Origin of the sequence: Nocardioides sp. YIM 152588 (assembly GCF_040191335.1) — a bacterium.
Classification (GTDB): domain Bacteria; phylum Actinomycetota; class Actinomycetes; order Propionibacteriales; family Nocardioidaceae; genus Nocardioides.
Map to the genome: position 1 here is coordinate 1 of NZ_JBEGDJ010000036.1, position 42,966 is coordinate 42,966.

The 42,966-nt window shown below is 74.0% G+C and carries 36 protein-coding genes and 2 tRNA genes; 13 read left to right on the top strand and 25 right to left on the bottom strand.

Translation table 11 applies throughout. The annotated features are described in order from the left end of the window. Nucleotides 1-361: 361 nt before the first annotated feature. On the bottom strand, nt 362-1,633 hold the full coding sequence (gene tyrS, locus ABLM29_RS15795) for a tyrosine--tRNA ligase (RefSeq protein WP_349715148.1): 1,272 nt from the start codon (nt 1,631-1,633) through the stop codon (nt 362-364). A gap of 70 nt (nt 1,634-1,703) precedes the next feature. Between tyrS and ABLM29_RS15800 the strand changes: the two genes are divergently transcribed. Together ABLM29_RS15800 and ABLM29_RS15805 are read left to right on the top strand one after the other, a co-directional pair. Beyond that, nucleotides 1,704-2,690, top strand: a complete 987-nt coding sequence (locus tag ABLM29_RS15800; RefSeq protein WP_349715150.1) for a serine/threonine-protein kinase — start codon at nt 1,704-1,706, stop codon at nt 2,688-2,690. Nucleotides 2,691-2,746: 56 nt separating this feature from the next. After that, entirely contained in the window at nt 2,747-4,222 is a 1,476-nt protein-coding gene (locus ABLM29_RS15805) for a serine/threonine-protein kinase (RefSeq protein WP_349715152.1), read from the top strand. A gap of 28 nt (nt 4,223-4,250) precedes the next feature. Here the strand turns inward: ABLM29_RS15805 and ABLM29_RS15810 are convergent, their stop codons facing one another. Next, nucleotides 4,251-5,318: a DNA adenine methylase gene (locus tag ABLM29_RS15810; protein ID WP_349715154.1), complete on the bottom strand. Its 1,068-nt coding sequence runs from the start codon at nt 5,316-5,318 to the stop codon at nt 4,251-4,253. A gap of 40 nt (nt 5,319-5,358) precedes the next feature. Between ABLM29_RS15810 and ABLM29_RS15815 the strand changes: the two genes are divergently transcribed. The 3 genes from ABLM29_RS15815 to ABLM29_RS15825 are packed head-to-tail and all read left to right on the top strand — an operon-like array spanning nt 5,359 to nt 8,175. Next, nucleotides 5,359-5,694 (top strand): hypothetical protein, encoded by a 336-nt coding sequence (locus tag ABLM29_RS15815; RefSeq protein WP_349715155.1) that lies wholly within the window; start codon nt 5,359-5,361, stop codon nt 5,692-5,694. Between the two features lie 5 nt (nt 5,695-5,699). Then, the gene (locus ABLM29_RS15820) at nt 5,700-7,376 is read left to right on the top strand and encodes a glycoside hydrolase family 43 protein (RefSeq protein ID WP_349715157.1); all 1,677 of its coding nucleotides are present in this window, start codon (nt 5,700-5,702) and stop codon (nt 7,374-7,376) included. Nucleotides 7,377-7,431: 55 nt separating this feature from the next. Then, nucleotides 7,432-8,175 (top strand): PIG-L deacetylase family protein, encoded by a 744-nt coding sequence (locus ABLM29_RS15825; RefSeq protein ID WP_349715159.1) that lies wholly within the window; start codon nt 7,432-7,434, stop codon nt 8,173-8,175. A 52-nt stretch (nt 8,176-8,227) separates the two neighbouring features. On the opposite strand, the gene ABLM29_RS15830 is transcribed toward ABLM29_RS15825, so the two are convergent. The 8 genes from ABLM29_RS15830 to ABLM29_RS15865 all read right to left on the bottom strand — a co-directional run bounded on the left by ABLM29_RS15830 (nt 8,228) and on the right by ABLM29_RS15865 (nt 18,229). Further along, complete coding sequence (locus tag ABLM29_RS15830; RefSeq protein ID WP_349715160.1) at nt 8,228-8,989, bottom strand: PilZ domain-containing protein; 762 nt, start codon at nt 8,987-8,989, stop codon at nt 8,228-8,230. 58 nt (nt 8,990-9,047) lie between these two features. After that, entirely contained in the window at nt 9,048-9,818 is a 771-nt protein-coding gene (locus ABLM29_RS15835; protein WP_349715161.1) for a calcium-binding protein, read from the bottom strand. A 119-nt stretch (nt 9,819-9,937) separates the two neighbouring features. Continuing rightward, complete coding sequence (locus tag ABLM29_RS15840) at nt 9,938-11,014, bottom strand: threonine aldolase family protein (protein ID WP_349715163.1); 1,077 nt, start codon at nt 11,012-11,014, stop codon at nt 9,938-9,940. A gap of 110 nt (nt 11,015-11,124) precedes the next feature. Beyond that, nucleotides 11,125-12,441: a DUF6421 family protein gene (locus ABLM29_RS15845; RefSeq protein ID WP_349715164.1), complete on the bottom strand. Its 1,317-nt coding sequence runs from the start codon at nt 12,439-12,441 to the stop codon at nt 11,125-11,127. Nucleotides 12,442-12,579: 138 nt separating this feature from the next. Then, nucleotides 12,580-14,436, bottom strand: coding sequence for a sensor domain-containing diguanylate cyclase (locus ABLM29_RS15850; protein WP_349715165.1), 1,857 nt, complete (start codon nt 14,434-14,436; stop codon nt 12,580-12,582). A gap of 216 nt (nt 14,437-14,652) precedes the next feature. Further along, nucleotides 14,653-16,020 (bottom strand): MFS transporter, encoded by a 1,368-nt coding sequence (locus tag ABLM29_RS15855; RefSeq protein ID WP_349715167.1) that lies wholly within the window; start codon nt 16,018-16,020, stop codon nt 14,653-14,655. Continuing rightward, complete coding sequence (locus tag ABLM29_RS15860; RefSeq protein ID WP_349715169.1) at nt 16,017-16,871, bottom strand: SDR family NAD(P)-dependent oxidoreductase; 855 nt, start codon at nt 16,869-16,871, stop codon at nt 16,017-16,019. The genes ABLM29_RS15855 and ABLM29_RS15860 overlap by 4 nt, the downstream gene beginning before the upstream one ends. Next, nucleotides 16,868-18,229, bottom strand: a complete 1,362-nt coding sequence (locus tag ABLM29_RS15865) for a flavin-containing monooxygenase (protein WP_349715170.1) — start codon at nt 18,227-18,229, stop codon at nt 16,868-16,870. Before ABLM29_RS15865 ends, ABLM29_RS15860 begins: the two co-directional genes overlap by 4 nt. Before the next feature lie 150 nt (nt 18,230-18,379). On the opposite strand from ABLM29_RS15865, the gene ABLM29_RS15870 reads away from it, so the two are divergent. Further along, nucleotides 18,380-19,015, top strand: coding sequence for a TetR/AcrR family transcriptional regulator (locus ABLM29_RS15870; protein WP_349715171.1), 636 nt, complete (start codon nt 18,380-18,382; stop codon nt 19,013-19,015). Nucleotides 19,016-19,090: 75 nt separating this feature from the next. Here ABLM29_RS15870 and ABLM29_RS15875 read toward each other — a convergent pair whose 3' ends face one another. Further along, on the bottom strand, nt 19,091-21,532 hold the full coding sequence (locus tag ABLM29_RS15875; RefSeq protein WP_349715173.1) for a malectin domain-containing carbohydrate-binding protein: 2,442 nt from the start codon (nt 21,530-21,532) through the stop codon (nt 19,091-19,093). Between the two features lie 333 nt (nt 21,533-21,865). On the opposite strand from ABLM29_RS15875, the gene gad reads away from it, so the two are divergent. From gad to ABLM29_RS15905, 6 genes are all read left to right on the top strand, one after another. Further along, a complete protein-coding gene (gad, locus tag ABLM29_RS15880; protein ID WP_349715174.1) occupies nt 21,866-23,257 on the top strand; it encodes a glutamate decarboxylase in 1,392 nt (463 codons plus the stop codon). An 11-nt stretch (nt 23,258-23,268) separates the two neighbouring features. After that, nucleotides 23,269-23,922, top strand: coding sequence for a hypothetical protein (locus ABLM29_RS15885; protein WP_349715175.1), 654 nt, complete (start codon nt 23,269-23,271; stop codon nt 23,920-23,922). Between the two features lie 59 nt (nt 23,923-23,981). Then, nucleotides 23,982-24,809, top strand: a complete 828-nt coding sequence (locus ABLM29_RS15890; protein ID WP_349715176.1) for a sterol desaturase family protein — start codon at nt 23,982-23,984, stop codon at nt 24,807-24,809. Next, the gene (locus ABLM29_RS15895; protein ID WP_349715177.1) at nt 24,809-25,492 is read left to right on the top strand and encodes a lysoplasmalogenase; all 684 of its coding nucleotides are present in this window, start codon (nt 24,809-24,811) and stop codon (nt 25,490-25,492) included. The genes ABLM29_RS15890 and ABLM29_RS15895 overlap by 1 nt, the downstream gene beginning before the upstream one ends. Before the next feature lie 123 nt (nt 25,493-25,615). Beyond that, a complete protein-coding gene (locus ABLM29_RS15900; protein ID WP_349715178.1) occupies nt 25,616-27,214 on the top strand; it encodes a hypothetical protein in 1,599 nt (532 codons plus the stop codon). 37 nt (nt 27,215-27,251) lie between these two features. Next, complete coding sequence (locus ABLM29_RS15905) at nt 27,252-28,223, top strand: NAD(P)-dependent alcohol dehydrogenase (RefSeq protein WP_349715179.1); 972 nt, start codon at nt 27,252-27,254, stop codon at nt 28,221-28,223. A gap of 5 nt (nt 28,224-28,228) precedes the next feature. Here ABLM29_RS15905 and ABLM29_RS15910 read toward each other — a convergent pair. The 10 genes from ABLM29_RS15910 to ABLM29_RS15955 form a co-directional block, all read right to left on the bottom strand. Beyond that, nucleotides 28,229-28,302 (bottom strand) — tRNA-Ile (locus ABLM29_RS15910). 128 nt (nt 28,303-28,430) lie between these two features. Continuing rightward, a complete protein-coding gene (locus ABLM29_RS15915; RefSeq protein WP_349715180.1) occupies nt 28,431-29,384 on the bottom strand; it encodes an alpha/beta hydrolase family protein in 954 nt (317 codons plus the stop codon). Nucleotides 29,385-29,585: 201 nt separating this feature from the next. After that, nucleotides 29,586-31,316, bottom strand: coding sequence for an LCP family glycopolymer transferase (locus tag ABLM29_RS15920; RefSeq protein ID WP_349715181.1), 1,731 nt, complete (start codon nt 31,314-31,316; stop codon nt 29,586-29,588). 166 nt (nt 31,317-31,482) lie between these two features. Then, nucleotides 31,483-33,456: an efflux RND transporter periplasmic adaptor subunit gene (locus ABLM29_RS15925; protein WP_349715182.1), complete on the bottom strand. Its 1,974-nt coding sequence runs from the start codon at nt 33,454-33,456 to the stop codon at nt 31,483-31,485. Further along, entirely contained in the window at nt 33,453-34,340 is an 888-nt protein-coding gene (locus tag ABLM29_RS15930) for a DUF5666 domain-containing protein (RefSeq protein WP_349715183.1), read from the bottom strand. The genes ABLM29_RS15925 and ABLM29_RS15930 overlap by 4 nt, the downstream gene beginning before the upstream one ends. 34 nt (nt 34,341-34,374) lie before the next feature. Continuing rightward, nucleotides 34,375-35,601 (bottom strand): ABC transporter permease, encoded by a 1,227-nt coding sequence (locus ABLM29_RS15935; RefSeq protein ID WP_349715185.1) that lies wholly within the window; start codon nt 35,599-35,601, stop codon nt 34,375-34,377. Beyond that, entirely contained in the window at nt 35,598-36,314 is a 717-nt protein-coding gene (locus ABLM29_RS15940; protein ID WP_349715187.1) for an ABC transporter ATP-binding protein, read from the bottom strand. The genes ABLM29_RS15935 and ABLM29_RS15940 overlap by 4 nt, the downstream gene beginning before the upstream one ends. After that, a complete protein-coding gene (locus tag ABLM29_RS15945) occupies nt 36,311-37,450 on the bottom strand; it encodes an efflux RND transporter periplasmic adaptor subunit (RefSeq protein WP_349715188.1) in 1,140 nt (379 codons plus the stop codon). Before ABLM29_RS15945 ends, ABLM29_RS15940 begins: the two co-directional genes overlap by 4 nt. Before the next feature lie 192 nt (nt 37,451-37,642). Continuing rightward, complete coding sequence (locus ABLM29_RS15950) at nt 37,643-39,106, bottom strand: sensor histidine kinase (RefSeq protein WP_349715189.1); 1,464 nt, start codon at nt 39,104-39,106, stop codon at nt 37,643-37,645. Further along, entirely contained in the window at nt 39,103-39,813 is a 711-nt protein-coding gene (locus ABLM29_RS15955) for a response regulator transcription factor (protein WP_349715190.1), read from the bottom strand. Before ABLM29_RS15955 ends, ABLM29_RS15950 begins: the two co-directional genes overlap by 4 nt. A 138-nt stretch (nt 39,814-39,951) precedes the next feature. Between ABLM29_RS15955 and ABLM29_RS15960 the strand changes: the two genes are divergently transcribed. Next, nucleotides 39,952-40,566 (top strand): hypothetical protein, encoded by a 615-nt coding sequence (locus tag ABLM29_RS15960; RefSeq protein ID WP_349715192.1) that lies wholly within the window; start codon nt 39,952-39,954, stop codon nt 40,564-40,566. 14 nt (nt 40,567-40,580) lie between these two features. On the opposite strand, the gene ABLM29_RS15965 is transcribed toward ABLM29_RS15960, so the two are convergent. The 4 genes from ABLM29_RS15965 to dnaG form a co-directional block, all read right to left on the bottom strand. Continuing rightward, a complete protein-coding gene (locus tag ABLM29_RS15965; RefSeq protein ID WP_349715194.1) occupies nt 40,581-41,570 on the bottom strand; it encodes a phosphotransferase in 990 nt (329 codons plus the stop codon). 120 nt (nt 41,571-41,690) lie between these two features. Next, a tRNA-Asn gene (locus tag ABLM29_RS15970) sits at nt 41,691-41,763 on the bottom strand. Between the two features lie 151 nt (nt 41,764-41,914). After that, a complete protein-coding gene (locus ABLM29_RS15975; protein ID WP_349715196.1) occupies nt 41,915-42,400 on the bottom strand; it encodes a hypothetical protein in 486 nt (161 codons plus the stop codon). Then, nucleotides 42,397-42,966 (bottom strand): DNA primase (dnaG, locus tag ABLM29_RS15980; RefSeq protein ID WP_502889248.1); only part of this gene is annotated, 570 nt, incomplete at its 5' end. The genes dnaG and ABLM29_RS15975, both read right to left, overlap by 4 nt.

Consider the following 42,966-nt stretch of genomic DNA (forward strand, 5'->3'; position numbering starts at 1 on the left):
CACCAACAACCAAACCAAACGGCCCGGACAGTCAGTGAATGCGCACAAACAATTCACAACAAACCATCACTTGCATGACACACTGTTGAGTTCTCAAACATCACACGCACCGGAGCATCCCCACCCCAACCAGGGCAGATCAATCTCCGCGCAGATGACCCAGACCCCGAACCCAGAAGATTCAAGACCCAGAAGCGGCCACCGGAGCCGGAAGCCCTCCGCCAGACCGGCGTCTTGCCTCCCGCCGCACCCGGCGACAAAGAGAACATTACGCACTCCCCCAGAACTGCACAAATCGGGGGGCGGTGACCCGGGCCACAGCGGGCCGCTGTGGCCCGGAAACCGCCTCTGACCTGGGGTTTCAGGCCACGCGCACGCCGGCGTACCGCTTCTTCCCGCGGCGCAGCACCAACCAGGTCCCGTCGATCAGCGCAGCCGCGTCCGGAACCAGCTCCGGGTCCTCCACGCGCACGTTGTTCAGGTAGGCGCCGCCCTCGGCGACCGCGCGCCGCGCCTCGCCCTTCGACTTCGCCAGCCCGGTGAGCGTCAGCAGCTCGACGATGTCGGGCACCGCGCCGCGCTCGACGTCGACCACGCCGGTCTCCCCCAGCGCGGCCGCGACCGTCGCGCCGGGCAGCGCGGTGATGTCGCCGCTGCCGAAGAGAGCCTGAGCGGCGGCCTTCGCCAGCTCGGTCTCCCCCGCGCCGTGGACCAGCGTGGTCACCTCGTCGGCCAGCACCTTCTGGGCCTCGCGCAGGAACGGCTTCTCCGCGTGGCGGGCCTCGATCGCCTCGATCTCGTCGTGGCCGAGGAACGTGAAGACGCGCAGCAGCTCGCCCACCTTCTCGTCCTCCACGTTGAGCCAGAACTGGTGGAAGGCGTAGGGCGCCATCATCTCCGGGTCGAGCCAGAGCGCGCCGCCCTCGGTCTTGCCGTACTTGGTGCCGTCCGCCTTGGTGACCAGCGGCGTCGCGAAGGCGTGCGCCGTGCCGCCCGCGGCCCGGCGGATCAGCTCCGCGCCACCGGTGAGGTTGCCCCACTGGTCGGAGCCGCCGAACTGCAGCGTGACCCCGTGCTCGCGGAACAGGTGCAGGTAGTCCATCGACTGCAGCAGCACGTAGGAGAACTCCGTGTAGCTGATCCCGCCGGCCTCCAGCCGCCGGCGCACGGTCTCGCGCCCCAGCATCCGGTTGACCGGGAAGTGCTTGCCGACGTCGCGCAGGAAGTCGATCGTCGACAGGTTCGCGGTCCAGTCGTAGTTGTTGACGATGGTGGCGCCGTTGTCGCCCTCGAAGGAGACGAACGCGCTCACCTGCCCGCGCAGGCGCTCGACCCACGACCGCACGGTCTCGGCCGAGTTGAGGGTGCGCTCGCCGGAGTCGCGCGGGTCGCCGATCATGCCGGTCGCGCCACCGACGAGGAGGTACGGCGTGTGGCCGGCGTCCTGCAGGCGGCGCGCGGTGACGAGCTGGAGCAGGTTGCCCATGTGCAGGCTGGGGGCGGTCGGGTCGAAGCCGACATAGAAGCGGACGCTCCCCTCGCTCAGCGCCGCACGCAGCGCCTCACGGTCGGTGGACTCGGCGATGAGGCCGCGCCACTCCAGGTCGTCCAGCAGGGTCGGGTCGACAGACAACGATCAGCCTTTCAGGCGGCGCACGCATACCTTGCGCGCGGTTGGGTAAGCAGGCTCAAGGATAGGGGTGATGCCGCGTATGACGACGACGCGCACGGTCGACGGCCGCTACCGCCTGGAGCGGGAGATCGGCCGCGGTGGGTCCGGGCCGGTGTGGCTCGGGACGGACGAACTGCTCGGCCGCGAGGTCGCGCTCAAGCGACTCGGCGCGGCGCCCGGCGCCGAGGACGTCGAGGGGCTCCGCGCCGAGCGGGAGGCCCGGATGACGGCACGGGTGCAGCACCCCCGCGTGGTGACGGTCTTCGACCTGGTGGAGACCCAGGACGACCATTGGCTCGTCATGGAGCACGTCAGCGGCGGCACGCTCAGCCAGCGGATCCGGGAGCGCGGCGGCCTGTCCGCGGACGAGGCGGCGCCGCTGCTGGCCGACATCGCCGAGGCGCTGGCCGCCGCCCACGAGGTCGGCGTCGTCCACCGCGACATCAAGCCCTCCAACATCCTGATCGACGCCGACGGCGCCGCCAAGCTGTCCGACTTCGGCATCGCCAAGGGCGTCACCGACGCCTCGCTGACCCGCACCGGGCTGGTCACCGGCTCCCCGGCGTACCTCTCCCCCGAGGTCGCCGCGGGCGGGTCGGCCGTCGCGGCCAGCGACGTGTGGGCCTTCGGCGCCACCCTGTTCCACGTGCTCGCGGGGGTGCCGCCCTACGAGGTCACCGACAGCCTGATGGGCGCCCTCTACAAGATCGTCAACGAGGAGCCGCCGCGGCTGGACGACGCCGGCTGGCTCGCGCCGCTGCTGCGGTCGACCATGTCGCGCGACGCCGAGGCGAGGCCGACGATGGCGCAGGTCGCCGAGTTCCTGCGGGCCGGGGCCGCGCACGCCGTGGCGCCCGCCGCGCCGGCCACGACGCCCGCCGGCCCCGCCCGGTCCGCGGTCCCCCATCCCGCGGACCTGCCCACGATGGCGGCGGCGCCGGCCCCCGGACAGCACCGCCGCGAGCGCCGCCTCGTCCCCTGGCCGACGCGGTGGCGCAGCGAGCCGGCAACGACGTGACCCGGGCCGTCCGCAGGTCGGACCGGTCCCCACGGCGCCGCTAGGCTGGCGCGGTCATGGGGATCAGTCGAGTAGGCGACCGCTACACGCTCGAGCGCGAGATCGGCCGCGGCGCGTCCGGCCCGGTCTGGCTCGGGCGCGACGACGTGCTCGGACGCGAGGTGGCCCTCAAGCGACTCGGGACGCCTGCGGGTACCGGGCCGATGGACACCGTGCGCGCCGAGCGGGAGGCCCGGCTGGCCGCGCGCGTCAACCACCCGCACGTGGTGGCGATCTTCGACCTCGTCGAGTCGGACGGCGACCGCTGGCTGGTCATGGAGCACGTGCCGGGGACGACGCTCGCCGAGCGCATCCGGACCGGCGGCGCCCTGGCGCCGCCCGCCGCAGCCGCGGTGCTCGTCCAGGCCGCGGAGGCGCTGGCCGCCGCGCACGAGGCCGGCATCGTGCACCGCGACGTGAAGCCCTCGAACATCCTCATCGACCGCGAGGGCACGGTGAAGCTCTCGGACTTCGGCATCGCCCGCGCCGTCGCGGACGCGACGCTCACGCAGGCCGGCCTGGTCACCGGGTCGCCGGCCTACCTCGCCCCGGAGATCGCCACCGGCGGCAGCGCCACCGCGGCCAGCGACGTCTGGGCCTTCGGCGCGACGCTCTACCACGCGCTCGCCGGCCGGCCGCCGTACGAGACCACCGACGACAACGTGCTCGCGACCCTGTACCGGATCGTCAACGAGCCGCCGCCGCGCCTGTCGTCGGCCGGCTGGCTCGCCCCGCTGCTCGAGGTGACGCTCAACCAGGACCCGCGGCAGCGGCCCACGATGGCCGACATCGTCGCCTACCTGCGGGCGCGGGTCGCCGAGTCCCACGGCCCCGAGAGCACCGCGGTGCTGCCGACCATGGCGCCGCCACCCCCGCGCCCGCCGCGGTCGACGCCGCCGACCACGGCGACCGCGAGCCTGCCCCCGGTCCCGCCGCGCAGGCCGCGTCCGGAGGAGGCTCCGCCGGCCCGTGGCGACCGGGCCCGACCCGGCGTGCTCGTCCTCGCGGCCGCGCTGGTGGTGGCGATCGCCGTCGTGGGCGGCCTGCTGCTGGTCACCGGCGGAGGCAACGACGGCGACGGCACCGGGGCGGCGGCGCAGGTGGCCGGGTCCGCGAAGACGAAGAAGGCGAAGAAGTCCACCGAGGCCGAGCCGAGCACGTCGGCTCCGACCAGCCCGACGACGACCGCGGCCGAGCAGCCGACCGTCGGGGAGATGAAGGCGTTCGCACGCACCTACGTCACGACCGCCGCCGCCGACCCCGCGGCCGGGTTCACCTACCTGACGCCGGCCTACCAGGCGGCCAGCCCCGACTACACGGAGTTCTGGGGCGCCGTGCAGAGCCCGCGGATCCGCGCCGTCTGGGCCGACCCCGACGCGCTCACCGTCAGCTACAACTACGCCTACTGGCTCGGCGGGCAGCGCCGGGTCGAGCGCGTCACGCTCAAGCTCGTCCAGGACGGCGACCGGCTGCTGATCGCCGGCGCCCGCTGACCGGGCCCACCCTCGCGGCGGTACGCCGTCAGCCGGTCGGCCGGGCCGCGGCCAGCGCGGCCGCGGCGCGGGTCCGATCCCGGTCCCCCGCGACGAAGAGGTACTCCACGTTGCGCAGCCGGCCCACCTCGCCGACCCGCACCCCCGACGGGCCGTGGATCCCGATCTGCGCGCCGACGTGCCGCTTGCGGTCGAAGGCCAGCGTGACCACCTCCTCGTGGCCGGCGGCGCGGAGCATCCCGTCGATGTCGGCGGCGCTCACCCACGACTCGTCGTTGTAGGAGACCACCACGACCTCCGCCCGCAGCCGGAGCAGCAGCCGCGCCAGCGCGGCAGGCATCTCCGCACGGCTGTTGAACACGCTCCGGGTCGCGTCGTCCCGGACGTCGACCCGCTTGCAGGCCACCCCGTAGTGCTCGGGGGCGTCCCAGCGGACCAGGGTCTCCCAGATGTGGTAGTTCGAGAAGTACCGGTGGTGGTTGTAGGGCGGGTCGACGTACGCGAGGTCGACGGGCGCCAGCGCGTCCACGGTGACCATCGCGTCGCCCAGGACGGTCCGCCCCACGCCCGGAAGCAGGCACGGAGCCTCCAGCGCCAGGGGGCGCAGCGACCGCGGCGCCCACTCCTTCAGGTAGGCCATCTGGATCCCGATCGTGGAGTCGACGCGGTCGGCGGCGATCAGCAGGCTGGTCAGCAGGATCGGGCGCAGGGGGCTGCCCGGCGGGTGCGCCCGGTCGATCTCGTCGCGGATCGCGTCGATCCGGCACCCGTTCTCCGGGCGGAAGAAGCGTGCGCGCTCGCAGAACGTCTCCGTGACGTAGCCGCGGTGACCGGGCAGCGCGTCCAGGCGACGCAGCTCGGCGGCGAGCTCGTCCGCGTCGACGGCGGCGGCGTCGGTGGCCACGTAGCAGTCGCTCAGCACCGCCGCGTACGTCGCCAGGTCGGTCGCCGTCACCACCAGCCCACGCCGCTTGAGCTCCTGCGCCACCCGCGTGGTGCCGGTGAACAGGTCCAACGCGGTGCGGGCGCCGGCACCGACGGCGATCTCGGCCAGCACCGGGACCAGGGTCCGCTTGGAGCCGAGATACTTGATCACCCCGGCAGGCTACGACCGCCGACGGGCCTAGGCTTCCCCCATGTGGTCGCTCTGGTCGGAGAACTCCACCCTCTCGATCTGCTCGCAGGACTCGTTCCTCTCGATCGGCAGCGCGGCGTCGTGCGCCTCGGTGGGCAGCGTCGCCTCGTTCGCGTCGGTGGGCTCGATCTGCTCGTCGATGTCGCTGCTCTCCGTGCTCTCGAACCAGAGCACGGGCGCCGCACTCTCGCACCGCAGCCGGGGCGCCCTGCTGTCGGCCGAGTCCGACCACGCCGTCCTGTCCTCCCGGGCGCACGGCGAGGTCCCCCGCGGTCTCGTCGCCGCGGGGGTGCTGGCGACGCTGGCGGTCGTCGCCTGGCACCGGGCGCGGCGCTGAGCCGGGTGGCGGCCGCGGCGCTCGCGCGCGGCGCCGCACGCCGCCTCGGGCTCGGCGGCGCCCGGACCCGCTCCGGGTTGCGCCACGGCCACCCCGCGATCGGGGACCCCTCCCCGACCGTCCCGGCCGGCGACCCGCGCAGCCCGCTCCCGGCCGGCTGGTTCGTCAACCCGGTGGCCGAGGGGGCGGACCCGTACCTGGTCCGCGACGGCGACCGGTACCTGTGGTGCCAGACCGAGGGCGATCGCGGCGTCGCGGTCGGGGTGTCGCGGAGCGCGACCCGGGTCGGCGACCGGCGGGTGGTCTGGCGGGCGCCCGCGGACGGCCCGACGTCGGCCGAGGTCTGGGCGCCCGAGCTGGTCCGCCTCGACGGGCGCTGGCACATCTACCTCGCGGCCTCCGACGGGCACGACCGCACGCACCGCGCCTACGTCCTGGTCGCGGACACCGACGACCCGCAGGGCGCCTACACGCTGCACGGACCGCTGTCCACCGGCGACGCCGGCGGCCCCGCGCAGTGGGCGATCGACATGACCGTGCTCGAGGTGGCGGGGCGCCGGTACGCGCTCTGGTCCGGCTGGCCCGACGACGAGCACCCGGTCCAGCACCTGTACGCGGCCGCCCTGGCCTCCCCCACGGAGCTGGCCGGGCCCCGCGTCATGATCAGCGCGCCGACCGACCACGCCTGGGAACGGATCCACCCCGACGACCCCGCCAGCGCAGGGATCAACGAGGGGCCGCAGGTGCTGCGGCGCGGCGGCCGCACGTTCGTGCTGTTCTCGGCGAGCAGCGCGCTGCGCGCGTCGTACACGATGGGGATGCTGGAGCTGGTCGGGGACGACCCGCTCGACCCCGCGGCGTGGCGCAAGCACCCGGCGCCGCTGCTCACCTCGACCCCGCTCGCGCTCGGCGTCGGGCACGGCACCGTGGTCGACTCCCCCGACGGCACCGAGTGGTGGCTCGCGTTCCACCGCAAGATCGCCGCCGACGTCAGCTTCCGCCGGGTGGTCCACCTCCGACCCGTCGGGTGGACCGCGACCGGCGAGCCCGTGCTCGACCCGCCGATCGCCGCGGGAGTGCCGCTGCCGCTGCCGTCCGGCACGGCGCCGCGGGCGGTCTCCGGGCCCGTCGAGCTCCGGTACCCGGGGCCGGCGGGCGCCCGGGCGGACCTCGAGTACTACGGCCACCAGCAGCTCCTCGCCGAGGACGGCGAGGGCGTCCACCTGGGCCGGGTGCCGCGGCGGCCGGTCAACGCCTTCCGCAGCGGCGAGAAGCTGGTGCTGCGCGACGGCGACCACGCCGACCTGCGGGTGACGGCGTCGCTGCGGGTGCACCACCGGGGTACGGCCGGGCTGCTCGTCCGCGCCACCGCGCCGGCGGTCGGACCGCAGGCCCAGCGGGGCTACCTGGTCGCCTGGCGCGCACGGGGCTCCGTGCTGACGATCTCGCGCACCGACGGGGCCACCCGCACCGTGCTGGGGAGCCTCCGGGTGCCCCGGCCCCGCGGCGGCGTCGTCGAGCTCGAGGTGGTCGCCGCGGGTGACACGATCACCGCCCGGCTGGCCGGCGCGGAGCTGGCCGTGACCGACGGGCTCTACCCGTCCGGCTCGGTCGGCGTGCAGGTGCTCCGCGGCGAGGCGACGCTCACCGCGCTCGCGGTGACACCGCTCCCGGGCGGCTGATCCCCCGACGGCTGATCCCCTCGACGGCGCGGCCACGGCCCGGCATGCTCGGAGCATGGACGTGCCGCCACCGCTCGACCCGCTGACCGAGGACTGGGAGCGGGCGCTGTGCATCGTCGCGCACCCCGACGACATGGAGTTCGGCGCCGCCGCCGCGGTGGCGCGCTGGACGGGCCAGGGCAAGCAGGTCGTCTACTGCATGGTGACCAGCGGCGAGGCGGGGATCGACGGCCTGGCGCCGGCGGAGTGCCGGACCGTCCGCGAGGCCGAGCAGGTCGAGTCGGCGCGCGTCGTCGGGGTCGACCTGGTCGAGTTCCTGGGCCAGCCGGACGGGATCCTGGAGTACGGCGTGCCGCTGCGCCGGCTGCTCGCCGAGGCGGTGCGCCGGCACCGGCCCGAGATCGTCGTCACCGGGAACTTCCGCGACACCTTCGGCGGCACCAACCTCAACCAGGCGGACCACATCGCCGTCGGCCGGGCGGTCCTCGACGCGGTGCGCGACGCCGGCAACCGCTGGGTCTTCCACGAGCAGGTGGAGGGCGGCCTCGAGCCGTGGGGCGGGGTGCGCGAGGTGTGGGCGGCCGGGTCGCCGCTGGCCGCGCACGGCGTGGACACGACCGCCACCTTCGACGCCGGGGTGGCCTCGCTGCGGGCGCACCGCGCCTACATCGACGGGCTCGGCTGGGAGGGGTGGGACCCGCGGGAGTTCCTGGAGGGCATGGCCCGCGCGAACGGCACCCGGATGGGCGTCGCCTTCGCGACGCCGTTCGAGGTGTTCCGGATGGGCTTCCACGACTGAGCCCGGAGTCGGCCCGAGCCCGGGTCGGCGCGCCCCGAGCCCCTGTTCGCGGTCAGCCGAGGCGGCTGCGCGCCTGCCGGCGCTGGGCGTCCAGGAGCGCCTCGCGGAGTGCCCGGTCGCCGGTGTGCGGTCCCGTGAACTCCAGGGCCACGCCGGACGTGCCGCCCGGGAAGGAGACCGGGCGGACGACGCGGGCCCGGCGTCGTACCTCGCCGGCGTCGAGGGCGATCGCGACGTCGACCAGCTCGCCCACGGCGGGCAGGTCGCCCTCGAGCCCGGCGAGCACCCCGCCCTCGCCGAGGTCGACCACCCAGCCGCGCTCGGGCCGCGGCTCCTCGGCGGCGTCCGCCTCGTCCGTGCCCTCCGCGACGACCCGCGTCACCGTGAGGTCGGCGGCCAGCGCGACCCGGAAGTGCGCGCGCCGCTGCTCGCGGTCGACCGCGCCCAGCGGCGTGGCCAGCCAGACCGGCCCGTAGGGACGGCTCGCGCCCGCGGCCTCCACAGGGACCCGGGCGAGGCCGGTCGGGGTGACCCAGCGCAGGTCGATCCAGTCGGCGTCGCCGGGACGCGCGACCGGGAGGCCGTCGGCACGCTCCGGGCGGGCCAGGGTCGCGATCCAGCCGTCCGCGCCCTGCTCGAGGTCCTGGACCTGGCTGGCCAGCTCCTCGACGCTGCCGTCGCCGCGCCGGACGACGAGGGTGACCGGCTTCAACAGCTCCGGACCCTCGATCGCCTGCCCGGTCGTCTGCCCGGTCGTCTGCCGGCTCGACCGCCCGATCGACCGCCCGCGCCCCCCGCGCGACTTGGACCTCATGTGCTTCCCTCTCGGCAGCCCCGGGACGAACCTGAGGGGTCTCCCGGGGCGCCGCGGGTCAGCGGGTGATGTCGTCCCCCGGGCCGCCCTTGATGACGTCCTTGCCGGGGCCCTTGCCGTTGATCCGGTCGTCGCCGGTGCCGCCGAAGAGCCGGTCGGAGCCACCGAGATCCATGATCTGATCGTCGCCCGGTCCGGCGACCACGACGTCGTTCCCGACGCCGCTGCGGAGCCAGTCGTTGCCGGCCCCGCCGTAGACGCGGTCGGCGCCGCGGAAGCCGTTGAAGAAGTCCGGGCCCGCGCCGAAGCGGACGAGCTCGCGGCCGCGGTCGCCGAGGACCGTGAGCGCGAACCGGGACGAGAGCGACGACCCGTCGACGTGGTCGTTGCCGAGCCGCGGCCACACCTCGACCAGGAGCGGCTGGGCGGCGGTGACGTCCCCGGGGATCTTGCAGACGGCCGCCGAGCCGCGGCGCGCCTTCGCCTTCTCGCACGCCGCCGGAAGCTTCTTGAAGCGCTTGGTCCGGGCGTCGGCGATGCGCACGCCGGCCGAGGTCTCGGTGATCTTCACGCGGTTGTGCTGCCCACCACTGACGAAGCGGTAGCCGTGCTCGGTCCGGAGCACCCGGGAGGCTCCGTCACGCATCGGCTCGTGGCTGCCGGTCAACGACGTCACGAACCGGTACGGCGGCCCGGCGCTGAACCTGCCGCCGGGCGGCTCGTCGTAGTGGTAGCCGGGGTTCGCCGTCGCCGGGACGGTGACGGCGGCGGAGACCGCCGCCACCAGGACGGCGGACGCGGACAGGAGCGCACCGAGCTTGCGCGACACGAGGGACCTCTCGTCGGGGACACGAAGTCCGCGACGCTAACCGCGGCGCCTACCGCTCCCGAAAACGTCGGCCGTGAGCCATGTCACGTTGGCCGAGCGTTCAGGCAGATCCGGGCTGGTCAGCGCCCGATCTCGGCGCGGATCGAGTCGAGGAATCCGTCGACGTCCTCGGCGGTGGTGTCGTAGGAGCACATCCACCGGACGTCGCCCGCGGCCTCGTCCCAGAAGTAGAAGCGGTGCCGCTCCTGGAGCCGGCGCGTCACCTCGTGCGGGAGCCGGGCGAAGACCGCGTTGGCCTGCACCGGGTAGAGGATCTCGACGCCGTCGATCTGCGCGACACCGTCGGCCAGCCGCTGCGCCATGGCGTTCGCCTGGCCGGCCAGCCGCAGCCACAGCCCGTCGGCGAGCAGCGCCTCGAACTGGACCGACAGGAAGCGCATCTTGCTGGCCAGCTGCATCGAGCGCTTGCGCAGGTGGCGCGGGCGCGCGACCGAGGACGGGTCCATGATCACGACCGCCTCGGCGCCGAGCGCGCCGTTCTTGGTGGCGCCGAAGGAGAGGATGTCGACGCCGGCGTCCGACGTGAACTCGCGCACCGGGACCTCGAGGGCCGCCGCGGCGTTGGCGAGCCGGGCGCCGTCCAGGTGGAGCCGCATGCCGAGGCCGTGGACGTGGTCGGCCAGCGCCCGGACCTCGTCGGGCGTGTACAGCGTGCCGAGCTCGGTCGACTGGGTGATCGAGACCGCCTGCGGCATCGCCCGGTGCTCGTCGTCGAAGCCCCACGCCTGGCGGTCGACCAGCTCGGGGGTGAGCTTGCCGTCCGGGGTCGGCACGGCGTGCAGCTTGAGCCCGGCGACCTGCTCGGGCGCCCCGCCCTCGTCGCAGTTGATGTGGGCGGTCTCGGCGCAGATGACGGAGCCCCAGCGGTCCGTCACGGCCTGCAGCGCCAGCACGTTGGCGCCGGTGCCGTTGAAGACCGGGTACGCCGCCACCTCGGCGCCGAACAGCCCGGACATGAGGCCCTGCAGGTGCTCGCTGTAGGGGTCCTCGCCGTAGGAGACCGCGTGGCCGCCGTTGGCGGTCGCCAATGCGGCGAGCACCTCGGGGTGGACGCCGGCGTAGTTGTCGCTGGCGAAGTGCCGCGCCTCGGGGTCGTGGCGGCGGTGGGCGGCGGTCGGGGACGGCTGGTCGGCCACTGGTCGTTCCGTTCGTTCGTGGACGCGGACCGCCGCGCGCGGCGGCGGCCGCGGAGCAGTGCGGGGCCCGTCGATGGTATCGACGGGCCCCGCCGGGTCCGGTGCCGGGATCAGGCCGCGGCGGTGATCCCGCGCGTGCCGGCGATGACCTGCTTGAGCTTCTTGGCGAGGGCCTCGTAGAACATGCTCAGCGGGAACTCGTCGGGCAGCACGTCGTCGACCAGCGCGCGCGGCGGCTGGGCCAGGTCCAGCGCCTCGGCGCCGCGGGCCCACAGGGAGGCCGGGTGCGGGCTGAGGTAGCGGCGCACCAGGTCGTAGCCGGCCATCCAGTGCACCAGCTTGGGCCGGTCGATCCCGTCGCGGTAGAGGCGCTCGATCTCGTGGCACAGCGCGGCGGTGACCTGGGTGGCGCGCTGCCAGTCGATGCGCAGCGAGTTGTCGGTCCAGCGGATCGCCTCGTGCTTGTGCAGGTAGGAGAAGAGCAGCTGGCCGCCGAGGCCGTCGTAGTTGCGGACGCGGTCGCCGGTCACCGGGAAGCGGAACATCCGGTCGAAGAGGATCGCGTGCTGGACGTCGCGGGCCTGGGCGACCCCGTCGCGCTCCAGCTCGAGCGCGGCGCTGAAGGCCGTCAGGTCGCAGCGCAGCTCTTCGAGGCCGTACATCCAGAACGGCTGGCGCTGCTTGATCATGAACGGGTCGAACGGCAGGTCGCCGTGGCTGTGCGCGCGGTCGTGGATCAGGTCCCAGAGCACGAAGGCGTCCTGGCACCGCTGCTGGTCCTCCAGCAGGTCCCGTACGTCGTCGGGCAGGTCGACCCCGAGCAGGTCGACCGCCGCCTGGCTCACCTGGCGGAAGCGGGCGGCCTCGCGGTCGCAGAAGATCGCGCCCCAGCTGAACCGCTCGGGCACCTCGCGGACCGCGACGGTCTCGGGGAAGAGCACCGCGGAGTTGGTGTCGTAGCCGGCGGTGAAGTCCTCGAAGGTGATGCCGCAGAAGAGAGGGTTGTCGAAGCGGGTGGCCTCGAGCTCGGCGAGCCAGTCGGGCCAGACCATCCGGAAGACGACGGCCTCCAGGTTGCGGTCCGGGTTGCCGTTCTGGGTGTACATCGGGAAGACCACGAGGTGCTGCCGACCGTCGGTCCGCTCGGCCGCCGGCTGGAAGGCCAGGAGCGAGTCGAGGAAGTCCGGCACACCGAACCCGGACTCGGCCCAGCGGCGCAGGTCGGCGGCCATCGCACGGTGGTAGGCGGCGTCGTGGGGCATGGCGGACCCCAGCTCGGCGACCGCGGCGACGATCTCGCCGACCAGGCCGGCCGCGCGCTCGGCACTCGCGCCGGTGCGCTCGAGGTCCAGGGAGCCGTCGGCGCGCTGCCACACGCGGAGCTGCTCCACGGCGGCCTTGAGCCGGCGCCAGGCAGGACGGGACACGACGGGCGCGTCGGAACGATCACCCGATTCAACGGCGGCTAGACCAAGACTTTTCGGCATAAGCGTCATTAGACCGCAGAATCTTCTTCACCTCAAGGCGCGACGGACCGAGCGCGGCGGGGCACGCCCGACGGTCGGTCAGCCGGCCACGACGACCGGGCCCGGCGCCGCGCGCTCGACCCGGTTGCGCCCGTGGCGCTTCGCCTCGTAGAGCGCCCGGTCCGCCGCGGCGAGCAGCTCGACCGGGTCGGCGTCACCGGCGAGCTCGGCGACGCCGACCGACAGCGTCACCGGCGGGTCGACCGCCCAGGGGAACCCCTGGGCGACCCGCTCCCGAAGCCGATCGGCGACCTCGACGGCCTCGGCCTCGTCGGTCTCCGGCATCAGCACGACGATCTCCTCGCCGCCGTACCGGTAGGCGGTGTCGACCTCGCGGATCTCCCCGGCGATCAGCGCCGCGGCGTCCTGGAGCACCTCGTCGCCGCGGGCGTGGCCGTAGGTGTCGTTGATCCGCTTGAAGTGGTCGAGATCGATCAGCGCCAGCGCGATCGGCCGCCCGTAGCGGGCCGCCAGCGCGACGCCCGCGCCGAGGTCGGCGTCGAACTGGCGACGGTTGCCCAGTCCGGTGAGGGCGTCGCGCCGCGACCGCTCCTCCACCTCGCCGTGCAGGCGGGCGGCCTGCAGCGCGCTGGACCCCTGGAGGATCAGCGTGTCGAGCAGGTCCAGGTCGAGGAACTTCCCCGGTGCGGCCTCGAGGGTGAGCACGCCGATCACCCGGGCGCCGACCACCATCGGGATCGCGACGCCCTGCTGCGGGGTGTCCACGCTCTGCGTCGCGCGGCGCTCGTCCAGCGGGATCACGCGGCCGTAGCGGGCGGCCCGGCCCACCGCGCCGGTCCCGACCGGCACCACGGCGTCGCCCAGCCGCTCCGGCTCCTCCACGACGGGCACGACGACGCCGCCGCCGTCACCCTCGGCGTCGTACCGGACGAGCTCGTGGCGCTCGTGGCGGTGCAGCCACAGCTCGACCCTGACCGCGCCGGAGAGCTCCTCGACGGCCGCGATCAGCCGCAGGCTGGTGTAGCGCAGGCTGAGGGACTCCGACAGCTCGCGGCTCAGGTCGATCACGTGGTGCAGCCGGTCGCTGCGGCGGACCAGCTCGCGCTCACGGTCGGTGGCCGTCTGGGCGCGCTCGGCGAGGGCGGCGGTCATGGCGGCCAGGCCGCCGGCGAGGCCGCGCAGCTCCCGCACCGGCGAGCTGGTGGTCACCGATCCCGAGAGGTCGCCGCGGGCGACCCGCTCGACCGCCTCGGTGAGCTCGGAGAGGGGGGCGACGACCTGCCGCGCCATCCGGCGGCGACCGGCGGTCAGCGCCACGATCGACAGCAGCCCAATCGCGATGACGACGAGCGTGGTGATCGCCAGCGCCGCCCAGAAGTCGGCGGTCCCCTGGTCCAGCTCGTTGCCGATCGCGGACCGCAGGCGGCGGTCGACGCGGCGGTAGGCGTCGAAGGCGACCTTGCCGTCCCCCAGCGTCACCGCCAGGTCCTCGGGCGCCGCCACACCGTGCTCGCGCACCGCCGCCACCGCGGGCGCGGCCCAGCCGTCCTCCCAGTCGCGCTGCGCCTGGGTCAGCGCCAGGAAGTCGGTGAGCAGGTCACCCTCACCGCCGAGAGCGACGACCAGCCGCGCGTCGGCGTCGCCGAGCGCGCTCCGCCCCTCCTCGTAGGGCTCCAGGAACTGCTCGTCGCCCGTGGCCAGGAAGGCGCGCAGCCCGGTCTCCTGGTCGAGCATCGCGTAGTGCGCGTCGCGCGCGGCGTCCTCGGCGTCGGCGAGGTCGACCAGCCGCGGCTGCACCTGCACGGAGAGGCCGAAGTAGACGACCGTCGGGACGAGGAGCGACAGCAGGATCCCGACCACCCCGGGGACGACGGCGCGGCGCATCGACCGGCGCAGCGACAGGGTGCGCTGGCGCGACGTGGACTGCTCGGGCATCGCGGGCTCCTGGGGTGTCGGATGGCACGACACGCCTGAGCGCGTCGCCGTTCCCGTCCCCCGAGCGGACGGCGATCACCACGCGAGCTGCTCCCGAGCCCTCCCCGCGTGAGCGACGAGAGTATCGCCCCGACTGCCCGATCGACGTGCTAGGACCCCCGTCCCGGAGTGTCTGGGACGGGGGTCCTAGCGGGGTGGGCGAGCCCCGCAGCGGGCTCAGCCGCGGGTCGCCGCGCCGTCCAACCGGCACCGGCGCTGGAACACGATCGCCACCGCCATCAGGGCCGCCGGCAGCAGCGTGAAGCCGAGCAGCAGCGCCCGCAGCGCGGGGTCGGACTGCGCCACGTGCTCCTCCGCGGTGCTCGAGACGAAGCCGCCCGCGGCCAGCGCGGCGGCGTACACGTAGGGGCCGAGCGCAGTGCCGGTCGCCTCCGTCGCGGTCCACACGCCGGTGTAGGCGCCGGCGCGCGCCTCGCCGCGGGCCTCGGCCGCCGCGACCGCGTCGGGGACCATCGAGAAGGCGAAGAGCTGGAGCCCGGCGAACGCGATGCCGAGCACCGTGACCACCAGCGCCGTGACGAGCACGCCCAGCGCAGCGCCCGCCAGCAGCGCCAGCGACCCGGCGATGAAGGCGGTCTGGCAGATGAGCAGGCCGCGCTGCTTGCCGATCCGGCGGGAGACGACCATCCACGCCGGTCCGGCCAGCACGGCCGGACCGAGGAACGCGCCCATGAACAGCGCGGTGAGGCCGGTGTTCTCGAAGACGTAGTCCGTGTAGTACGGCACGCCGGCGAGGAACAGGTGGGTGGTGGTCCCGGTGAACAGGTAGGAGAGCACGAGCGCCCGGAAGTCCCGGTCACCCCAGGCGATCCGGAGGTCGGCGCGCGTCGAGTGGCCGCCGGCGGGGGCCTCGGGCGCCCGGAACCCGGCGACGTCGGTGAGCCGGCGCACGCCGATCAGGGCGATCGCCGCCGAGACCACCATGACGACGCTCAGCACCAGCGCCATCAGCGCGTAGTCCCCGCGCCGCTCCCCCGCCACCAGTGCGGGTGCCGCGACGCCGGCGCCCAGGAGGCCGAGGGTGAGGAACAGCATCCGGAACATGAAGACCCGGGTGCGCTCGTGGTAGCCGATCCGCAGGTCCGACGGCGTCGTCAGGTACGGCACCTGGAACGTCGCGAAGAGCAGGTTGCCGACGATGAACCAGCCCCCGACCCAGGCGGCGGCGGGCCACCCGCTCAGGCCGGCCGGGACGGTGAACATCGCGACCATCGCGGCGCCGAGCAGCAGGCCGCCCCGCATCATCCGGCGGCGGTGACCGCGGGTCCGGGCCTCCGCGTCCGAGCGGGAGCCGAGCACCGGGTGGACGACGATGTCGACCACCTTGGGCAGCAGCAGGGTCAGGCCGGCCAGGAACGCCGGCACGCCGAGCGTGTCGGTCAGGAAGTAGAGCAGGAGCAGCCCGGGCACGGTCACCCAGACGCCCATGCCGATCGAGCCGACGGCGTACGTCGACAGGACCCCCGCCCCCGGGCGGGCGGCCGCCTCGGCGGAGGTCGCCGGCGCCTCGGGCGCCGCGCTCATGCCCGGCCCCGGTGGCGCCGCACCACGCCGGCGGCCAGCTCGGCGGCGTCGAACGCCCCGGTGGCGGTCCGCGCGGCCAGCGTGCGGGCGACGATCCGGTCGGTGAGCGCCGGGAGGTGGCGGGAGAGGAAGAACTCGACCGCGCCCTTGCGGGTGGTGGTCACGTCCCGCCGCGCGCGGCGGGCGAGGCAGGCGAGGAGGATCGCGTCGACGACGCCGTCGAGGGACTCGTAGGTGCTCATGCCCTCCAGCGAGAGGCCGGCGGCCTTGGTGGAGTCGTGGATCGGGCTGCGCACGGCCGAGGGGTAGACGCAGGTGACGTCGACGTGGGTGGCCAGCTCGAGGCGGAGCGCGTCGGCGTAGGCGACCATCGCCCGCTTGGAGGCGCCGTAGGCCGCCGCCAGCGGCAGCTGCATCACGGCCATCCGCGAGGCGACCATGACCACGCGGCCGCGCGACTCGACGAGGGCGTCGACGCAGGCGGCGGTGACCCGCCAGGTGCCGAGCAGGTTGATCTCGAGCTGGCGGCGCACCTCGGCGCCCGGGGCCAGCTCGGCCGGCGCGGGGCCGCCGATGCCCGCGTTGTTCACCAGGATGTCGAGCCCGCCGAGCGAGGCGAGCGCCTTGCCTACGCCGGCGGCGACGCTGGCGTCGTCGGTGACGTCGCAGCCGATCACCTCGAAGGCCTCCTCGCCGCTCGGGGCGAGGTCGAGGCCGACGACGGTGGCGCCGGCGGCGGTCAGCCGGGCGCCAAGCTCGCGGCCGATGGTGCCGGACGCCCCGGTGATCAGGACGCGCAGGCCGGCGGGGCTGCGGCGCCCGCCGGGGAGCGGAAGGACGGAGCGGCTCACGCGTGGATCTCCTGACGGGTGGGCTGGAAGGTGGTCGCGCCGGACCGGGCCCGGCGCACGCCGGCCTCGGTCTCGCGCGGCAGCGCGGCGACGTAGTCGTCGAAGTCGATCCGCATCATCGGGCGCTTGCGCGCGCCCCAGCGCTCGACGGCGGCGGCGTGCGCGCGGTCGACCGCGGCGCGCTGCGCGACCGGCTCGGGCAGCGCGTAGCGGCCGCCGAGGTAGGCGGCGGCCAGCTTGGCCTGGGCCTCGACCACGGGCAGCGCGGCGCCGGTGGACTGCATGAGGCCGACGAAGAGGAGGCTGGGGTCCTCCAGGTGGAAGACGCGCTGGAAGAGCGGCATCGCCTCGGGGTCCCCACCGAGCCAGTCGTCGGAGAGGAACGGGATGGTCACCCGGTAGCCGGTCGCCCAGACGATGACGTCGACCCGGTCGCTGGTCCCGTCGGTGAAGACCACGGTGTCGCCGTCGAAGCGCTCGATGCCGGGGCGGCCGACGACCTCGCCGTGCGTGAGCCGGTGGAGGATGGTGTCGCTGATCGTCGGGTGGTTCTGGAAGAGGCCGCCGGACGGCGCCGGCAGGCCGTAGCTCTCGGGCCGGCCGACGGCCAGCCGCAGCATGGTCTCCGCGATCCGCTGGCGGATCCGCCACGGCAGCACGGTCAGCGCCGCGCCGGTGGCGTCGGAGGGGCGGCCGAAGAGGTACTTCGGCACGATGTGCACGCCGTGCCGGGCCGACAGCATGACCGGGGCCCCGGCCACCTGGGAGGCGTCGACGGCGATGTCCATGGCCGAGTTGCCCATCCCGACGACCAGCACCCGGCGGCCGCGGAAGACCTCGGGGTTGCGGTAGTCGTGGGCGTGCATCTGGGTCCCGGTGAAGGTGCCCGGGTACTCCGGCGAGGGCCAGCGCGGGTCCCAGTTGTGGCCGTTCGCCACCACCACCGCGTCGTACTCCTCGACGTCGCCGGCCTCCGTGGTGACCTCCCAGCGGTCCTCGAGCCGGCGGGTCGACTCGACGGAGGTGCCGAAGCGGATCCGCTCGGTGACGCCGTACTCGTCGGCGTAGTCGGCCAGGTAGCCGGCGATCCGCGCGGCCGAGGGGTAGTCGGGCCACTCGGCCGGCATCGGGTGGTCGGCGAACTCGGTGCGCCCCTTGGAGGTGTTGAGGTGCAGGCTGTCGTACGCCGGCGAGAGACCGCTGGCGTTGCCCTGGACCCACAGGCCACCCGGCCGGTCGCCCTTCTCGAAGACGGTCACCTCGACTCCCTCGTCGAGCAGCGCCTTGGCCGCGGTCAGCCCGGCGGCGCCGGCGCCGATGACGGCCACCCGGCCGGCGGGCGTCCTGGTCGGATTCATCGTCGAGTCCCTCCCTCGCTGTGACCCACGCCTGTGAGCCGCGTCTCATTCAATCGTATGATGGAGAGGATGCACAAGCCGACTGGCCTCGCCGTTCCATCTCCATCACCTGATGGACCGGTGCGACTCCCCTGGGCTAGCCTGCGTCCCATGTCGACGACCGCGGAGGAGTCCACCAGCAGTCGCGAGCGGATCCTGGCCGCCGCCACCCGGCTCTTCGCCGAGCACGGGTACGACGCCACCAGCACGCGCGCGATCGGCGAGGCCGTCGGGCTCAACATCGCCACCGTCGCCTACCACGTCGGCGGCAAGGCGGACCTCTACCGCGAGGTGATGCGTCGGGCCCACCTGGCCCAGCGGGAGGTGGTCAGCACGGCGCTGACCGAGCTCGGCGCGGCCGGGCCGACCCCGGAGGAGACCCGGGCCGCCCTGCTCCGCTTCGTCGACGCCTACCTCGACTTCTGCCTGACCAACCCCGACGTGCCCGCCCTCTGGATGCGGCGCTGGCTCTCCGACGGGTCTGTCGCCGCCGAGGTGGAGGCCGAGTTCGCCGGCCCGCTCGCCGCGGAGGTGGGCCGCATCGCGCGCGAGCTGCTCGACCGGGCCGGGATGGCGCCCGAGCTCGACGTCGAGCTGCTCGTCTACACGATCGTCTGGACCTGCCACTCCTTCAGCCGTGGCGGCGTCGTCTCCCCCGCCGGCCAGCGGATGCGCACCACCGACCTGGTCATGCTCGAACGGTTCCGCAACCACTTGCACGCCGTCGTCGCCGGGGTGCTGGGCTGACGGTCGCCCGGTAACCCCGGACGCGGGCGTCGCCCGACGGTATGACCGCCGGGCGACGCCCTGTCCCGTCCGGACTCAGTTGCGGACCGTCAGCCCCGGGGCCGTCCAGTCGCGGCTGTCGTCCACCAGCTGCGGCGATCCGGTCACGCCGGGGCCGGGGGAACCGGTCGTGCCGGCGTCGAACGCGATCCGGTAGAGGTCCCCGGAGCCGCGCTCGGCGTAGTACAGCCAGCCACCGGAGAGGAACATCCCGCGGATGTTCGCGGCCGGCATCGCACCCGCCGACGCGTCGAAGCGGACCGCGCCCACGACCTCGCTCTCCGGGGTGAACCAGCGCCAGAACAGGCGCGGGTCGCCCGAGATCGTGTAGTAGATCCGGCTGGTGCCCGCGTCGTAGAACGCGCCCGTCACGCTCGTGGCGTCCGCCCCGAACCAGCCGTCGTACAGGTCCACGTTGCGCGGGCTGCCGAGCGAGCCGTTGACCGAGCGGGCCTTCAGCGTCCCGTCGGCCCAGGGCGTGTAGAGGGTGGTGCCGACCACGAACGCTCCCCGGGCCTGCCGGAAGGTGTCGTTGCCCGCCTGGCTCGAGGTCGCGCCGGGGTTGCCCGAGGCGTCCATCGGGGTGAGGCGCAGCTGGTCGGCCGCGGCGCCACCGCCACCGGTCGGGACCGACCGGTCGATGATCTCGATCCCGTTGATGAGCGGGTTCTCGGTCAGGTGCCCGAAGTCGATGTCGACCCCGTCCCCGTCCGCGGTGATGTCGAACGTCTCCACGAAGCCGACCCGGTCACCCTTGTAGTCGACCAGGTCGAGCGACGGCAGCACCAGGTCGCCGTCCACCGAGACGTCGAAGACGCGCTGGCCCACGCTCGAGGTGCAGGTGCACTGGTTGGCGAGGTAGAGGCGCACCCGCAGCTCGGCCCCCGGGGTGGCCGGGAAGTTCCAGGCCATCTCCGGGTCGCCGTTCGGGTCCCAGCGCTCGCTGAGGAAGAGCGAGGCCGGCGCGCCGTCGTCGGCCGAGTTCGGGAACGAGGGGTCGAGGGAGACCGAGGTGCTCCAGCCCGAGGCGTTGCTGCCACCGTTCCGGTACGGCGAGGAGCCGCCGTTGTCGGCCTCCCAGTCCGGACCGTCGTCGGAGCTGAGCAGCGCCGGCCCGCCCGCGTTGACCCGGTACAGCACCGACGGGTCGGCGGAGGCGCCGGCCGCGCCCAGCTGGACGACGGTGCCGGGCAGCTCCGGGACGGTGACCGGCGGGATCGACGCGCCGCCGGCGAGCGGCAGGAACGCGATCCGCTTGCGGCGCTCGCCGCCGATCCGGTTCGTGTCCGAGCCGACCCAGATACCGTCGTCGGTGGCCAGCATGTCGAAGACGCCCACGCCCCGGGCACGTCCCGGGTTCCAGGAGAACGGGAGGCCCGTCTTCGGGTCCATCGCCACGATGCCGTCCCGCGGCACCGCGCCCGGGCCGGCCGCGTCGCCGGCGTAGGGGTTGTTCAGCCAGCGCATGTGGCCGCCGGCGTAGATCGCCGTGCCGGTGCTGATCACCTCGTAGGTGGTGTCACCGCCGGTGTGGTCGATCCAGGTCGGCTCCTGGGCGCCGCCCGTGCGGTCGGTCTCCCAGCGGGTGATCGTGTCGCACAGGCTGTTCGCGCCGCGGTAGGCGCCGGTCGTGCTGACCACGAAGTACTCGCCGTCGGGCGAGAAGTCGAGGTCGCGCATGTAGGTGTTGAAGACGCCCGCGCACTCGTTCGGGAAGCGGTCCGTCGCCCAGCTGGCGACGGTCGAGGACTGGCCGCTGGTGTCGAGCATGACGATCTGGTGGCGCGGCTGGTTGTCGACCGTGGCGAAGTTGCCGATCGCGACCACGCGGGTGCCGTCGGGCGAGACCACGAACTTGTTGACCACCGTGCTGCCGCCGTTGTTGACGCCGGCGAAGGTCGGGGTCAGCGTGCCGGTGAGGTTGCCGTTCGAGGCGTTGACGCTCGCCATCTTGACCCGGTCCTGGCCGGAGACCTTCGTGAAGCCGCCGGCGATCCACACCTCGCCGTCGACCAGCTTCAGGTCGTTCACCTTGCCGGTGATCCGGCCGGGATCGAAGGAGTTGACCACGTTGCCGTTGTTGACGTTGAGCCGGACCAGCTTGCGGTGGCTCGCCCCGTTGACGTTGTTGAACCGGCCGCCGACGTACACGGTCGTGCCGTCGCCGGCGGAGGCGAGCGCCTCGACGGGCCGGTCCACGTTCGGGGAGAAGCCCGTGATGATCGCCCCCGTCGTGGCGTTGAACGCCAGGATCCGCGGCCTGTTGTAGGTCGTGCCGCCCTGCGTGACCGAGGAGAACGTGCCGCCGAGCACGATCGTGTTGCCGACCTGCGCGATCGCGAGCACCCTCCCCTGGTTGACGTCCGGCGTGAAGTTCGCCGGGTTCTCGCTGACCAGCGTCGGCTGCTGCTGCGACGCCGACGCCGGCGCCGGTACGTAGCCCAGAGCCGAGAGGGCGACGCCGATGGCTGCTGCCATCGCGAGCACGCGATTGCGCATGTGAATACCCCGTTTACCCCGTTGGTTCGTCTGCTGCTGTGATGAAGCCGACCGATACCCCCGACAATCCTGTGCCGACCGGCCGTTCTCCGACCCGATCACGAACTGAGGTCGCGGGCCATCACCACATCTGGGCATCCGGTCTAGTCGGGCTGGGCACATGTGGCCGTCCGGCGCGGCAGATCGACCTCGGGCGGCCTGTCGGCGCTGCGCACCGGGTCGGTGGACCCTGGTGCTGGCCGGGGCCGGCGCCTTGAATGCGAGGTGGGCCGGCGCCGGGTCGGCCGTCCGGCACCCGAGCTCGGGGGAACCATGGTCCACCACCACGTGCGCAACGACGACGCCATCGCACCCGCCTACGCCGGCCGCTTCACGCGGCAGGAGATCCCCAAGAACCGGATGCCCGACGGCGAGGTGACGCCGATGGCGGCGTACCGGCTCATCCACGACGAGCTGCTCCTCGACGGCAGCTCGCGGCTCAACATGGCCACGTTCGTGACCACCTGGATGGAGCCCGAGGCCCAGCTGCTGATGGCCGAGTCCTTCGACAAGAACATGATCGACAAGGACGAGTACCCCTCGACAGCGGAGATCGAGCGGCGCTGCGTCAACATCGTCGCCGAGCTGTTCCACGCCCCGGCCGACGGGCTCGCCGACGGCTCCGACGCGATCGGCGTCTCGACCGTCGGGTCCAGCGAGGCGGTGATGCTCGGCGGGCTGGCGATGAAGTGGCGGTGGCGCCAGCGCCGCGAGGCGGCCGGGCTTCCCACCGACCGGCCGAACCTCGTGATGGGCTCGAACGTGCAGGTGGTGTGGGAGAAGTTCTGCCGCTACTGGGACGTCGAGCCCCGCTACGTCCCGGTGGCCCACGACCGCTACGTCGTCGACCCAGACGACGTCATCGCGCGCGTCGACGAGAACACGATCGGGGTGGTCCCGATCCTCGGCACCACCTACACCGGCGAGTTCGAGCCGATCGGCGAGATCCACGACCGGGTGGTCGCCTGGAACACCGCGCACAAGGCGGACGTGCCGCTGCACATCGACGCGGCCAGCGGCGGCTTCGTGGCGCCGTTCCTGGTGCCCCACCTGGAGTGGGACTTCCGGCTGCCGCAGGTGAAGTCGATCAACGTCTCGGGGCACAAGTACGGGCTGACCTACCCCGGCATCGGCTTCGTCGTCTGGCGCTCCGCCGAGGAGCTGCCCGAGGAGCTGATCTTCCGCGTCAACTACCTCGGCGGCGACATGCCGACCTTCACTCTCAACTTCTCGCGGCCCGGCAACCAGCTGGTCGGGCAGTACTACAACTTCGTGCGGCTGGGCCGCGACGGCTACACCCGGATCATGGAGACGCTGCGCGACGTGGCGCAGTCGCTGGCCGCGGGGATCGCGGACCTGGGGCCGTTCACCGTGGTCAGCGACGGCACCGACATCCCGGTGGTGACGTTCCGGATGGCCGACGACGCGGCGCCCTACACCGTCTTCCACGTCTCCGACGAGCTGCGCAAGGGCGGGTGGCAGGTGCCGGCCTACACGATGCCCGCCGACGCCACCGACGTCGCCGTGCTGCGGATCGTGGTCCGCGAGGGGTTCAGCATGGACCTCGGCGAGCGGCTGCTGGACGCGCTGCGCGGTGCCGTGGCCCACCTGGACGCGGCCCCGCCCGGAACACCCGCGCCGAGCTCCGGGTTCAGCCACACCTGATCGAGGCGAACGTGCGCTGGCGACGCCCACCGACCTGGGAGCCCTCCAGCCTGGCGTGGTGGGTCGCCACGCTCTTCCTCGGCGGCTCGACGCTGTTCGCGCTCGGGTCGCTGCCGGCGTACGCCGCCCGGCTGGATCCCCCGGCCGTCGGGATCACGTTCGTGGTCGGCGCCGTGCTGTTCACCGCGGCGGCGGCCGGCCAGCTGGTCCAGGTCTCGGGCGGTGCCCGGGTCTGGGCGCCTCGGGTGCGGGGCGCCGTATGGATCGCATGCTGGGTGCAGCTCGCCGGCACGTTGCTGTTCAACGTCAGCACGATCGACGCGATGGTCACCACCTTCGACGTGCACGAGGTCAACCGCCTGGTCTGGGCGCCCGACCTCCTCGGCTCGATCGCGTTCCTGGTGGCCAGCCACCTGGCGTGGCTCGCCGTCCGCGGGCGGCCCTGGCGCGCGCGGCGCGAGGACCCCGACTGGTGGGCCGCCGTGCTGAACTACCTCGGATCGGTCTTCTTCATGGGATCGGCCATCGGCGCCTTCACCCTCGAGACCACCGGGGAGCCGCTCAACCTGGTGCTGGTCAACGGCGGCACCTTCCTCGGCGCGGCCTGCTTCTGGGCCGGCGCGTGGGTGCTGCTGCCGGCGCCGCGCCGGGAGCTCGCCCCCTGACCCACGACTCAGTGTGACCTCCGTTACTCTTCGGTCACTTCGAGACGAGAGGGGGCGAGGTGCCCGCACTGCCCGACGTGGTGACCTGGTCGATCCCGGGATTCATCCTGCTGATCCTGGTGGAGGTGGTCTCCTACCGCTTCCACGGCGACGACGACGAGATGGGCTACGAGCCCCGCGACACCAGCACCAGCCTGGCCATGGGACTGGGCAGCATCGCCTTCGACATCATGTGGAAGATCCCGATCCTGGCGATCTACGTGCTCGTCTACGAGCTGACGCCGCTGCGGATCGAGCTGACCTGGTGGACCTTCCCGCTGCTGCTGCTCGCCCAGGACTTCTTCTACTACTGGTCCCACCGCGGCCACCACGTGATCCGGATCCTGTGGGCCTCCCACGTCGTCCACCACTCCAGCCAGCGGTTCAACCTCTCCACCGCGCTGCGCCAGACCTGGACCGGGTTCAGCTCGTTCGTCTTCTACCTGCCGATGATCGCCCTCGGAGTGCACCCCGGCGTGCTGGCGTTCTGCCAGTCGATCAACCTCGTCTACCAGTTCTGGATCCACACCGAGCGCGTCGACCGGCTGCCGAGGCCGTTCGAGCTGCTGCTCAACACCCCCTCGCACCACCGCGTCCACCACGCCTCCCAGGGCAGCTACCTCGACCGGAACTTCGGCGGCATCCTGATCGTCTGGGACCGCCTCTTCGGCTCGTTCGCGCCCGAGGTCGAGCGCTGCCGGTACGGCCTGACCACGAACATCGAGACCTACAACCCGGTCCGCGTCGCCTTCCACGAGTACGCCGCGATCGGCCGCGACCTGCGCGCCGCGAAGGGGCTGCGGGCCCGCGCCGCGCTGCTCGTCCGGCGCCCCGGGTGGAGCGCGTGATGCGCCGCGGGTTGCTGACGGCGTACGCCGTCGTCGCGGTCGCCAACGTCGTCGGCCAGCTGCTGGAGGGCGACCTGCTCGGCCAGGTCACCAAGCCGCTGCTGGTGCCGCTGCTGCTGGCACTCCTGCTGGCCGGCGTCCCCGACCGGTCCACCCGGCTGGTCCGCGCCGCCGCCGTCGCCCTGGTCTTCTGCTGGCTCGGCGACCTGGCCCTGATGGGCGGCGACGACTGGTTCCTCGTCGGGCTGGGCGCGTTCCTCCTCGGCCAGGTCGGCTACTGCACCGCGTTCGCGACGACCTGGGCGCGCAACCCCCTCCGGGAGCGCAAGGCGCTGGCGCTCCCGTACGTCGGCTGGTGGGCGCTCCTGCTCGTCGCGCTCGGCCCCGACCTCGGCGGGCTGATCGCACCGGTCGCCGTGTACGGGGCGGTGCTGTGCACGATGGCCGCGCTGGCGCTGGGCGTGCACCGGCTCACCGCGGTCGGGGCGGCGTGGTTCGTGCTCTCCGACAGCCTCATCGCGGCGACCTCGCTCTCGGACCGGTTCGCCTTCGACGCCTCCGGCGCGGCGGTGATGGCGACGTACACGCTCGGCCAGGCGCTGATCGTGTGCGGCGTGGTCGCGGTGGCGGGACGGCGTACCGAGCCGGTGGAGGCGGCGGCCGCCGCCGCGGGCGGCCGCTAGCCGGGCCCGGGCGGACGGCGCCGGTACGAATTCTGGGTATCACCCCGCCGAACTGCCACCGGCGGGCGTCGCGGGGCCCCTACGTTCATCGGGCGGACCCGACCGACGACGCAGGAGCCCCCCATGCGCCCCGAGCCCCGCCGCCACCCCGTCCCCCGCTGGTCCCGGATCGGGGCCGGTCTCGCCGCCCTGGTCGCGGTCGCGCTGGCGACGACGGTCCTGACCACCGTGCCGACCCGCGCGGCCGGGCCACCGCCGCTGGAGGTCGCCCTCTACCCGGACGACCTCCACGTGGCGTACGGCGGCCACCTCTACTTCTACGCCGACGACGGCGTGCACGGCCGCGAGCTGTGGCGTACCCGCGGGACGGCCGCGTCCACCGGGATGGTCGTCGACACGAACCCGGGCAACGCCTCGTCGCACTCCCCCTACGAGGGTCTGGTCGCCACCGACGACGGTCTGATCCTGGTCGACGGCACCGGTGACGTCGGGATCGACTTCGCCCGGCTCGAGCTGGGCGGCGGCGCGCCGACGATCGATCCGATCGTCGACTCCTTCTCGCTCTCCCGCCACCAGCACATCGCGACGCTCGGCGACCGAGCGCTGTTCGCCAGCGGCACGAGCAACGACCTGCTGGTGCTCGACGCCGGGGACTCGTCGGTGTCGCGCGTGGGCCAGGTCCGCTTCCTCTCGGGCAGCCTCGGTGGCGCGGTGCTCGACGGTCGCGCCTACTTCGTCAGGTCGATCGGCTCCGGCGCCGACATCCGATCGGCGCTCTGGCGCTCCAACGGCAACGCGGGCGCGACGACGCAGGTCTTCGACTTCCGAGGGATCGACGGCTCCGACGCCTGGGATCCGGTCGAGATCGTCGCGACCTCGGATCGCGTCTACTTCACCGTGGAGAAGACCGCCAGCGACTACCAGCTGTGGAGCACCGACGGCACCACCGGTGGGACCACGAAGGTGGCCGACCACCGTGCCACGCACCTGCGCACCATCGGGAAGCGCCTCTACTACCGGCGCTACGACGGCGCCACCGACCGGGCCGAGCTCTGGACCAGCACCGGCACCGGGTCGGTGCGGCTCGCCGCGGCGCAGAGCCTCAGCGACCCGACGCCGGTCGCGAAGCAGCTCGCCTTCATCAAGAACGGCGCGATCTGGCGCACCCGCGGCACGCGCAGGACCACGATCAAGACCCACGGCGGCATCTACGCGCAGCAGATCACCTCGGCCGATCCGGGCACCCAGCAGGTCTTCTACCAGGGCACCCAGGGGATCGAGATCGGGCTCGCCTGGCAGTCGGGGCAGTGCCTCGGCACGGCGCGGAAACTGGGCCAGTACCCCACGATCCACCTGCCGATGTGGGCGGTCGGTGGCCGGCTGTTCGCCACCCGGTCCCGCACCGGGAGCGGGGACTACCTGCCGATCTTCCGCCAGATCAAGCCCCGGCGCCCGGTGATCAAGGCCGTCGACGGTCCCCGGCTCACCGGCCCCGGCAAGCCGGGCACGAAGCTGCGCCTGCGCCCGGGCCGCTGGAAGCCCTCGACCACCACGCTCGCCTTCCGCTGGCTGGTCAACGGCAAGCGGGTCAAGGGGGCGAGTGGCAAGCGCTTCCCGGTCCGCCGCGCCCACCGCGGCAAGCGGGTGCAGGGACTCGTGCTGGCGACGGCGCCGTGCGCCAAGCCGGTGAAGGTGCGGACCAAGGCCGTCCGGGTCAGGTGAACTGGGGGTCGGCAGACCCACGAATGAGAGGGACGACATGAGGGGAACCATCCAGACCGGGTTCGGCGAGCCCCGCGACGTGCTGAGGGTCGACGAGGTCCCCGCCCCCGAGATCGACGACGACGGCGTACTGGTGCGCGTCCGCGCGGCGTCCATCCACATCGGGGCCGTCTACGGCGTGCGGGGGCTCCCGAAGGTCATGCGCCCCATGTTCAAGTCGTTCATCGCCAAGAGCGGCGTGATCGGGCAGAACATCGCCGGGGTGGTGGAGTCCGTCGGCGCGAACGTCACGGGCGTCGCCGTCGGTGACGAGGTGTTCGGCTCCTGCAAGGGAGCCTTCGCCGAGTACGCCGCCACGACGCCGGACGCCCTGGCCCCGAAGCCGGCCAACCTCACGTTCGAGCAGGCCTCGGCCGTCGGGGTGTCGGCCTTCACCGCGCTGCAGGCGCTGCGCACGCACGGCCAGCTGCGCGAGGGTCAGCACGTCCTCGTCACCGGCGCCTCCGGCGGCGTCGGGACGTTCGCCGTCCAGATCGCGAAGGCGACGGGCGCCGAGGTGACCGGCGTCTGCAGCACCCGGAACCTCGACCTGGTCCGGTCCATCGGCGCGGACCACGTCATCGACTACACGCAGCAGGACTTCACCACCGGCGACCCTGCGTACGCGCTCATCCTGGACAACGTCGGGGCCCATCCGCTGAAGGACATGCGACGCGTGCTCACCCCTGACGGGCTGCTCCTGGCCAACGGGGCACCGGCCCCGACCGGGTGGGTGGGCGGCCTGGGCCACCCGCTCAAGGTCACCGTCGCCTCCCTGTTCTCCCGCCAGCAGGGGCGCCCCTTCCTGTCCATGGAGAACGAGGAGGACCTCGCCACGCTGCGGGAGCTGGCGGAGACGGGGAAGATCACCCCGGTCATCGACCGGGTGTTCCCGCTCGACGACGCCGTCGAGGCGATCGCGTACGTCGGCGCGGGGCACAACCGGGGAACGTCGGTCATCACGATGTGACCGAGTAGGGCGGGTGGGGCTCGAACCCACGACCCAAGGATTATGAGTCCTCTGCTCTGACCGACTGAGCTACCGCCCCGCGGGGCTCAGTGGCACCGCACCGGTGCAGGGTACCGGCGCCCGGCCCCGCCGGCGCACACGGGCGGAAGGTCGGCCGTGGCCGGTGCGGGTGGAGGCCCCAGCGATGCGCCCTCCACCCGCTCCGGGTCAGGGGGCCGAGGTGACGGTGACCTGGCCGTCCGCCGCGTCGCCGGTCGAGTACACGTAGGTCGCCGCGGACGCGTCACCCAGCTGGGCACGCAACCACAGTGCTGCCCACCGCCCCGCCGCCTCGATGCTCTGTGCCTGGGTCAGCGCCTGCGGGCCGACCTCGGCCTCGGCGCCCGAGGGGTTCTGGACGTCGGTGATGCCGTAGTGGTTGGCCCCGGTCAGCCTCACGATCTGCTTGGGGCCGTTGGCGATGACGCCGTAGGTGCTCTCGGCCTGCGCCGGCTCGGCCATGCCGTCCGACTGGCCCTGCACGAGCTGGACGGGGATCAGGTTGTCGATCGCCGGGTAGAAGCCCAGGATCTCGTTGTTCGTGCCGTAGAACGACCCGGCCTTGACCTCGGGCGGCAGGGAGAAGGTCAGCTTCGTGCAGAACGGGATCGAGCACGCGCCCTCAGCGATCGACAGGCCGGTCGCCCCGCCGAACGAGTGGCCGAGGAGAACCATCGTGTCGGTGTCGATGTGGCCGGCCAGCGGCGAGGCCGCCGTGGCGTTCTCGGTGTCCATCCAGGCGAGCGTCTCGCCGACCTGGCTCGTCGAGGTGTAGTAGTCCACGTCGACGAAGTTGAGGCGCTTGTGGTTGGGCGTCAGGACGACGAAGCCGTACGACGCGACCGTGGCGGCGTACTGGCTGTAGTACTGGCGGTGCACCTTGCCACCCTGGAGCAGCAGAGCGACCGGAAGCTCGCCGGTGACGCCGGTCGGGTAGTAGACCGTGGTGCCGTCGTTCACGATCTTGCTCTGGTAGCTGGAGACAGGGACGGGCTGGAGGGGCGTGACGCCGTCCGCATGGGCGGCGGGCGTCGCGCCGATCGGCGCGGCGAGCGCGGCGACCGCGAGGGCGAGCGTGGCGAGGACCGCGCGGAGGCGGGACGAGCGAGCCATTCGGGACATTCGGGACCACCTTTTCTAGATGATATATCCGATATTCACGCCGCAGCGTGCCGCACGGCTCACGGGCGCCGCCAGGTCGGGTCTCGACATGTGGCGCAGGCAGCGCGCAGGTGCGCACCGCCGCCGACGCGCGACCCCGGCCGCGACGGCAGCCGGCGCTCAGCGGCAGGCGCTCAGCGGCAGGCGCTCAGCGGCAGGCGCTCAGCGGTAGGCGGCGTCGCGGGCGAGCGCGTCCTCGACGGTCTCGCCGGTCGGGGCGTAGGCGCAGGCGTCCTGCGGGTCCTCGGTGACCTTCGGCTCCCCCGTGGAGGCGGCGGCCTTGCGCTTGGCCGCCGGCGCCAGCGCCTTCTGCACGGTCTCGTGGACGTAGTCGAAGTCCGGGTTGGCGGAGGAGAAGTTCGCCGACGTCTTGAAGACCACCGACTTCATCTTCTTGCCCTTGACGTCGAGTGCGAGGTCAGCGAACGCCGAGCCCAGCTCGCGCGGGATGTCGGTGTAGACGATCTCCTTGCCCGCCTGGACCAGGTCCAGGTAGCGCAGCAGCAGGCTGCCCGGGTCCGCGGCGTCGACCAGCGCGTCGACCATGCACCGCTGCCGGTCCATCCGCTCGTAGTCGTCCGAGCCCCAGCGGCCACGGGCGAACCACAGCGCCTGGAACCCGTTGAGGCTCTGGTTCGCGCCGGGGGCGAGGTAGTCGCTCGGCGGGACGCCGGCGGAGGTGTCGCCGCCGATCGCGATCGGCTCGTTGATGTTGACCGTCACGCCGCCCATGGCGTCGACGACCTCCTTGAAGCCCTCCAGGTTGACCAGCACGTAGTAGTCGACCGGGATGCCCAGGGTGCCCTCGACCGCCTGCTTGATCGCGTCCGCACCCTCGTTCGAGCTCTCCCCCAGCACGCCCGGGTGGGCGGCGGGGATGTTCCGGTAGACGGCGTTGAGCATGTAGTTGCCGTCCGCGGAGTCGCCGTTGGTGAAGCCGTAGGGGTACAGGTCGCGCAGCGGGCTGCCCTCCGGGAACTGCGCCCCGGAGAGGTTGCGCGGGAGGCTGAACGTGACGGCCTTGCCGGTGGTGGTGTCGATGCTCAGCAGGATGATGCTGTCGGTGCGGACGCCGTCGCGACCGTCGCCGCCGTCGCCGCCGAGCAGCAGCACGCTGACCCGGTCGCGCCCCTCCCACGGGTTCTCCTCGGGGAGGTCCGGCACCGTGGCCGTGACGTTGTCGTCGAAGACCGTGGTCACGAGGTCGGCGGTGGCCAGCGCGTACTGCGCCACCCGCAGCACCGGGGCGGCGACCACCAGGCAGATCAGCACCACCGCGACGTTGCCGACGGCCGTGTGCCAGCGCGGGCGCTGGCGCGGTCTCAGCAGCCGGTACGACGTCCACACGATGCCGACCCAGAGCACCAGCACCGTGCCGAGCAGGACCGCGGCGACGGTCAGGGCCGCCGGGTCGAAGACGAAGTCGAGCGCGCGGCGCCAGTCGCGGCCGAAGTACCAGGCGACCAGACCCATCACCGTCGCCCAGCCGCCGACGACGAGCCAGCCGGCCGCGCGGCGCCCGGTGTAGAGGTAGCCCGATCCCGGCACCAGCGCGCCGAGGAGCGTCATGCCGAGGGTCCCGCCCAGGCCGCTGACGCGGCGCTGACGCGGGCGCAGCGCGCGGCGCCCGCCGCGGGGACGCTCGTCGGAGACCTCGGCGACCTCGGCGACCTCGGCGACGCCGGCGGCCGGCCCGCGGGCGACGACCTCGTGCCCGCGCAGCGCGCGGCGCCCACCCTTGGCGTGGCTGCGACGCACCCGCCGCCGGTCGCGCCGGGAGAGCCGGACCGAGCGCGGCGCGCGCCGGGCTCCGCCGGGGCGGGGGCGCTCGTCGTCGGTCATCGGAACCTCGGGCAGGAAGTAGGCAGGGGCGGGCAGGGCGGTGGGGAGCATCGGTTCCGCGCGGGCCCCCGCCGCGCCGAGTCATGCCGGACGCGGGACCACACCATCGGCCCCGCGCCGCCTAGAGGGTACCGAGCGCGGGCGCCTCCCGCCGCATCCTCCGCAGCGTTGGGTTCACCACCCGACTGGTCGTCGTGGGTCGGTCACCTCGGGCCGGTCAACCGCGACCCCCGCCGGGCATGCCGCCGACGCCGCCGCTGGGAGGGCCGCCGAAGCCGCCGTTGCGGCCCCCGGGGCCGGCACCCTGCCCCGACGAGTCGTCGCCGGACGGCAGGTCCGCGTCGAGGTCGGCCAGCACCACGTCCTGGCCCGGTTCGAGGCCGTCGAGGATCTCGACCGTCGAGGCGCCGACGATCCCGGTGGTCACGCGGACCCGGGTCGTCGTGCCGGCGTCGAGCACGGTCACGGTGCCGTCGCTCACGGCCGAGACCGGGACCGTCACCGCGTCCTCGGCGGTGCCGATGAGCACCGATGCCGAGACCGGCATGCCGAGCGCCGGCGTCCGGTCGGCCGCGTCCAGGGTGAGCACCACCGGGTACGTCGTCGAGCCCGTCGTCGAGCCCGACGTCGACCCGCTGCCGCTCGGCACGTGGTCGATCCGCGAGACGGTCGCCGTGATCGGCTCCGGGGAGCCGGCCGGGGTGACCTCGACGGCCTGGCCGGGCTCGAGCTGGCGGGCCTGCGCCTCGGTCGCCGCGATCTCGACCGTGGTCAGCCCGCGGCCGACCAGCACGGCGACCTGCTGGCCGGAGGAGACCTCGTCTCCCTCGGCGACGTCGAGGGAGACGATCCGGCCGGCGGCGGGCGCGGTGATCTCCGCCCGCTCCAGGGCCTGCCGTGCCTCCACCAGGGTCGCCCGCGCCGCATCGATCCGCGCCTGGTCGCGTGCGAGGGTGGCCGCGGTGACGGCCACCGTGCCGACCGCGCCGCCCTGGGTGGTCGCACCCGACGTGCCCGACGCTCCCGACGCTCCCGAGGTGTCGGTGGCCGAGCCCGATCCGGCGGAGCCGCTGTCGGAGCCACTGCCGGAGCCGGCGTCCGTGGGCTCGGAGGTCGGGTCGCCGGAGGGCTGACCCGAGTCGCCGCCCGTGCCGCCGAGGATCCCGGCACCCATCGTGAGGGTGCCGCCGAGCTCGGTCAGCGCGGTCTGGAGCTCGTCCTGCGCGCTCGCGACGTCCGCCTGGGCCGACCGGACGGCCTGCAGGGCCTGGCTGCACTCCGTGCTGATGCCGTCGGCGTCAGTGTCGTCGGCGTCGGTGTCGTCGGTGTCGGTGTCGTCGGCGTCGGTGTCGTCGGCGTCGGCGTCGTCCTCAGCGTCGCCCTCGGCGTCGTCGGCGTCGGTGTCCCCCGCGCCGTCCGCGTCCTCCTCCGACCCGTCGGCGACGTCCCCCGCATCGGTGTCGTCGCCGGCGACCGGGCACACGGCCTGCTCCGTCGCGAGCGCCTCGTCGGCCGTCGCGATCGCCGCGCCGGCCGCCGACGAGGCGGCGATCACCGCCTCCTGCTGCGCGCGCAGGGTCGCCAGCACCTCCGCCAGCTGCCCGGACTGGTCAGCCTGGCCGCCCTGCCCCGGCTGGCCGGACCCGCCGGACGCGCCGGGGTCCTCGGCGTCATCGGAGCCGGTCGGGGCCGTGTCGCCGGACTGACCGGTCGGGCCGGCGGAGCTCCCCGTGCCGCCGGTGTCGCCCGTGGCGCCGGCGCCGGCGCCGGTGGCGGTCGAGACCGCCTCCGTCACCGCCTCGACCTGCGCCTCCTCGTCGGACTCCAGCTGGGCCCGCGCCGCGGCCAGGTCGGCGCGCGCCGAGGTCACCGCGGCCTCGAGGGCGGTCCGGTCGAGCCGGATGAGGACCTCGCCCTTCCGCACCCGATCGCCCTCCTCGACGGCGACGTCGGCCACCGTGCCGGAGGTCGACGCCGTGAGGTCGACGCGGCCCGTCGAGGCGACGGTGCCGGTCAGTGCCAGCCGCTGCTCGATGTCGCCGAGCGTCGTCGACGCGAGCCGGTACGACGGAGCGTCGGTCGCGACGGCGCCGTACCCGGCCCACGCCGTGGCGCCGACGGCCAGCACCGCGAGCGGCGCCACCAGCCGGCGCCGGGCCGGCAGGCGCAGCGGGATGCGGAGCCGGCTCACTGGGTGGCCCCGTCGGGCCGGCCGCGGCCGCCGAAGCCGGTGGTGCAGGCGCCGTCGACCGGGTCGCTCACCGAGATCCGGTCGGCGGCGACGGCGCCCGTGTCGTCGGCCTCACCGGTGGCCACGACGCAGCGCCCGACCTTGAGGGCCTTGGCGGTCGCGCTGGCCTGCAGCGTGTAGGTCGTGTCCGCGTCGACCGTGACCTCGACCGACGAGGCGTCCGCGCCGGGGAACGTGGACTCGACCGTGAAGCCGCCGGCGGTCACCGCGCTGACCTGCCCCGCGGTGCCGAACCCGCCGGGCTGTCCGCCGGGCAGGTCGGTCGGCATCCCGTCGGGGAGGTCGCTCGGCCGGTCGGTCGGCATGCCCTCGGGCAGGTCCGTCGGACGCTGGCCGTCCCCGCCCGGCCCGCCGGGGCCACCGCCCATCCCGGCCGTTCCGGCGCCGCAGGAGCCGTCGTCGGCGGGCTGGGTGATGCTGACGGTGGCGGCCGCGACGGTGCCGTCGGTGCCGTCGGTGCCGTCCGCCGAGTCGTCCGCGCGCACGGTGACGCACGCCCCGACCTCGACGTCCCCCTGAGCCGCCTCGACCTGGTCGGTGACGGCGGTGCCGTCGGCGACGGTCACGGCCACCTGGCCGCTCTGGTCGTTCTGGACCTGCAGGACGTCGCCGGAGACGGCGGCGATCCGGCCGAACGCTCCGGGCAGCCGGCCATCCGCGCCCTGCTGGTCACCCGCGCCCTGCTGGTCGGCGCCGACCGCGGCCTGGTCGGTGGTGGCGGCCTCGGCGTCGTCGGACCCGCACCCGGCGGCGAGGACCGCGACGACGGCGAGGCCGGCGGTCACGGCGGCGAGACGGGCGGGACGGGCAAGGAGGAGATGCATGGGTGCTCCTGGGGAGTGGGTGGGAGGAAGGGGTTCACTCGCTGCGCAGGGCGTCGATCGGCGTGAGCCGCGCGGCCCGCGAGGCGGGGTAGACGCCGAAGCCGACGCCGAGCGCCAGCGCGGTGCCGAGCGCGGCCAGCGTGGCGAGCGCCGAGAGCGAGACCGGTTGGTCGATCAGCCCGGGCAGCACCTGCGCGCCGACCACGCCGATCAGCACGCCGAGCACGCCGCCCGACAGGCCGAGCAGCGACGCCTCGACGAGGAACTGCCGCCGGATCACCGCCGGGGTCGCGCCGAGCGCCTTGCGCAGGCCGATCTCGCGGATCCGCTCGGTGACCGAGACCAGCATGATGTTCATGACGCCGATCCCGCCGACCAGCAGCGAGATGCCGGCGACGCCGGCCAGCAGCACGGTCATCGTGCGGTTCGTCTCGTTGGCGGTCGCGACGAGGGACTCCTGGGTGGAGATGCTGAAGTCCGCGTCGGAGGCGGCCACCCCGTGCCGGGTCAGCAGCATGGCCTCGACCTCCTGGTAGGCCGCGGAGAGGGTGCCCTCCCCCGCCGCCTCCACGTAGATCGTGGACACCGAGTCGTCGGTCGCGCCGGTGATCGCCTTCGCGGTGCCGATGGGGAGCACGACCAGGTCGTCCTCCGAGGTGCCGCTGGCCGAGGCGCCCGAGGCCTCCAGCACGCCGATCACGGTGACGGTCGCGCCGCCCACGGTGACGGTCCCGCCGGTCGGGTCCTGGCCGCCGAAGAGCTCGCTGGCCGTGTCCGGCCCGAGCACGGCGACGGGCGCGGCCTCGGCGACCTCGGCCTCGCTGAAGAACCGGCCGCTGCCCAGCACACGGGTCCGCACGTCGGGCCACGCGGTGGTGGTGCCGACGACCGTGGACGTCCAGTTCGTCTCGCCGTTGACCAGCGAGAGCATCGTGGAGGTGGTCGGCGCGACCGCGGCGACGTCCGGCGCCGCCGTACCGTCGCCGATCGCGGCGGCGTCGGCCAGGGTCAGCGTGGACGCCGAGCCGAACCCGCCGCGCATGCCCGAGGAGTCGGTGCTGCTGCCCGGAGAGACGATCAGCAGGTTCGAGCCGAGCGCGTCGATCTGGTCCTTGACCTGCTGCTGCGCTCCCTGGCCGAGCCCCACGGTGAGGATCACCGAGGAGATGCCGATGACGATGCCCAGCACGGTCAGCACCGAGCGCATCCGGCGGGCCCGGATGGCCGCGGCGCCGGTCCGCAGCGTCTCCCACCAGCTCATCGGACCGCCCCCGCCGCGCTCGTCGGGTGGTCCTCGGTGATCAGGCCGTCGCGGATCACGAGGTTCCGGGCGGCGCGATCGGCGACGTCGTGCTCGTGGGTGATCAGCACGATCGTGCGGCCGGCGGCGTGCAGCTCGTCGAGGAGCGCGAGCACGTCGCGGGTCGACGCCGAGTCGAGGTTGCCGGTCGGCTCGTCGGCCAGCACCAGGTCCGGCTCGGTGACCAGCGCCCGGGCCACGGCGACCCGCTGCTGCTGACCGCCGGAGAGCTCCCCGGGCCGGTTGTCGACGCGGTCGCCCAGCCCGACGCGCTCCAGCGCGGCCACCGCCCGGTCGCGGCGCTCGTGGCGCGGTACCCCCGCGTAGACCAGCGGCAGCTCGACGTTGCGCCAGGCCGGCAGCGTGGCCAGCAGGTGGAACTGCTGGAAGACGAAGCCGATCCGGCGGTTGCGGACGCCGGCCAGCTGCGCCTCGCTCATCGTCGAGGTGTCCTCGCCGGCGAGGTGGTAGGTGCCCTCGGTGGGCAGGTCCAGGCAGCCGAGCAGGTTCATCAGCGTCGACTTGCCGGAGCCCGACGGACCGATCACGGCGACGTACTCGCCCTCGTCGATGCGCATGTCGATGCCGCGCAGCGCCTCGAACTCGATGGAGCCGGAGCGGTAGGTCTTGCGGACCCCCGCGATGTCGATGATCGGGGTGGTGCCGGCGGTCACTGGCCGCCACCGCCGGGGAAGTCGCCGGGCATGCCGCCGCCGAAGTCGGGCATCTCGCCCCCGCCGGGGAAGCCGCCCTGCTGGTCGCCCCGGTTCCCGCCGGTGCCGTCGTTGCCGCCGGGGACCGAGAAGCCGGGCACCTGGACGACGTCGCCCTCCGCGAGGCCGGAGACCACCTCGGTGGTCGCGCCCAGGGTCTGGCCGATCTCGACGGCGGTCCGGACCGCGGCATCGTCGACGACGAGGTCGACGTAGGTGCCCTCGTCGTCGCTCTGCACCGCCCGGGTCGCGACGGTCAGCACGTCGGGGGTCTGCTTGACGGTGATGCTCGCCTCGGCGGAGACACCGGCGTAGAGGTCCTCGCGCTTGCCGGTGACCTCGATCGTGACCGGGAAGACGGCCGCACCCGAGGAGCTGGTCTGCGCGATCGCGCCGACCTCGGCGACGGTGCCGTAGACGGTCTCGTCGACGCCGCTGACGGTGACCTGGGCCTGCAGGCCCTCCTTGATGCTGTCGACGTCCGCGCTGGCGACGGTCGCGTCGACGACGTACCGGCCGGTGGAGACCACCGACACGGCCGCGACGGACGTGATGGAGCCGCTGGTGCTGGCACCGCTGCTGCCCATCGAGGAGCCGCTCCCGACGGCGTCGCCCACCGCGAGGTCGACCGAGGCGACCGTGCCGCGCAGGGTGGCGCGCAGCACGGCGTCCTCGACGTCGGCGCGAGCCTGGGTCAGCGCGCTGCGGGCCGCGACGACCGCGGCCTCGTCGGCGGCGATCTGGGTGTCGGAGGCGTCGCCGTCCTCGTCCTCCTCCAGCTGAACCAGGGCGGCGCTGAGCGCGCTCGACGCCGCGGTCCGGGCCGCGACCAGCGCGGTGTCGTCGACCGCTGCCAGGCGGTCGCCGCGCCGGACCTCGTCACCAGGCGCGACGTAGACCGCCGTCACGGTGCCGCTGACCGCGAAGTCCAGGTCGGCGGTGGCCGCCGCGGCGAGCGTGCCGCTCGCGGCGACGGTCTCCGTCACGGTCTCCAGCGAGACGGTCGCCGTCACCGGCGACGCGGCCGCCGCGGGCTCGTCGCGCAGCAGCAGCCAGGCGCCGAGGGCGCCGCCGGTCGCGACGGCGAGGACCAGCACCACGACCAGGGTCCGGCGCCTGCGGGGGCCACGGGGGCGGAGTTTCAGGAGCAGCGTCGAAGGACTCACGGGCGCAGACCATGTCGGTACGACCTGTGCCGTCGCTCGGCCGAACCTGTGAGGACACTGTGACGAGGGCGCGGGTCGGCAGAAAGTCCCTGCCGACCCCGCGCCCGGCGCGCCGGGGCCGCGTCAGTCCGTGCCGGGTCGCGGCCCCCGCGGCAGGGTGACGGCGATCCGGGTGTCCCCCGGCTCGCTGCGCAGCTCCACGGTGCCCCCGTGCGCACTGACGATCGCCTTGACCAGCGACAGCCCCAGGCCGGCGCCGCCCTCGCGGTGGCGTGCCGCGTCGCCGCGGGTGAACCGCTCGAAGGCGGTGGCGACCAGGTCCGGCGGGAAGCCCGGCCCGTCGTCGCGCACCTCGAAGCCCTGCGGGGTGACCGCGACCGTCACGGTGGTGCCGGCCGGCGTGTACTTGCGGGCGTTCGTCAGCAGGTTGGTCAGCACCTGGTGCAGCCGCAGCTGGTCGCCGACGATCTCCACCGGACCGTCCTCGGGCAGCTCGACCCGCCACCGGTGGTCGGGGGCGAGGACGCGCGCGTCGGTGACCGCCTCGACGGCCAGCCGCGTCAGGTCGACCGGCTCGCGCAGCAGCGGCCGCCCGGCGTCGAGCCGGGCCAGTAGCAGCAGGTCCTCGACCAGGGCGGTCATCCGCGCCGACTCCTCCTCGACCTTCGCCAGCGCGGTCCTGCTCGTCTCCGGGTCGTCGCGGCGCCGGGCCAGCTCGGTGTAGCCGGCGATCGTCGTCAGCGGGGTGCGCAGCTCGTGGGAGGCGTCGGCGACGAACTGCCGCACCTGCTGCTCGCTGCGGTGCCGCGCCTCCAGGGAGTCCTCGACGTGGTCCAGCAGCGCGTTCAGCGCGGCGCCGACCTGACCCGCCTCGGTCCGCGGGTCGGTGAGCCGCTCGGGCACCCGCTCGGTGATCGCGATCTCCCCCGAGGCCAGCGGCAGCTCGGCGACCGCGTGCGCGGTGCCGGCCACCTCGTTGAGGGGCCGCAGCTGGCGCCGTACGACGACGGTGCCCGCCGCCCCGGCGACGAGCACGCCGAGCAGGCCCAGCGTCAGCTCCCAGCGGACCAGCGAGGTGACGGCGGCGTCGACGTTCGTCAGCGGGAGGCCGACGATGGCGTCGCACCCCTCGGTCAGGGTGGCGGACCGGACGCGGTAGCTGCCGTGGCCGGGCACCTCCACCTCGCGCACGTCGGAGTCGGCCGCGTCGCCGAGCAGTGCCAGCGCGTCATCGTCCAGGAAGTCCCGGCTCGCCTGGCCCTCGCCGCTGTCGACGAGCACGAAGCCGATGTCGCCGCAGCTCCCGACCACGGCGGTGAGGGTGCCCACCTGCTGCCCGCGGACGTCGGGGATCGCGTCGATGTCGGTGCGCGGCCCGGGGAAGCCCGGCCCCGGCCCGGTCGCGCGGTTCAGCGCGTCGACCACCTCGGCGTCCAGGCGCCCGGTCAGGTAGCCGCGCATCGCGACCGCGGTCGCACCCGCGACCAGCACCGAGACGACCGCGACCAGGGCGACCGCCGTGATCACCAGCCGCGTGGTCAGGGTGCGCGGGACCAACCGGTCCCAGCGCCCGCGGAGGCGACTCACGCCGGCGGCTTCAGGACGTAGCCGGCGCCCCGCATCGTGTGGATCATCGGCTCACGGCCCGCGTCGATCTTCTTGCGCAGGTAGGAGATGTAGAGCTCGACGACGTTGGCCTGCCCGCCGAAGTCGTAGTTCCACACCCGGTCGAGGATCTGCGCCTTGCTCAGCACCCGGCGCGGGTTGCGCATCAGGAAGCGCAGCAGCTCGAACTCGGTGGCGGTCAGGTTGACCTCCTCGCCGTCGCGGAACACCTCGTGGCTGTCCTCGTCGAGGGAGAGGTCCCCGACGACCAGCGTCGAGCCGGTGCGCTCGGCGGCGACGCCCGCCCGGCGGACCAGCGCGCGCAGCCGGGCCACGACCTCCTCCAGCGAGAACGGCTTCGTCACGTAGTCGTCGCCCCCGGCGGTGAGGCCGGCGACGCGGTCCTCGACGGCGTCGCGGGCGGTCAGGAAGAGGACCGGTACGGCGGGAGAGGTGGACCGGATCCGGCGCAGGACCTCCATCCCGTCGAAGTCGGGCAGCATCAGGTCGAGCACCACCACGTCGGGGTCCATGCCCCGCGCCGCGGCGACGGCCTGGGACCCCGTCTGCGCGATCTCGACGGTCCAGCCCTCGTAGCGCAGCGCCATGGCGAGCAGCTCGGCGATGTTGAGCTCGTCGTCGACGACGAGGGCTCGCAGTGGGGATCCGTCCTGGCGCGCGTCGGTCATGGCCTCACTCTCTCTGAACCTGCTGTGCAACCGCTGTGCAGCAGTCTGTGTGTTCCCTGTGAGACTGCCATCACTCCTCACGGCGGGTCCACAGGTGCGACCCAGGCTGCCCACAGCGTCCGGACGGAGGCTGGAAACATGTCCGACAAGAACGCCGATCAGCCGATGCAGCCTGACAGCCCGGACCAGCCGACGCAGCCCGTGCGGCCGGCCGGCGCCCAGCCCACGCCGAACGTGCCGCCCGCGCCCGCCGCGGAGCACTCGGAGCCGGCCGAGCCCGCCGAGCCCGCCGAGCCCGCCACTGAGCCTGCCGCGTCCGAGGCCACCACGTCCGAGGTCGCCGCGGGAGCGCCGCCGGTGCCGCCGGCCGGCGCCGTGCCCTACACCCCGGCGCCCGGGGCCGCGGGCGCTCCCCCGCAGCCCCCGAAGACCCGCCTGCGCGACCGCGCCTTCCGCGCCCGCTCCGTGGCCGCGGTCGGCATCGCCGGCCTGGTGCTCGGCGCGGCCGGCGGGGCCGGGATCACCTACGCCGTCGCCGGCGGCGACGACGGGCCCGGCCGCGGCTTCGACGGACCGGGCTTCGGCGCCGGGTGGGACGGCCCCGGACGCGGCGGCCAGGATGGCCGGTTCGACCAGGACCGCGACCAGGACCGCGACCAGTACCGGGACCAGAGCGGCTCCGGCAACGGCTACGGCCCCGGCGACGGCGGGTCGTCGAACAACGACGGCTCCGCCAACGGCGCCGACTCCTGAGCCTGCCCGCCCGGCTAGGTCTGGCTGACCGGAGCCGCGAGCTCGGTCAGCCAGCCGGCCGGCGCGTCGCCGTACTCGGCCGCCTCGGCGTCCGTCATCGTGCGCACGCACCGGCGCCACGCCTCCGCCTTCGCGACGCAGGCCAGGCGCAGCGCCGCCGGCAGCGCGCGGCGCAGCGCCGCCGCCGGGGCCAGGTCGGACCACACCTCGAGCGCCGAGTCGGCGACCCGTTCCAGCCTCGGGTCGCCGGCTCCGGCTTCCAGGCGCTGCCCCGCGACCCGCAACGGCACCATCAGCGCCCCGAGCGGCTCGGCGACCACGGCGTCGGCGAAGTCGAAGAACCGCAGCGCGCCGCCGGCGGGATCCGCGACCACGTTGTTGTCGTGCAGGTCGTTGTGGTTGACAGTGAGCGGCAGCCCGAGCGCGGCGACCTCGTCCGCCCAGCGCCCCACCAACGGCAGCAGACCGGTCAGGCGCTCGGCGTCCGCGGGCTGGAGCCGCCGGGGATCGCCCGCCGGCAGCGCCGCGAGCCGGCCCACCGCGTCGGCGACGTACGTCGTCGCGTCCTCGGGCCGCAGGGCATCGATCGGCAGCTCGTCGACGACGGCGAGCGCGGCCCGCTGCAGCGCGGCGCCGTCCGCGACCAGGCGGCACCACTGCCCGACGTCGCCGGGGTCACCGGTCTCCCGGAGCGTGGGCCCCAGGTCCTCGGTGAGCAGCAGGTCCTCGGCCGCGTCCGCGGCGACCACGGGCACGACCAGCTCCGGCGCGACCGCGGCCAGCGCCGCCATCAGGGCCGCCTCGTGCGCCTGCCCCGGGCTGTTCTGCTTCGCGTACCACCGGCCGCCCGGCAGCGTCGCGCGCCACAGCGTCGACCACGGCCGCGTCCGCACCGGCTCGACCCGGGCGTCCGCGCCGAGCGCGCCGGCGACGAAGGCGCGCAGCCGCTCGGCGAACTCCTCGCCCGCCCACACCGCACTGGTCCAGCCCGTCGCGGTCCTCACCCGGGCAGCCTCGCCCACCGCAGCCGGCATCTCCACCTGATTTCCCGCGGCTGACCGGGGCTCCGCGTGGAAAACGGCGAGATCCCGCCGACCTGACGCCCGGCGGGATCTCGTTCCCTGCTCCCCCGGTTGGACTCGAACCAACAACCCTGCGATTAACAGTCGCATGCTCTGCCAGTTGAGCTACGGGGGATCAGCGGCGATCTCATCGCCGCGGCGACCAAACATTAACAACTGCCGGGCGCTGGGAAGAAATCGGGGCCACTCCCCCAGTCCGGCGCGGCCCGAGCCCCGGTTCGGGGTGCCCCGAGTGCCTGTTCGGGCTGCCCCGAGCCCCGGTTCGGCTAGGCGCCGACGTCCTCGCGGGCGGTCGCCAGGGCCGCGTCCACCACCGCGCCGACCCGCGGGTCGGTGGGGTCCAGCCCCTCGTCGTACTCGACGAAGAAGGCCAGGGCGCCCGTGCCGGACGGCGGGCGGCGCGCGAGGACCCGGGCGCCGCCGAGGCCCGGCACGACGACGTGGCGCTGGAGCACGATGCTGGCCGTCACCCGCTCCCGCACCAGCTGGAGCAGGAGGCCCGCGTCGGCGAGCCGGCGCTCGTGCACCGGCTGCGGCTCGCCCCACGGGGCGAGCTCGGTGACCCGCAGCAGCGAGGACTCCTCGTCCCACTCCGCCGAGGCCACCCGCTCCCACGGGACGCGCCGCGGCAGGTAGAGCGCCTGCCGGGAGCCGCCCACCGCGCCGTTCTCGCCGGTCGCCCAGGCCAGCACGCGCTCACCGGCCGCGACCTCCAGCGGCGGTGGCGCCGACGACCGGCGGCGGAGCCTCACGCGGACCCGGCGATCCGGTCCCGGAGCAGCCGCCGGTGCTGCTCGAGGGCGGCGAGGTCGGCGAAGAGCTGACCGTACTGCGCCGCATCGGTGGGGTCGGTGCGCTGGAGCTTCGACTTCACGTCGGCGATCTTGCGCTGCGTGCTCATCTCCAGCAACCGGAAGACGTGCCCGGCCACGTAGCCGGCGTCCGGCTCCTTGGCCGCGCGGATCGGCTCGACGGCCAGCTCGGTGATCGCCGACGCGAGCCGGACGTCCCCGGCGCCGTCGCGCAGCGTCGCCGCCCAGGCCGGGTCGCCGCTGCCCGCGGCCGGGCCGCCCGCCGCCGCGACGGCGCCCCACACGGCCGCGTACGTCGGGTGGCTGAAGTCCCCGCCGCTGATCTCGGCGGTGGTCCGGCCGATCGCCATCGGGTGCTGCAGCACCAGCTTCAGCGTCTCCCGCTCGATCGCGAACCGCGGGTCGCGCGGGTCGGGCAGCACCTCCCGCGGCGCCGCCGGCTCGGCCGGTGCCCCGCCGGGCGCGGGCCTGTCCTGGCGCCGGTCCTGCCGCCGGTCGGGGCGCCC

Bases quoted from the DNA above. Each gene is read 5' to 3' on its own strand.
- ABLM29_RS15800 (WP_349715150.1), top strand. From the start codon at position 1,704: ATGCCGCGTATGACGACGACGCGCACGGTCGACGGCCGCTACCGCCTG.
- ABLM29_RS15805 (WP_349715152.1), top strand. From the start codon at position 2,747: ATGGGGATCAGTCGAGTAGGCGACCGCTACACGCTCGAGCGCGAGATC.
- ABLM29_RS15815 (WP_349715155.1), top strand. From the start codon at position 5,359: ATGTGGTCGCTCTGGTCGGAGAACTCCACCCTCTCGATCTGCTCGCAG.
- ABLM29_RS15825 (WP_349715159.1), top strand. From the start codon at position 7,432: ATGGACGTGCCGCCACCGCTCGACCCGCTGACCGAGGACTGGGAGCGG.
- ABLM29_RS15830 (WP_349715160.1), bottom strand. From the start codon at position 8,989: ATGAGGTCCAAGTCGCGCGGGGGGCGCGGGCGGTCGATCGGGCGGTCG.
- ABLM29_RS15850 (WP_349715165.1), bottom strand. From the start codon at position 14,436: ATGCCCGAGCAGTCCACGTCGCGCCAGCGCACCCTGTCGCTGCGCCGG.
- ABLM29_RS15855 (WP_349715167.1), bottom strand. From the start codon at position 16,020: ATGAGCGCGGCGCCCGAGGCGCCGGCGACCTCCGCCGAGGCGGCCGCC.
- ABLM29_RS15865 (WP_349715170.1), bottom strand. From the start codon at position 18,229: ATGAATCCGACCAGGACGCCCGCCGGCCGGGTGGCCGTCATCGGCGCC.
- ABLM29_RS15870 (WP_349715171.1), top strand. From the start codon at position 18,380: ATGTCGACGACCGCGGAGGAGTCCACCAGCAGTCGCGAGCGGATCCTG.
- ABLM29_RS15875 (WP_349715173.1), bottom strand. From the start codon at position 21,532: ATGGCAGCAGCCATCGGCGTCGCCCTCTCGGCTCTGGGCTACGTACCG.
- gad (WP_349715174.1), top strand. From the start codon at position 21,866: ATGGTCCACCACCACGTGCGCAACGACGACGCCATCGCACCCGCCTAC.
- ABLM29_RS15895 (WP_349715177.1), top strand. From the start codon at position 24,809: ATGCGCCGCGGGTTGCTGACGGCGTACGCCGTCGTCGCGGTCGCCAAC.
- ABLM29_RS15900 (WP_349715178.1), top strand. From the start codon at position 25,616: ATGCGCCCCGAGCCCCGCCGCCACCCCGTCCCCCGCTGGTCCCGGATC.
- ABLM29_RS15905 (WP_349715179.1), top strand. From the start codon at position 27,252: ATGAGGGGAACCATCCAGACCGGGTTCGGCGAGCCCCGCGACGTGCTG.
- ABLM29_RS15915 (WP_349715180.1), bottom strand. From the start codon at position 29,384: ATGTCCCGAATGGCTCGCTCGTCCCGCCTCCGCGCGGTCCTCGCCACG.
- ABLM29_RS15920 (WP_349715181.1), bottom strand. From the start codon at position 31,316: ATGCTCCCCACCGCCCTGCCCGCCCCTGCCTACTTCCTGCCCGAGGTT.
- ABLM29_RS15930 (WP_349715183.1), bottom strand. From the start codon at position 34,340: ATGCATCTCCTCCTTGCCCGTCCCGCCCGTCTCGCCGCCGTGACCGCC.
- ABLM29_RS15935 (WP_349715185.1), bottom strand. From the start codon at position 35,601: ATGAGCTGGTGGGAGACGCTGCGGACCGGCGCCGCGGCCATCCGGGCC.
- ABLM29_RS15955 (WP_349715190.1), bottom strand. From the start codon at position 39,813: ATGACCGACGCGCGCCAGGACGGATCCCCACTGCGAGCCCTCGTCGTC.
- ABLM29_RS15960 (WP_349715192.1), top strand. From the start codon at position 39,952: ATGTCCGACAAGAACGCCGATCAGCCGATGCAGCCTGACAGCCCGGAC.